Annotated in this window: 59 protein-coding genes and 1 tRNA gene (2 of these 60 only partly in view); 33 read left to right on the forward strand and 27 right to left on the reverse strand. The window is 59.7% G+C overall.

Annotated features, from left to right (window positions below; genetic code table 11):
• From ACR0MI_RS07875 to ACR0MI_RS07890, 4 genes are all read right to left on the reverse strand, one after another.
• Positions 1-43, reverse strand: partial view of an ABC transporter permease gene (locus tag ACR0MI_RS07875; protein ID WP_170614186.1) — the beginning only. Its footprint begins 776 nt before the window's first position; the window shows 43 of its 819 coding nt (coding positions 1-43); it begins with the start codon at positions 41-43; its stop codon lies beyond the left edge, outside the window.
• Entirely contained in the window at positions 40-930 is an 891-nt protein-coding gene (locus ACR0MI_RS07880; RefSeq protein ID WP_170614187.1) for an ABC transporter permease subunit, read from the reverse strand. Before ACR0MI_RS07880 ends, ACR0MI_RS07875 begins: the two co-directional genes overlap by 4 nt.
• Positions 930-2,057 (reverse strand): ABC transporter ATP-binding protein, encoded by a 1,128-nt coding sequence (locus ACR0MI_RS07885; protein ID WP_170614188.1) that lies wholly within the window; start codon positions 2,055-2,057, stop codon positions 930-932. The genes ACR0MI_RS07880 and ACR0MI_RS07885 overlap by 1 nt, the downstream gene beginning before the upstream one ends.
• 70 nt (positions 2,058-2,127) lie before the next feature.
• Positions 2,128-3,213, reverse strand: coding sequence for a polyamine ABC transporter substrate-binding protein (locus tag ACR0MI_RS07890; protein WP_170614189.1), 1,086 nt, complete (start codon positions 3,211-3,213; stop codon positions 2,128-2,130).
• A 139-nt stretch (positions 3,214-3,352) separates the two neighbouring features.
• Between ACR0MI_RS07890 and ACR0MI_RS07895 the strand changes: the two genes are divergently transcribed.
• From ACR0MI_RS07895 to ACR0MI_RS07905, 3 genes are all read left to right on the forward strand, one after another.
• On the forward strand, positions 3,353-4,036 hold the full coding sequence (locus ACR0MI_RS07895; RefSeq protein ID WP_170614190.1) for a GntR family transcriptional regulator: 684 nt from the start codon (positions 3,353-3,355) through the stop codon (positions 4,034-4,036).
• Positions 4,037-4,111: 75 nt separating this feature from the next.
• Positions 4,112-5,509, forward strand: a complete 1,398-nt coding sequence (locus ACR0MI_RS07900; protein WP_170816966.1) for an aspartate aminotransferase family protein — start codon at positions 4,112-4,114, stop codon at positions 5,507-5,509.
• Positions 5,510-5,690: 181 nt separating this feature from the next.
• Positions 5,691-6,053, forward strand: coding sequence for an MmcQ/YjbR family DNA-binding protein (locus ACR0MI_RS07905; protein ID WP_170614447.1), 363 nt, complete (start codon positions 5,691-5,693; stop codon positions 6,051-6,053).
• A gap of 21 nt (positions 6,054-6,074) precedes the next feature.
• On the opposite strand, the gene ACR0MI_RS07910 is transcribed toward ACR0MI_RS07905, so the two are convergent.
• From ACR0MI_RS07910 to ACR0MI_RS07920, 3 genes are read right to left on the reverse strand one after another with little or no spacing between them, the layout of a single operon-like run.
• A complete protein-coding gene (locus ACR0MI_RS07910; RefSeq protein WP_170816965.1) occupies positions 6,075-6,503 on the reverse strand; it encodes a hypothetical protein in 429 nt (142 codons plus the stop codon).
• 41 nt (positions 6,504-6,544) lie between these two features.
• Positions 6,545-6,916: a hypothetical protein gene (locus tag ACR0MI_RS07915; protein WP_480440819.1), complete on the reverse strand. Its 372-nt coding sequence runs from the start codon at positions 6,914-6,916 to the stop codon at positions 6,545-6,547.
• The gene (locus ACR0MI_RS07920) at positions 6,906-7,250 is read right to left on the reverse strand and encodes an ORF6N domain-containing protein (RefSeq protein ID WP_480440821.1); all 345 of its coding nucleotides are present in this window, start codon (positions 7,248-7,250) and stop codon (positions 6,906-6,908) included. The genes ACR0MI_RS07915 and ACR0MI_RS07920 overlap by 11 nt, the downstream gene beginning before the upstream one ends.
• Before the next feature lie 224 nt (positions 7,251-7,474).
• On the opposite strand from ACR0MI_RS07920, the gene ACR0MI_RS07925 reads away from it, so the two are divergent.
• Both ACR0MI_RS07925 and ACR0MI_RS07930 read left to right on the forward strand, forming a co-directional pair.
• The gene (locus tag ACR0MI_RS07925; RefSeq protein ID WP_170614193.1) at positions 7,475-7,765 is read left to right on the forward strand and encodes a hypothetical protein; all 291 of its coding nucleotides are present in this window, start codon (positions 7,475-7,477) and stop codon (positions 7,763-7,765) included.
• Positions 7,766-8,031: 266 nt separating this feature from the next.
• Positions 8,032-8,580 carry an NYN domain-containing protein gene (locus tag ACR0MI_RS07930; RefSeq protein WP_480854078.1) on the forward strand — a complete coding sequence of 183 codons (549 nt, stop codon included), beginning with the start codon at positions 8,032-8,034 and terminating at the stop codon, positions 8,578-8,580.
• A gap of 4 nt (positions 8,581-8,584) precedes the next feature.
• On the opposite strand, the gene uvrB is transcribed toward ACR0MI_RS07930, so the two are convergent.
• Positions 8,585-10,771 carry an excinuclease ABC subunit UvrB gene (gene uvrB / locus ACR0MI_RS07935; RefSeq protein ID WP_170614195.1) on the reverse strand — a complete coding sequence of 729 codons (2,187 nt, stop codon included), beginning with the start codon at positions 10,769-10,771 and terminating at the stop codon, positions 8,585-8,587.
• A gap of 81 nt (positions 10,772-10,852) precedes the next feature.
• The gene (locus ACR0MI_RS07940; protein WP_170614196.1) at positions 10,853-11,332 is read right to left on the reverse strand and encodes an SRPBCC family protein; all 480 of its coding nucleotides are present in this window, start codon (positions 11,330-11,332) and stop codon (positions 10,853-10,855) included.
• 176 nt (positions 11,333-11,508) lie between these two features.
• On the opposite strand from ACR0MI_RS07940, the gene ACR0MI_RS07945 reads away from it, so the two are divergent.
• The 15 genes from ACR0MI_RS07945 (at position 11,509) to ACR0MI_RS08015 (ending at position 24,859) form a co-directional block, all read left to right on the forward strand.
• Positions 11,509-11,820 (forward strand): ETC complex I subunit, encoded by a 312-nt coding sequence (locus ACR0MI_RS07945; RefSeq protein WP_170614197.1) that lies wholly within the window; start codon positions 11,509-11,511, stop codon positions 11,818-11,820.
• Complete coding sequence (locus ACR0MI_RS07950; RefSeq protein ID WP_170614198.1) at positions 11,821-12,297, forward strand: GNAT family N-acetyltransferase; 477 nt, start codon at positions 11,821-11,823, stop codon at positions 12,295-12,297.
• Positions 12,298-12,318: 21 nt separating this feature from the next.
• Positions 12,319-12,395, forward strand: a tRNA-Arg gene (locus ACR0MI_RS07955).
• Positions 12,396-12,621: 226 nt separating this feature from the next.
• On the forward strand, positions 12,622-12,849 hold the full coding sequence (locus ACR0MI_RS07960) for a hypothetical protein (RefSeq protein ID WP_170614199.1): 228 nt from the start codon (positions 12,622-12,624) through the stop codon (positions 12,847-12,849).
• A gap of 113 nt (positions 12,850-12,962) precedes the next feature.
• A complete protein-coding gene (locus ACR0MI_RS07965; RefSeq protein ID WP_170619286.1) occupies positions 12,963-14,081 on the forward strand; it encodes a hypothetical protein in 1,119 nt (372 codons plus the stop codon).
• Positions 14,082-14,272: 191 nt separating this feature from the next.
• Positions 14,273-15,286, forward strand: coding sequence for an inositol 2-dehydrogenase (iolG, locus tag ACR0MI_RS07970; RefSeq protein WP_170614201.1), 1,014 nt, complete (start codon positions 14,273-14,275; stop codon positions 15,284-15,286).
• 123 nt (positions 15,287-15,409) lie between these two features.
• Positions 15,410-16,330, forward strand: a complete 921-nt coding sequence (locus ACR0MI_RS07975) for a sugar ABC transporter substrate-binding protein (RefSeq protein ID WP_170614202.1) — start codon at positions 15,410-15,412, stop codon at positions 16,328-16,330.
• 69 nt (positions 16,331-16,399) lie between these two features.
• Positions 16,400-17,506: an ABC transporter permease gene (locus tag ACR0MI_RS07980; protein ID WP_170614203.1), complete on the forward strand. Its 1,107-nt coding sequence runs from the start codon at positions 16,400-16,402 to the stop codon at positions 17,504-17,506.
• A gap of 1 nt (position 17,507) precedes the next feature.
• The gene (locus ACR0MI_RS07985) at positions 17,508-18,326 is read left to right on the forward strand and encodes an ATP-binding cassette domain-containing protein (RefSeq protein WP_170614204.1); all 819 of its coding nucleotides are present in this window, start codon (positions 17,508-17,510) and stop codon (positions 18,324-18,326) included.
• A gap of 159 nt (positions 18,327-18,485) precedes the next feature.
• A complete protein-coding gene (iolD, locus tag ACR0MI_RS07990) occupies positions 18,486-20,318 on the forward strand; it encodes a 3D-(3,5/4)-trihydroxycyclohexane-1,2-dione acylhydrolase (decyclizing) (protein WP_170614205.1) in 1,833 nt (610 codons plus the stop codon).
• The gene (gene iolE / locus ACR0MI_RS07995) at positions 20,315-21,214 is read left to right on the forward strand and encodes a myo-inosose-2 dehydratase (RefSeq protein ID WP_170614206.1); all 900 of its coding nucleotides are present in this window, start codon (positions 20,315-20,317) and stop codon (positions 21,212-21,214) included. The genes iolD and iolE overlap by 4 nt, the downstream gene beginning before the upstream one ends.
• A gap of 47 nt (positions 21,215-21,261) precedes the next feature.
• Positions 21,262-22,443 carry a phytanoyl-CoA dioxygenase family protein gene (locus ACR0MI_RS08000; protein WP_170614207.1) on the forward strand — a complete coding sequence of 394 codons (1,182 nt, stop codon included), beginning with the start codon at positions 21,262-21,264 and terminating at the stop codon, positions 22,441-22,443.
• Positions 22,444-22,493: 50 nt separating this feature from the next.
• Positions 22,494-23,300, forward strand: coding sequence for a 5-deoxy-glucuronate isomerase (gene iolB / locus ACR0MI_RS08005; protein WP_170614208.1), 807 nt, complete (start codon positions 22,494-22,496; stop codon positions 23,298-23,300).
• Positions 23,276-24,055 (forward strand): SDR family oxidoreductase, encoded by a 780-nt coding sequence (locus ACR0MI_RS08010; protein WP_170619283.1) that lies wholly within the window; start codon positions 23,276-23,278, stop codon positions 24,053-24,055. Before iolB ends, ACR0MI_RS08010 begins: the two co-directional genes overlap by 25 nt.
• Positions 24,056-24,079: 24 nt before the next feature.
• Positions 24,080-24,859, forward strand: coding sequence for a TIM barrel protein (locus tag ACR0MI_RS08015; RefSeq protein ID WP_170614210.1), 780 nt, complete (start codon positions 24,080-24,082; stop codon positions 24,857-24,859).
• Positions 24,860-24,862: 3 nt separating this feature from the next.
• On the opposite strand, the gene ACR0MI_RS08020 is transcribed toward ACR0MI_RS08015, so the two are convergent.
• From ACR0MI_RS08020 to iolC, 3 genes are read right to left on the reverse strand one after another with little or no spacing between them, the layout of a single operon-like run.
• Positions 24,863-25,702, reverse strand: a complete 840-nt coding sequence (locus ACR0MI_RS08020; protein ID WP_170614211.1) for a class II fructose-bisphosphate aldolase — start codon at positions 25,700-25,702, stop codon at positions 24,863-24,865.
• A complete protein-coding gene (locus ACR0MI_RS08025; protein ID WP_170614212.1) occupies positions 25,699-26,535 on the reverse strand; it encodes a 5-deoxy-glucuronate isomerase in 837 nt (278 codons plus the stop codon). The genes ACR0MI_RS08020 and ACR0MI_RS08025 overlap by 4 nt, the downstream gene beginning before the upstream one ends.
• A gap of 9 nt (positions 26,536-26,544) precedes the next feature.
• Entirely contained in the window at positions 26,545-27,525 is a 981-nt protein-coding gene (gene iolC / locus ACR0MI_RS08030) for a 5-dehydro-2-deoxygluconokinase (protein WP_170614213.1), read from the reverse strand.
• 112 nt (positions 27,526-27,637) lie between these two features.
• On the opposite strand from iolC, the gene ACR0MI_RS08035 reads away from it, so the two are divergent.
• Both ACR0MI_RS08035 and ACR0MI_RS08040 read left to right on the forward strand, forming a co-directional pair.
• Positions 27,638-28,741: a Gfo/Idh/MocA family protein gene (locus tag ACR0MI_RS08035; RefSeq protein WP_170614214.1), complete on the forward strand. Its 1,104-nt coding sequence runs from the start codon at positions 27,638-27,640 to the stop codon at positions 28,739-28,741.
• A gap of 37 nt (positions 28,742-28,778) precedes the next feature.
• A complete protein-coding gene (locus tag ACR0MI_RS08040) occupies positions 28,779-29,912 on the forward strand; it encodes a Gfo/Idh/MocA family protein (RefSeq protein WP_170614215.1) in 1,134 nt (377 codons plus the stop codon).
• Here the strand turns inward: ACR0MI_RS08040 and ACR0MI_RS08045 are convergent, their stop codons facing one another.
• The 4 genes from ACR0MI_RS08045 to ACR0MI_RS08060 all read right to left on the reverse strand — a co-directional run bounded on the left by ACR0MI_RS08045 (position 29,913) and on the right by ACR0MI_RS08060 (position 33,743).
• On the reverse strand, positions 29,913-30,911 hold the full coding sequence (locus ACR0MI_RS08045; RefSeq protein WP_170614216.1) for a LacI family DNA-binding transcriptional regulator: 999 nt from the start codon (positions 30,909-30,911) through the stop codon (positions 29,913-29,915).
• Between the two features lie 194 nt (positions 30,912-31,105).
• Positions 31,106-32,677, reverse strand: a complete 1,572-nt coding sequence (locus ACR0MI_RS08050; protein WP_170816963.1) for a DUF427 domain-containing protein — start codon at positions 32,675-32,677, stop codon at positions 31,106-31,108.
• A 105-nt stretch (positions 32,678-32,782) separates the two neighbouring features.
• Positions 32,783-33,484 (reverse strand): helix-turn-helix domain-containing protein, encoded by a 702-nt coding sequence (locus ACR0MI_RS08055; protein WP_170614218.1) that lies wholly within the window; start codon positions 33,482-33,484, stop codon positions 32,783-32,785.
• On the reverse strand, positions 33,456-33,743 hold the full coding sequence (locus ACR0MI_RS08060) for a hypothetical protein (protein ID WP_170614219.1): 288 nt from the start codon (positions 33,741-33,743) through the stop codon (positions 33,456-33,458). Before ACR0MI_RS08060 ends, ACR0MI_RS08055 begins: the two co-directional genes overlap by 29 nt.
• Positions 33,744-33,918: 175 nt before the next feature.
• Between ACR0MI_RS08060 and ACR0MI_RS08065 the strand changes: the two genes are divergently transcribed.
• The 4 genes from ACR0MI_RS08065 (at position 33,919) to ACR0MI_RS08080 (ending at position 37,843) form a co-directional block, all read left to right on the forward strand.
• A complete protein-coding gene (locus ACR0MI_RS08065) occupies positions 33,919-34,383 on the forward strand; it encodes a hypothetical protein (protein WP_170807289.1) in 465 nt (154 codons plus the stop codon).
• A gap of 109 nt (positions 34,384-34,492) precedes the next feature.
• A complete protein-coding gene (locus tag ACR0MI_RS08070) occupies positions 34,493-35,110 on the forward strand; it encodes a ribonuclease HII (protein WP_170614221.1) in 618 nt (205 codons plus the stop codon).
• Between the two features lie 105 nt (positions 35,111-35,215).
• On the forward strand, positions 35,216-36,319 hold the full coding sequence (locus tag ACR0MI_RS08075) for a site-specific DNA-methyltransferase (RefSeq protein ID WP_170614222.1): 1,104 nt from the start codon (positions 35,216-35,218) through the stop codon (positions 36,317-36,319).
• 147 nt (positions 36,320-36,466) lie between these two features.
• Positions 36,467-37,843 (forward strand): adenylate/guanylate cyclase domain-containing protein, encoded by a 1,377-nt coding sequence (locus ACR0MI_RS08080; protein WP_170614223.1) that lies wholly within the window; start codon positions 36,467-36,469, stop codon positions 37,841-37,843.
• A gap of 85 nt (positions 37,844-37,928) precedes the next feature.
• On the opposite strand, the gene ACR0MI_RS08085 is transcribed toward ACR0MI_RS08080, so the two are convergent.
• Positions 37,929-39,065, reverse strand: coding sequence for an alkane 1-monooxygenase (locus tag ACR0MI_RS08085; protein WP_170614224.1), 1,137 nt, complete (start codon positions 39,063-39,065; stop codon positions 37,929-37,931).
• Between the two features lie 59 nt (positions 39,066-39,124).
• A complete protein-coding gene (gene mutY / locus ACR0MI_RS08090; protein WP_170614225.1) occupies positions 39,125-40,180 on the reverse strand; it encodes an A/G-specific adenine glycosylase in 1,056 nt (351 codons plus the stop codon).
• An 81-nt stretch (positions 40,181-40,261) separates the two neighbouring features.
• On the opposite strand from mutY, the gene ACR0MI_RS08095 reads away from it, so the two are divergent.
• Genes ACR0MI_RS08095 through ACR0MI_RS08105 form a run of 3 tightly spaced genes read left to right on the forward strand, consistent with a single transcriptional unit; the run spans position 40,262 to position 42,556 of the window.
• Positions 40,262-40,768, forward strand: a complete 507-nt coding sequence (locus ACR0MI_RS08095) for a DciA family protein (protein WP_170614226.1) — start codon at positions 40,262-40,264, stop codon at positions 40,766-40,768.
• 13 nt (positions 40,769-40,781) lie between these two features.
• A complete protein-coding gene (locus tag ACR0MI_RS08100) occupies positions 40,782-41,444 on the forward strand; it encodes a DsbA family protein (protein WP_170614227.1) in 663 nt (220 codons plus the stop codon).
• On the forward strand, positions 41,444-42,556 hold the full coding sequence (locus tag ACR0MI_RS08105; RefSeq protein WP_170816962.1) for a CaiB/BaiF CoA transferase family protein: 1,113 nt from the start codon (positions 41,444-41,446) through the stop codon (positions 42,554-42,556). Before ACR0MI_RS08100 ends, ACR0MI_RS08105 begins: the two co-directional genes overlap by 1 nt.
• Here ACR0MI_RS08105 and lpxK read toward each other — a convergent pair whose 3' ends face one another.
• The 5 genes from lpxK to ACR0MI_RS08130 all read right to left on the reverse strand — a co-directional run bounded on the left by lpxK (position 42,557) and on the right by ACR0MI_RS08130 (position 48,675).
• Positions 42,557-43,555, reverse strand: coding sequence for a tetraacyldisaccharide 4'-kinase (lpxK, locus tag ACR0MI_RS08110; protein ID WP_170614229.1), 999 nt, complete (start codon positions 43,553-43,555; stop codon positions 42,557-42,559).
• Entirely contained in the window at positions 43,542-44,777 is a 1,236-nt protein-coding gene (locus ACR0MI_RS08115) for a glycosyltransferase N-terminal domain-containing protein (protein ID WP_170614230.1), read from the reverse strand. Before ACR0MI_RS08115 ends, lpxK begins: the two co-directional genes overlap by 14 nt.
• Positions 44,774-45,574, reverse strand: a complete 801-nt coding sequence (locus tag ACR0MI_RS08120) for a 3'(2'),5'-bisphosphate nucleotidase CysQ (RefSeq protein WP_170614231.1) — start codon at positions 45,572-45,574, stop codon at positions 44,774-44,776. The genes ACR0MI_RS08115 and ACR0MI_RS08120 overlap by 4 nt, the downstream gene beginning before the upstream one ends.
• The gene (locus tag ACR0MI_RS08125; RefSeq protein WP_170614232.1) at positions 45,561-46,907 is read right to left on the reverse strand and encodes a TldD/PmbA family protein; all 1,347 of its coding nucleotides are present in this window, start codon (positions 46,905-46,907) and stop codon (positions 45,561-45,563) included. Before ACR0MI_RS08125 ends, ACR0MI_RS08120 begins: the two co-directional genes overlap by 14 nt.
• Positions 46,908-47,157: 250 nt before the next feature.
• On the reverse strand, positions 47,158-48,675 hold the full coding sequence (locus ACR0MI_RS08130) for a DUF2125 domain-containing protein (RefSeq protein ID WP_170614233.1): 1,518 nt from the start codon (positions 48,673-48,675) through the stop codon (positions 47,158-47,160).
• Positions 48,676-48,809: 134 nt separating this feature from the next.
• Here ACR0MI_RS08130 and ACR0MI_RS08135 point away from each other — a divergent pair, with 134 nt between their 5' ends.
• From ACR0MI_RS08135 to ACR0MI_RS08145, 3 genes are read left to right on the forward strand one after another with little or no spacing between them, the layout of a single operon-like run.
• Entirely contained in the window at positions 48,810-49,559 is a 750-nt protein-coding gene (locus ACR0MI_RS08135; RefSeq protein ID WP_170614448.1) for an SDR family oxidoreductase, read from the forward strand.
• A gap of 5 nt (positions 49,560-49,564) precedes the next feature.
• Positions 49,565-50,164, forward strand: coding sequence for an enoyl-CoA hydratase/isomerase family protein (locus ACR0MI_RS08140; protein ID WP_480440920.1), 600 nt, complete (start codon positions 49,565-49,567; stop codon positions 50,162-50,164).
• On the forward strand, positions 50,161-50,898 hold the full coding sequence (locus ACR0MI_RS08145; protein ID WP_170614235.1) for a VOC family protein: 738 nt from the start codon (positions 50,161-50,163) through the stop codon (positions 50,896-50,898). The genes ACR0MI_RS08140 and ACR0MI_RS08145 overlap by 4 nt, the downstream gene beginning before the upstream one ends.
• On the opposite strand, the gene ACR0MI_RS08150 is transcribed toward ACR0MI_RS08145, so the two are convergent.
• Entirely contained in the window at positions 50,899-51,195 is a 297-nt protein-coding gene (locus ACR0MI_RS08150; RefSeq protein WP_170614236.1) for an HNH endonuclease, read from the reverse strand.
• Positions 51,196-51,242: 47 nt separating this feature from the next.
• Between ACR0MI_RS08150 and ACR0MI_RS08155 the strand changes: the two genes are divergently transcribed.
• Positions 51,243-52,427, forward strand: a complete 1,185-nt coding sequence (locus ACR0MI_RS08155) for a TIGR03862 family flavoprotein (RefSeq protein ID WP_170614237.1) — start codon at positions 51,243-51,245, stop codon at positions 52,425-52,427.
• A gap of 1 nt (position 52,428) precedes the next feature.
• On the opposite strand, the gene holA is transcribed toward ACR0MI_RS08155, so the two are convergent.
• The 3 genes in view from holA to leuS are tightly spaced (each overlapping or abutting the next) and all read right to left on the reverse strand, a layout consistent with a single transcriptional unit that may run on beyond the window.
• Positions 52,429-53,457, reverse strand: coding sequence for a DNA polymerase III subunit delta (holA, locus tag ACR0MI_RS08160; protein ID WP_170816961.1), 1,029 nt, complete (start codon positions 53,455-53,457; stop codon positions 52,429-52,431).
• On the reverse strand, positions 53,454-53,957 hold the full coding sequence (gene lptE, locus ACR0MI_RS08165; protein ID WP_170614239.1) for an LPS assembly lipoprotein LptE: 504 nt from the start codon (positions 53,955-53,957) through the stop codon (positions 53,454-53,456). Before lptE ends, holA begins: the two co-directional genes overlap by 4 nt.
• A protein-coding gene (leuS, locus tag ACR0MI_RS08170) for a leucine--tRNA ligase (protein ID WP_170816960.1) crosses the window boundary here: on the reverse strand, positions 53,944-55,562 show its 3' portion. It continues 919 nt past the right edge of the window; the window shows 1,619 of its 2,538 coding nt (coding positions 920-2,538); the start codon falls outside the window, past its right edge; it ends in the stop codon at positions 53,944-53,946. The genes lptE and leuS overlap by 14 nt, the downstream gene beginning before the upstream one ends.

The following is a 55,562-nucleotide window of genomic DNA, read 5'->3' on the forward strand; positions in this document are numbered from 1 at the left end:
CCAGTGTCAGGGAAACCGCGTTGAACCAGCTTAGCCTGTTCATTTCTCGGCCTCCGTCTGTTTCTGCTGATTGCGCTGGAACAGCACGATCGGAATGATCAGGATCAGCAGCAGAACCACCGCCACGGCGCTTGCCACAGGCCAGTCGCGGTTCGAGAAGAACTCTTCCCACAACACCTTGCCGATCATCAGTGTCCCGGATCCGCCCAGAAGCGACGGGATCACGAACTCACCAATCACGGGGATCATCACAAGGAAGCATCCGGCGATGATGCCGGGCCGCGACAGCGGGATTGTCACCAGCCAGAACGCCTGCAGACGTGAACATCCCAGATCTTCGGCGGCTTCGATCAGCGATCCGTCCATCCGTTCCAGCGCCGAATAGACCGGCAGGATCATGAAGGGCAGATAGGTATAGACGATGCCGATATAGACCGCCGTGTTGGTGTTCAGGATGGTCAGCGGGGTCGAAATGATCCCGGTCCACAGCAGAAACTGGTTCAGATAGCCTTCGTTGCTCAGGATGCCCATCCAGGCGTAGACCCGGATCAGGAACGAGGTCCAGAACGGCAGGATCACCAGCATCATCAGCGTCGGGCGCCATTCCTCGGGCGCGCGGGCCATGCCGTAGGCAATGGGGTAGCCTACGATCAGCGTCAGAACGGTCGAGATCAGGGCGATTTTGACGCTGGACAGGTAAGCCTTCCAGTAAAGGTCATCCTCGGTCAGCCAGACGAAATTCTCCAGATCCAGTTCACTGAAGAAGGCCTTGATGCCGGCCCACCCTTCGGACAGGTCCAGCGTCGGCGTATAGGGCGGGATGGCAAGGGCTGTGTCCGACAGCGAAATCTTCAGGACAATGAAGAATGGCACCATGAACAGCGCCAGCAGCCAGACATAGGGAAGTGCGATCAGCAGGGCCCGGCGCATCAGCGATCCAGCAGAACCGCGGCGGTCGCTGTCCAGGACAGCCAGACCGGGTCTTCCCATGTGAAGGATCGGCGCGAGATGCGGCGCGTATTGGCCGTTTGCGCCTTGATGATCGTGCCGTTCGGCAGTTCCACGTGATAGGTGGACAGATTGCCCAGATAGGCAATGTCATGCACCTTGCCCTGCACCGCGTTGATCGCGTCGGCGGGGCGTTCGGCCGAAATTGTCACTTTTTCGGGGCGGATCGCCAGATGACAGGTCTGCCCGTTTGAAAATCCGCTTCTTGACTGTGCCGTCAGCGGTGCCTGCCCTTCGGCCCAGTCGATCTTGTACGTCTCTTCGCCATTTGCGGTCGCCCGGCCCTCGATGATGTTCACATCCCCGATGAAGTCTGCCACGTAGACCGAGTTTGGCGTCTCGTATATCCGGTCGGGGGTGGCCACCTGCTTGAGCTGCCCCTGATCCATGACGGCGACGCGGCTGGCGACGGTCATGGCTTCTTCCTGGTCGTGTGTCACGATTACGAAAGTGGTGCCCGTCTTTTCCTGAATATCCATCAGTTCGAACTGCGTGTCCTGCCGCAGTTTCTTGTCCAGCGCGCCCAAAGGCTCGTCCAGCAGCAACAGTTTGGGCGCTTTTGCCAGCGAGCGTGCAAGCGCGACCCGCTGCCGCTGACCACCCGAGATCTGATGCGGCTTGCGGCGGGCAAACTGCTCCAGCCGGGTCAGACGCAACATTTCTTCGACCCGGTTTTCTAGATCACGCTTTGGCATGTTGTCCCGACGCAGGCCAAAGGCGATGTTGTCCCAGATGCTCAGGTGAGGAAACAGGGCATAGGACTGGAACATCATGTTTACCGCCCTTTTGTTGGGCGGGATCGGATCGATGTCCTGACCGCCAAGCATGATGTGCCCTTCGGTCGGGGTTTCGAACCCCGCCAGCATCCGCATCATGGTGGTCTTGCCACATCCGGACGGCCCGAGCAGAGCAAAGAACTCCTTCTCGAAGATATCCAGAGACAGATTGTCGATGGCGGTAAAGGCCCCAAAACGTTTGGTCACGTTCTGAAACTGGATCAGCGGTTTCGCCTGTGGGTCATCCCATGGCGCAAAGACGTCAGAAGTCACTGTGGCCCCCGTGTTGCCGGACTGGAAACAGGCGCAGGGCAGCCATGGCCGCCCTGCGCCGATAAATCGGTCAGGTGCCCGATTTGATCTTGGTCCAAAGACGAGTCACAACCCGCTGGGTCTTCGACGGATAGGGTGTCGTGATGTACAGGTTCTGCATGGTCGCCTCATCCGGATAGATCGCCGGATCATCGATCACGTCTTCCTCGAGGAACTCCTGTGACGCCTTGTTGCCGTTGGCGTAGTAGACATAGTTCGAGGCGGCGGCCATGTTGTTGGCATCCAGAATGAAGTTCAGGAACTTGTGCGCGCCTTCCGGGTTCGGAGCATCCGCAGGAACCGCCATCTGGTCGAACCACATCAGCGAACCTTCGGCAAATGGGTGGTATTCGATTTCCACACCGTTTTCGGCCTCGGCCGCGCGATCCCGCGCCTGCAGGATGTCGCCGGACCATCCAACGGCCACACAGATGTCACCGTTTGCCAGCGCGTTGATGTACTCGGAGCTGTGGAATTTCTGAATATACGGACGTACACCCATCAGAACTTCCTCGGTCTTGCCGATTACATCCTTGTCGTGGCTGTCCGGGTCCTCACCTATATACTGCAGCGCCATCGGGATGATTTCGGCAGGTGCATCCAGGAAGTGCACGCCGCATGAGGCCAGCTTCTCCATGTTCTCCGGCTTGAGAACCAGATCCATGCTGTTCAGGGCAACGTCCTCGCCCAGCACTTCTTTGACCTTGCCGACATTCACGCCGATACCTGTGGTGCCCCACATATAGTTGATCGAATAGGCATTGTCCGGGTCATACCCTGCGGTACGGTTCTGAATGACATCCCAAAGGTTGCCCGCGTTGGACAGCTTTGAAGTATCCAGCTTCTGGAACGCGCCGGCCTGGATCTGACGCTGAAGGAATGTGCCGGATGGCACCACCACATCATAGCCCGAGCCGCCCGCCAGCATTTTGGTTTCCAGAACCTCGTTGCTGTCGAACACGTCGTAGATCAGGGTCAGGCCCGTTTCTTCCTCGAACTTATTCAACAGTTCTTCGTCGATATAGTCTGACCAGTTGTAGACACGCACCTCTTCGGCAAATGCTGCCGAAGTCCCCAGTGCGACCACCGCTGTCAGTGTCAGCGTTTTGATGTTCATTTTCTTCTCCCTGCTTATTCACGCGTATTTTCACTTTTTTTGAGATTTGATCAAGTTTTGTGTTTTCTTGCAAGACCGACTAAGGTTCACCCCGAACCAAAAGCTGCTGGTTCTGATCCAGACAAACAGGGTGAAGCAATTGGATTTGATCAAAAATAAGCCATCCGGAACTTCGGCGGACAATGAAAAAAGTCCGGCACACGCGCAGGTCTACCACAGGCTGAAGTCGCAGATCCTGTTCGGTGAACTGGTCCCCGGTCAACCGGTGACGATCCAGGGTCTGACCGAATCTCTCGGTGTCGGCATGACCCCGGTGCGCGAGGCAATCCGCCGGCTGATCTCGGACGGTGCGCTGGTGTTTCAGGGCAACCGCCGTGTCAGTGTGCCTCTCTTGTCAAACGAGGATGTCGAGCAGGTGATATTCGCCAGAATATCAATAGAATCAGAGCTTTCCCGCCGTGCTGCGGCGCGTATTAACCCTGCGGACATTGATCGGCTGGAAGAGATCGATCAGCGGCTGGACCGCACCATCGCGGATGGTGATGTCAGTGGTTACCTGCGTCTGAACCATGAATTTCACGAGACGCTTTATTCACACGCAGACGCCCCGATTCTCAGCGATCTGGCCGAGCGTCTGTGGTTGCGATTCGGTCCGTCCCTGCGGGTTGTCTGCGGTCGGTTCGGCACACAGAGCCTGCCCGACCGGCACAAAGACATTATTGACGCGCTTCGCCGTGGGGATGCGGAAAGTGCCGGAAAGGCGGCCGCGCAGGACATCGAGCAAGGCATGGCACTGATGGCTGACACGCTGACTGACGCATAATGTGAAGTGATTCGATTGACAGCGTAGAATTTGATCATATTGTGTGACGCAACCATCGTTGCAGGGGATTCTCGGATGTCCATCATAACCAATCACATGCCCACCGCCGAACTTCAGGCCCTGGATGCGGCCCATCACATACACCCGTTTTCCGCAAACGGCTCACTCGGAAAGGAAGGGGCCCGCGTCATCACCCGCGCCAGCGGCGTTTACCTGACTGACAGCGAAGGCGAAGAGATTCTTGACGCCATGGCCGGACTGTGGTGTGTCAATATCGGCTATGGCCGTGATGAACTGGCCGACGTGGCCGCGCGTCAGATGCGTGAACTGCCCTATTACAACACCTTCTTCAAAACGACCCACGTGCCCGCCATTGCACTGGCCGCCAAGATCGCCGAACTGGCCCCGGGCGACCTGAACCACGTCTTCTTCGCCGCCGGCGGGTCCGAGGCCAACGACACCAATATCCGCCTCGTGCGGACCTATTGGGCCGAAAAAGGCCAGCCCGACAAGAACATCATAATCAGCCGCCACAACGCCTATCACGGCTCGTCTGTGGGTTCGGCTTCGCTGGGCGGTATGGCAGGCATGCATGCGCAGGGCGGCATCCCGATCCCGAACATCCACCACATCAACCAACCCAACTGGTGGGCCGAAGGCGGCGACATGTCGCCGGAGGAGTTTGGCCTGGCCCGCGCACGAGAGCTGGAAGAAGCCATTCAGGAACTGGGCGAAGACCGGGTCGCGGCCTTTATTGCCGAACCGGTTCAGGGTGCAGGCGGGGTCATCGTCGCGCCCGACACATACTGGCCCGAGATCCAGAGGATCTGCGACAAATACGATATCCTGCTCATCGCCGATGAGGTGATCTGCGGTTTTGGCAGAACCGGAAACTGGTTCGGATCGCAAACCGTTGGCATCAAACCGCATATCATGACCATCGCCAAGGGCCTCAGCTCGGGCTATGCGCCAATCGGCGGCTCGATTGTGAACGATGAGACTGCCGAGGTCATCGGCGGCACTGAATTCAACCACGGCTACACCTACTCTGGTCATCCGGTCGCCGCAGCCGTCGCGCTGGAAAACCTGCGTATCCTCGAAGAGGAAAAGATCGTCGAACATGTCCGCGATGTGGCCGCGCCTTATCTGAAGGAAAAGTGGGAGGCTCTGGCCGATCACCCATTGGTGGGTGAGGCGAAGATCGTCGGCATGATGGCATCGATCGCGCTGACCCCGGACAAGGCCAGCCGTGCCAAGTTCGCTTCCGAACCGGGCACGATCGGGTATATCTGCCGCGACCGCTGCTTTGCCAACAATTTGATTATGCGCCACGTGGGTGACCGCATGATCATTTCGCCGCCGCTGATCCTGACCCCGGCGGACATCGATGAGATGTTCGTGCGCATCTACAAGTCACTGGATGAGGCGCAGGCCGAGATCATCAAGCAGGGGCTGATGAAGGCGGCATCCTGACGCCATTGCGCCGCGCCGCGTGATTGGGCCCCGAAATCCTGACAGGATTTCGGGGTCGTTTTCTTTCAGGAAAGCTGAGAATTTCGGGCATGCCTAAACCAGAGCGGCCGGTCAGGGTTATTTCAAAATTAACACGCGCCGCATATTGCCACGTCTCACCCGGACCGGCACTGTCATCGGGATGACCCGCGATGAATTCAACACCTTCTGCGCCTCGCTCACAGCCACCAGACATGTGGTGCAGTGGGGCAACGCGGATGTGTGGAAAGTGGGCGGCAAGGTGTTTGCGATCTGCGGCTGGAACGAAGGGCGCGATGCGTTCACCTTCAAGGCTACCGATCTGGCTTTCGAGGTGCTGGGCGACGAACCCGGCATCCGCCCCGCGCCCTATTTGGCGTCGCGCGGGATGAAATGGCTGCAGGTCTATGAGCCGCGCGGGATGAGCGATGCCTCGCTGCGCGAGCATATCGTCACCTCATACGAAATGGTCGTGTCCAAGCTGACCAAGAAGGTAAGGGTGGAGTTGGGGCTGCAGGGTCGATGACCCATTCCGCCCGCCGACCGATCAGGACAGCTGAGCCCCAGCGCAGTCTCGAAAGATACGAACTTGCGGTGCCGCGCCGTCCAATGGAAACTCGGTCAGCTTGTCCTGCGTAAAGGCATAGGCGGTCTGATTGTATTCCAACCCATCCAGAACATTGCCAAACCCGGTATCCGTGACGGTCAGAGATTCGGCGTTTTCGGACAGAACATGGCGCGGTGTCGCGATTTCGATGGGGTTCGGGCCGTCAAAGCGCATGGCGAACCACGGCGCCTGCGTCCAACCCTCGGTCTTGCGGGTGATGGTCAGCGTATAAAGCGGTTGCGCCGGGTCATAGGTCAGAAAGATTTCGGCCGTGCTTGTGTCGTGCGACAAGGTGCAAATCGACCCGACCGTGGCCTCCCATGCGGTGGCTGGCGTGGCTAAGAGAAGAGACAAAAAAACAAAGCGCATCCTTTGGTAACTAGCCGCTGACGGCGTTGAGGCAAGTGTGACTATCCCTTCATCGCGTTCAACAGGTCCAGCAACCGTTTCCGATCATCGTCATCCGCATAGTCGCCGGTGGCCAGACGTTCCGCGATGCTCAGGCGCAAACGTTCCCGCTGGGTGCGTACCTCTTCACCAGCGGTTTCGGCCAGCGTCTTCATGATCATCGCTACTGCCTGTTGCCGCTTGGTGGTGGGGTTGGCGATATAATCGACGAGGCTTTGCTGACCGGAATCTAGGATGTTTTCGGCCAGAGCCCTCAACTGATCGCCATTCGGCAGCAGCGGGGCGGGGGTGCCCTCGGGTGGCAGGATTTCCGGCACGCTGCGCGGGGTTTCGGCCAAAGCGTTTGCGCCGTCGACAAAAGCCTCAGTAATCATCCGGGTGATCCTGATCGCGCGGGTCCTTGAACAGGGCCGAGGCGATGGCCACGCCGTAATCGGTATAGACCCACGGATTGACCCGCCGCCCGCCGCGGCCCTTGGGTTTTGAGATCACATTCTGTGATTGCAAATCGGCGACCTCGGCATCGGTCAGCTGAAAGCGGTAGCCCTCGAACAGGTCCTTGTTGCGCGACACGGCCTGATTGAAGGCGCTGACGGACTTTCCGTAGAACTGCGCCAGATCCTCGGCCAGCACGACGCGAGTGCCGCGCACCCGGTGAATGGCGCTTTGGACTTCATGCGTTGAGGGCAGTGCGTTTGGGCTCGTCATGGCAACCGTTTGGAATCACAATTTGTGATTTCAAACGTGAAGCAGCGGGCGCTGGGCTGCAACCTTGAAGTGTTAGCCGTCCGGATACGGTCAGGCGTATAGTTGAAAACGCCCACAAATCCCTCGTATCAATGCGAGATTTCGCACTGTCGTGCTAGGGTGCGCCCGGCGAGGTCGCTCCGGCCCCGCTACATTGCAATTTCGCCAGACGAGGGAGGAAAGTGATGTTTGCGCGAATTACTCAATACAAAATGAAGCCCGGCACGCGGGAGGCGGCGACGGCGAAGATGAATGCGATGAAAGCGGAAATCATGGGGATGCCGGGGATGCATTGCTTTACCAATGTGATGAACGAGGATGGTTCGGGCTATGTGATCTCGGTCGTGGAAAGCGAGGCGACCTCGAACGCAAACGCGCCCAAAGTGGCCGAACTGTGGGGCCATTTCGCCGAATTCATGGAAGGCCCGCCCTCACCGGTGGGATACGATGTGATTGCGCATTGGGACAAGGGGTAAAGGTTTGGGCGGGGTTACCCGCCCTCATTTTCTAAGTCCTAGTGGGATGTGCAAGCGTTTCCCGCACCAACGCGGAGAACTGCGACGCGCGCACATCGCGCTGGGCGGTAATCTGGTAGCGCGCGGCGCTTTTGGCGGCATAACATTGATCGCTTGCTGAAGTGCTATAGTAAGACTTCTCAGCAACGAAGTCGGCCATTCTTTTGGCAGTGAGGCTGGAAAATCTCTATATTGCATAGCTTTACAAATTCACTATCAATCCTCGTATGATAGGATTACTGCTTCTTCTAATTGTTTCTATTTTTTTCGCATTTTTGTTGGTCGTGATCTTCGGCCCAATAATAACTTTGCCGCTGTTGGCTGGAGCGGTAGGAACCGTTCTCGCTGTTGTCCTGCTGGCCAGGCACTGGCATCGAAAACGAATAGAGTGGGTCGTTATCGATGGGTCGAACGTGCTTTATTGGGAAAACGATAAACCAGCTTTGCATTCGGTCAAATTAGTCATTGAAAAGTTGGTTTCGGACGGGTTTGAACCCATAGTCTGGTTTGATGCTAACATTGGTTATTTGGTTTCAGGCCGGTACATGAACCCCACTAACCTTTCCAAAGCTCTTCGATATCCAGCACGACGAATTTCAGTGGCCCCAAAAAGGACGCCTGCAGATCCTTTGTTGATCACCGACGCGGAACAATTGAATGCGCGCATAGTGACAAATGATCGTTTCAGAGATTGGGAAGAGCACTTCCCTCACATAACTCATCAAGACTTGTTTTTGCGAGGCCAGATCCGAAACAATCAAGTTCAATTCAAGTAGATTTCTACCGCTTCCTCCGCTTCACATTTCCGCCCCGCTGCCCCGGCCTGCCAGCCGTTGACCGTCCGCGTGATTTCACCGCGTCTTCTGAGGCTTTCTCGACCGCCCATTGGCGCGCCATTGGGTCGTCGGCGACGGCCAGATCGACTGCTTCCAGACGTTTGATCTCATCCCGGATGTTGGCGGCCTCTTCGAATTCCAGGTTCTCGGCGGCTTTGCGCATTTGCTCGCGCAGTCCGTCCAGATGGGCCTCGAGGTTCGCGCCGTGCATCGGTTTGTCGATGGTGGCGGTGACGCGGTTCATATCCACGTCGCCTTCGTAGAGACCGGCCAGAACGTCCTCGACATTCTTCTTCACCGTCTCCGGCGTGATGCCGTGTTCCTGATTATAGGCGAGCTGTTTGGCGCGACGGCGGTTGGTCTCGCCCAAGGCGCGCTCCATGGAACCGGTGATCTTGTCGGCATACATGATCACGCGGCCATCGGCGTTCCGCGCGGCGCGGCCGATGGTCTGGATCAGCGAGGTTTCCGAGCGCAGGAACCCCTCTTTGTCTGCATCCAGAATGGCGACCAGCCCGCATTCGGGGATGTCGAGCCCTTCGCGCAGCAGGTTGATGCCGACCAGTACGTCAAACGCCCCCAGTCGCAGGTCGCGAAGGATTTCGATGCGTTCCAGCGTGTCGATGTCCGAGTGCATGTAGCGGACCTTGATGCCCTGTTCGTGCAGGTATTCGGTCAGGTCCTCAGCCATGCGTTTGGTCAGCGTGGTGACCAGCGTACGGTAGCCATTGGCGGCGACCTTGCGTACCTCGTCCAGTAGATCGTCTACCTGCATCGAGACGGGGCGGATTTCGACCTCCGGGTCCAAGAGGCCCGTGGGGCGGATCACCTGTTCGGTGAAGATGCCGCCGGTCTGTTCGATCTCCCACTTCGCCGGGGTGGCCGAGACAAAGACGGATTGCGGGCGCATGGCGTCCCATTCCTCGAACTTCAGCGGGCGGTTGTCCATGCAGGACGGCAGGCGGAACCCGTGTTCGGCCAGCGTGAACTTGCGTCGGTAGTCGCCCCGGTACATGCCGCCAATTTGCGGGACGCTGACATGGGATTCGTCGGCAAAGACGATAGCGTTGTCGGGGATGAATTCGAACAGGGTCGGGGGCGGTTCACCCGGCGCGCGGCCCGTCAAGTAACGTGAGTAGTTCTCGATCCCGTTGCAGACGCCCGTGGCCTCGAGCATCTCAAGGTCAAAGTTGGTGCGCTGTTCCAGACGTTGGGCTTCCAGCAGTTTGCCTTCGCCGACGAGTTGGTCCAGCTGGATGCGGAGTTCTTTCTTAATCCCAATAATCGCCTGCCGCATCGTCGGTTTCGGCGTCACGTAATGCGAATTCGCATAAACGCGCACCTGTTCCATCGTGGCGGCGCGCTCGCCGGTCAGGGGGTCGAATTCAGTAATCTGTTCCAGTTCCTCGCCGAAGAACGAGAGCTTCCACGCGCGATCCTCAAGGTGGGCAGGCCAGATTTCCAGACTGTCGCCGCGCACCCGGAACGACCCGCGCTGAAAGGCCTGATCGTTGCGCCGGTATTGCTGGGCCACCAGATCGGCCATCACCTGCCGTTGGTCGTATTCGTGGCCCACCTTCAGGTCCTGCGTCATTGCCCCATAGGTTTCGACCGAGCCGATACCGTAGATGCAGGAGACCGAGGCGACGATGATCACGTCATCGCGCTCCAGCAGCGCCCGCGTGGCCGAGTGGCGCATCCGGTCGATCTGTTCGTTGATCTGGGATTCTTTTTCTATGTAAGTGTCCGATCGCGGCACGTAGGCCTCGGGCTGGTAATAGTCGTAGTAGGACACGAAATACTCGACCGAGTTTTCGGGAAAGAATCCTTTGAACTCTCCATAAAGCTGCGCCGCCAGCGTCTTGTTCGGCGCAAGAATGATGGCAGGGCGTTGGGTTTCCTCGATGACCTTGGCCATGGTGAAAGTCTTGCCCGTCCCGGTCGCGCCCAACAACACCTGATCGCGTTCGCCGTCCAGAACACCCCCGGCCAGTTCCTTGATGGCCGTGGGCTGGTCACCCGCCGGCGCAAATTCGGTGTGCATGACAAACCGCTTGCCGCCCTCGAGTTTCAGGCGCGCGCGCACGTCCTCTGCGGTCAGTTGGGTCTTGTCGGAATGGGCATAGGGCATAGGCAGGCTCCGGGTCAGACCCCTACATTTGTTCTTATTTTGTCCAACTGCAAGGGCTGATCCGGATTGGAGTGCGCAGTTCTAATAATAGGCAAACTGCAGGTAAGGAATGTGGTCCGACTGCACTTTCTCAGCGAGCGCTTTCAGGTTGCGGTCCAAAACCCGCCCGATCATCGGCTTCAGTAGCATCTGCCCCAACAGCCAACCCAGAGGCCCATATTTCATTTGAAAGTCCATGCTCCAGACCACCCTTGAGCGGTTGTTCGCAAGTGGTTCGATAGCAATCGCTGCGTGCGCTTCGGTCAAAGGCATGGCAGACATGTCCGACAGTTGAACACGATAGCCCCGGTTGATTTGCCAGTCCGTGACTTCTTCTACCAATGAGGTGCCGTTTTCAAAGTGGCAGCGCCGTTTTGATCCCACGCCATTCTGGCCTCGTGTCAAGGCATCCACGGATTTTACCTGAGGAGCGAATTCGTCGATATTCATGAACCGGCTCAGTACAGACCAGATGGCCTCGGGCCGGGCATCGATTTCCAGGGTTCTTTCGTGATGGATCATCTGTCTATCCTCGTCATGGGGTTCAACAATATTTAGATGACCATGATGACAGTTTCTGGCATCAGCAGAGCCGTGCGATGCCGAAAGCCTACGGGCGCGCCGCGACAATTGCGGACTTGTCCCCGTGCGCGCTCTGACGCATAACATCCAAAGCCAAGTGAGTACGGAGAGGCGACATGCGCGCACGGATTTACCAGCCTGCAAGGAATGCGATGACCTCGGGGATGGCCAAGACCCGCAAGTGGGTTCTGGAATACGCCCCTGCATCCGCGCGTGAGGTTGATCCGTTGATGGGCTGGACCTCATCCAGTGACACACAGACCCAGGTGCGTCTCAAGTTCGACACCAAGGAAGAAGCGTTGGACTATGCCAAGAGCAATGGGATTGATGCGGTTGTCAGCGAACCGCACAAGCGCAAACCGAACCTGCGCGCCCGTGGCTATGGCGAGAATTTCGCAACCGACCGGCGCGGTCCCTGGACCCATTGAATGATCGAAATCCGCGAGGCCGACCCAACCTCGGACGCATTGCGCCCGGTGGTCGAGGCGCATTTTGCCCATAGCGAAACGGCAGGGCCTGCAGAAAGCAACCACACCATGGACGCCGAGTCGCTGGCAGGGCCGGGCATTCGGTTCTGGGCGATGTATGAGGCCGGCAAGCCGGTCGGGTGCGGTGCGCTTAAGACCCTGCCGGACGGTACGGCCGAGGTGAAATCCGTGCATATCATCTCAGAAGTGCGCGGGCGCGGGCTGGCGCGCACCATGATGAACCACCTGGCAATTCTGGCGCAGAGCGAAGGGGTTTCCGCCCTGGTTCTGGAAACCGGTGCCGACCACCTGCCCGAATATGACGCGGCCCGAAAGCTGTATGAGGCGCTGGGATATGCGTATTGCGGGCCGATCTACGGTTATGAAGACGACCTCAACAGCGCCTTCATGCGCTTGGCCCTTGAACCCCGCCCGTAAAAACCGCAAGAAGGGCGCAGCGGTCCCTTAGCTCAACTGGATAGAGCAGCTGACTTCTAATCAGCAGGTTGAGGGTTCGAGTCCTTCAGGGATCGCCATTTTACAACAACAGGTTAACACCCTGAGCTTGCAAACGCGTGGTTTTATTTTCGTTTGGGCGAAGATTTTCAACGGATCTTTTTAAAAGGCCTGTTCGAAATTTGGCGAATGGCCATACTCTGCCATCTCTTAGGCCCAACGATTTCCCGCTCCGTAACGAAAAAGTGGTAATCGAACGCGACGTGGGGCAGTCTGGAAACCTGCGCCCAGCCAGGAGGTTCCGAAATGCCCCGCTACAACGACATGTTCGAACTGTCGGTCAAGGACATCGACCTGATCGAAAGCTCTCTCCGGATCGCTTTGGCATCGCAGTCTCACGCATCTGCGCAAGAGGATGAAGACGAGAAATCGAAGCGGGAAGAAACGCTTCGCGACATTCAGGAACTGTTGGGGCGGCTTCACGACCAGAAGATATTCTACCGGCCCAAAAGCGGCGTTTACGTCGGGGGCTAGTCTGGGGACACGCGGCCCGGACTTGGACGGTGTTCTGTGCGCTTCGTGAATACGTCACAGACGGATTAGCCCGATCAATGTACCTTTCGAGTATTTTTAGAAAGGTCATTGTTATGCGAACATACAAAATCTCGACACAAAAGCTGAGCGTTGCGCCCGGAATCACGGTGAAATTTCACGGAAAAGTCTATGTGGATTTCCCCAAAGCCAGGATTGAGATTCCAACAAGCGTAACAGGCTGCAAGGACCACACCTACCGCATCACTCTGGACCCGGCCAAAGGTCATTGGGGCGGTCAGGACAGCCACAAATGGACGCTTGCAAACTACGAGGTGGTCGTTCGGCTGAGTATCGATCCAATCAGGCCGAGATTTGTCAACGCCGAAGTCTTTCACACGGTCAACGGGAAGCGCCACCGGTTGTGGCACGATGAGTTCGACATCTATGACCCTTACAAAGAGCGCAAGGTCGAGATGTTCGCGCAGGGCGCTTTTATCGATCCGATCAAGTCGAATGCCGACCATACATATGCGGTTGGATACGATGATGCCGGTAAGCGGAACTACCTGTGGCCTTGCGGGGGCGATCACGACGAAAACCAGCGGTCCATCGGTCATGGAATGGCCTTTCAACCCGAATGTGATTGCCTGTCGCAAATGCGAACCGATCCGCTGACAAAGGGTCTGGCCGGAATCCGGTACGGTCTCGACGGTGTCTGCCATCAGGCGACCAACAGGATCATGTGTACGGCCGGGCTGGAGGTGAATGACGCAAAAGGTTATAAATCAAAGGGTTGGACAAATCTGACGTACACGCTTTACGGGCGGTTGGGTCTGTTGGCACCTCATGGAGAGGGTGTCAGGAGGTGGAAAAGCATCTGCGACGGCTGCCTGACTAAGCGCTACCCGCGGTGTTCGGAAGAAACAGAGTTTTTGGTATCTCCAAACGAACATCCGGGACTGATGCAATCGCACGTGGATTTGCATCAGGAAATGATCGTCCAGTTGCGTCATGACCTGCTGGATGCCTACACGAAGCTTGCTGCCGGAATGCTGACGCCAACGGAATACGCGGATGTGCTGAACGCATCCATCAATGGCCACAAGGCGCAGATGCAGGACGTTCTGGGTGACACCCTGCATGCAGAGATTTTTGAGGATATCGCCACTGTCGACGTGGTCGTCGTTGACCCCAAAATCGCCGAAGCTGTTTTTGCAAACGGTGTGTCGTAGGCACGCTTCAAGTGCAGTCAGGCAGCAGATCCGGCAACGAAGAACACGGCAAAGCCGGGCCTGCCACATCGGGTCTGACAGGCTCATGCGACCGGATTCTGCACCAATTTTCAGCACTGCGCAAAAACATCTTGCAACCGGTTGCAAAGCGAAACATTCTGTCACGCGAATAAAGGATTCGGGAGAATTGAATGCTGAGGATCGGATTGCTGGGGGCCGGACGTATCGGCCGCGTGCATGCGCAGGCGATCACCGCCCACCCAAAAAGCCAGCTATGTGCTGTGTCCGACGCGGTGGCAGAGGCGGCTGAAGGCCTTGCCTCGGACACCGGGGCCGAGGCCCGCAGTTCTGACGACATCATCGCGGACCCGGCAATCGATGCGGTGCTGATCGCCACGCCAACGGACACTCATTCCGGCCTGATCGAAGCGGCAACCCGTGCCGGAAAGGCGGTTCTGTGTGAAAAACCTGTTGATCTGAACCTCGAACGCGCCATCGCCTGTCAAAAGGCCACGGCGGACAGTGGCCAACCTGTCATGATCGGGTTCAACCGCCGGTTCGACCCCAATTTTTCCGCGCTTAAGGCTGCGTTGGACGCAGGGGAAATCGGCAAATCCGAAATGTTGTCGATCACCTCATTCGACCCCGCTCCACCGCCGGTCGGTTATATCAAGGTGTCCGGCGGCTTGTTCCGGGACATGATGATCCACGATTTCGACATGGCGAATTATCTGATGGGTCAGCTGCCAAAAACCATCTCCGCCGTGGGGACATCGGTTGTGGACCCCGAAATCGGCAAGGCCGGAGACGTGGATACCGCTGTTGTTACAATGACTTATGATGATGGTCGGATAGCCGTCATCAAGAACTCCCGCCGGGCGGCCTACGGATATGATCAGCGCGTCGAACTGCTGGGTTCTGAGGGTTTGTTGCAGGCTCACAATATGCTGGAAAACACGGTGGTCAAATCCACCGACAAAGGCGTTGTCGGGGCGAAACCAACCTATTTCTTCCTGGAGCGTTACATGCCGGCCTATCAGGCGGAATGGGATGCGTTTGTACAGGCGGCCCTGACGGGTGCCGCGCTGCCGGTGACGCTGGAAGACGGGGTTGCCGCGCTTGCAATGGCCGAGGCCGCGACGCGGTCGACGCAGTCCGGAAGGCCGGTTGACATGTCTGAAATTTTGAAACCGGTTGCAAAATGACCGGAATGCTTCAAACTGACATCAGCTCCGTATCAGATCGGAGTCGCAGAGATTCGGCGCTGCCGAATGATTGGGGCTGACACCCCGACACCAAAATAGACTGTTCTAATGGGAGGAAACAGAATGAATAAGTTCGTAAAGGGCGCACTGGCAGCAGGGGCTCTGGCGCTGGCGACACCTGCATTCGCGCAGGAGATTGTTGTCGTTTCGCACGGCCAGGCCAATGATGCCTTCTGGAACGTCGTCAAGAACGGTGTTGAGCAGGCCGGCAAGGACGTGGGCGTGAACGTCGAATATCGCGCGCCTGAAACTTTCGACATGGTGGCCATGTCGCAGCTGATCGACGCTGCCGTGAACCAGGAACCCGATGGTCTGATCGTTTCTATCCCGGATGCGGATGCGCTTGGCCCGTCAATCGAACGCGCAGTTGCAGCCGGTATCCCGGTGATCTCGATAAACTCGGGTTCTGACGTTTCCAAGGAACTGGGCGCCTTGCTGCATGTCGGTCAGGACGAGTTCGACGCGGGCAAGGCCGCTGGCGAAAAACTGGCGTCGATGGGCGGCAGCACGGCGATCTGCGTCAACCACGAGGTGGGCAACGTCGCGCTTGACCTGCGGTGCGCGGGCTTCACCGAAGGTTTTGGCGGCAATGTCGAAGTTCTGCCGACCTCGAATGATCCGTCGGAAATCGAATCGAAGGTGGCTGCTGCGCTCGCCGCTAACGAAGCCATCGACACCGTCATGGCGCTGGGTGCCAGCTCGGCTGGTGAGCCTGCTGTTGCAGCCGTCAAAGGGTCTGGCCGCGACGTGAACGTCGCCTCGTTCGACCTGTCGGCAAACTTCCTGCAGTCGATCGCGGATGGCGACGCGGCCTTTGCCATCGACCAGCAGCAGTACCTGCAGGGCTACCTGTCGGTGAACTTCATGGGTCTGCACGCCAAATACGGCCTGATGCCGGGCGGCAACGTGCCTTCGGGTCCGAACCTGATCACGCAGGAAAAGGCGGCGCAGGTGATCGACCTGTCCGCGCAGGGCATCCGCTAATCCCGGAAAGTTCCGGCAAACAACAGGATCGGCGCCAGCGCGCCGATCTCACCGAATTGGGAGGAAACCATGAGTGAGTCAGCGCCCGTCGTATCGGACGAAAGGGTCAAGAAAGAACCGTTCCTAACCAAACTCATGAAACGGCCTGAGTTGGGCGCGATGGCAGGTGCCGTCCTGGTTTTCGTGTTCTTTGCGATCACTGCGGATGAGTCGATGTTTACCCTTGCCGGCGTCATGAACTTCATGACCCCCGCCGCGCAGCTGGGGATTCTGGCCATCGGGGCCGCGCTGCTGATGATCGGCGGAGAGTTCGACTTGTCGATCGGGTCGATGGTCGCGTTCTCGGGGCTGTTTTTCGGCGTCTGCGTCGTGACCTGGCAATTGCCGCTGATCTTCGCCATCCCAATGACATTCCTGTTCGCGGCCTGTGTCGGTGCGATCAACGGCAATATCGTGATCCGCTCGGGCCTGCCATCGTTCATCGTGACGCTGGCGTTTCTGTTCATTCTGCGCGGCCTGTCCCTGGTTGGTTTGAAAATGGCGACAGGCGGCTCGACCCAGTTGCGCGGTGTGCGCGATGCGGTCGAAAACGACTGGCTGGCACCATTCTTTTCGGGCGAAGCGTTCGGCGGCCTGTTCGCCTGGTTGGCGGCCAACGGCATGATCGACACGTTCAAAAGCGGTGCGCCCAAGGTGCCGGGTATCCCGGTCGAAATCCTGTGGTTCATCGTCATCACGCTGGCGGCGACTTATGTGCTGCTGCGCACTCCGGTCGGAAACTGGATCTTCGCCTCGGGCGGGGATAGGGTTGCGGCTTCGAACTCGGGTGTTCCGGTCAACCGCGTCAAGGTTTCGCTGTTCATGCTGACCGCCTGCTGCGCCGCATTGGTTGCGATCATCACGGTGATGGACGCTGGTTCGACCGATGCGCGCCGGGGCTTCCAGAAAGAATTCGAGGCGATTATCGCCGCGGTTATCGGCGGCTGTCTGCTGACCGGCGGATATGGCTCGGCCATCGGGGCGTTCTTTGGCTCGATCATCTTCGGCATGGTTGTCATCGGCCTCACTTATACCGACTTCGATCAGGACTGGTTTCAGGTCTTCCTGGGCGCCATGCTGCTGATCGCCGTTCTGTTCAACAACGCGATCCGTAAACGCGTAACCGGGGAGCGCTGATATGACCGAAGACACCAAGTTTCACCACGGCGACGCGACCGATGCCGCCCCGATTGTGGAAATGAAAAATATCGAAAAGCACTTTGGCAATATCATCGCCCTTGCTGGCGTCAGCTTTGACGTCAAGCCCGGGGAATGCCACTGTCTGCTGGGCGACAACGGTGCGGGTAAATCCACTTTCATCAAGACCATGTCCGGCGTGCACAAACCCACCAAGGGCGAGATCTTTTTCGAAGGTCGGCCCCTGCATTTCGACACGCCGCGCGATGCGATGGAGGCGGGCATTGCGACCGTGTTCCAGGATTTGGCAATGATCCCGCTGATGAGCGTGACGCGCAATTTCTTCATGGGCCGCGAGCCTACCAAGGGCAAAGGTCTGCTCAAGCGGTTCGACGTCGATCAGGCAAACGATGTCTGCATGGAAGAGATGCGCAAGATGGGCATCAACCTGCGTGGGCCGGATCAGGCCGTGGGCACCCTGTCCGGGGGGGAGCGTCAAACCGTCGCCATCGCCCGTGCGGTCTATTTCGGTGCCAAGATCCTGATCCTGGACGAACCGACTTCAGCGTTAGGCGTGCGCCAGACCTCGAACGTGCTGGCCACCATCGACAAGGTGCGCAGCCAGGGCGTCGGCGTTGTGTTCATCAGCCACAACGTGCGCCACGCGCTGGCGGTGGGCGACCGCTTTACCGTGCTGAACCGCGGCAAGACACTGGGCACTGCAAGGCGTGGCGAGATTACGCCGGAAGAGTTGCAGGACCTGATGGCAGGCGGTCAGGAGATGGCCCAGCTCGAAGGATCGCTCGGCGGGACCGTCTGAGCGACGAACGACAGGATGTTCCGCCGCAACGGGTGGGCCATCCAAACCCCGTGGCACCAGACGGCCGCACCCTGATCAGGCCGGTTCATGCGCCTGAAACCTTCAAAAATGCGAAACCCGACAGATTGCCCGCAGCGGCATGTGTTGAAAGGGATCAAGATGAGCAAGACAATCCGACTGACCGCCGCGCAAGCTCTGGTGCGCTATCTGGGGGCACAGATGAACGAGGGCGGAGAGCCTTTCATCGCCGGTGTCTGGGCGATTTTCGGTCACGGCAACGTGGCCGGTCTGGGCGAGGCCTTGCATGGTGTAAGGGACAGCCTGCCAACCTATCGCGGTCATAACGAGCAGACCATGGCGCATGCGGCCATTGCATATTCCAAACAGATGCGCCGCACGCGTGCCATGGCCGTGACCTCGTCAATTGGTCCCGGCGCCACCAACATGGTGACGGCAGCGGCGCTGGCCCATGTGAACCGGCTGCCGGTTCTGCTGCTGCCCGGCGACGTGTTCGCCACGCGCGGTCCCGATCCGGTTCTGCAGCAGATCGAGGATTTCGGAGACGGTACCGTCAGCGCCAATGACTGCTTCAAACCGGTCAGCCGTTATTTCGACCGTATTTCCCGCCCCGAGCACCTGCTCACGGCGCTGCCGCGCGCCTTCCGCACCATGACCGACCCCGCCGATTGCGGGCCGGTAACGCTGGCCTTCTGTCAGGACGTGCAGGCCGAGGCCTACGACTACCCCGAAAGTTTCTTTGAACCCCGTGTCTGGTATCAACGCCGCATCCGCCCGGACGAGGGCGAACTGGCCCGCGCCGTGGCCGCGATCAGGGCAGCAAAACGCCCGGTTATCGTTGCCGGCGGCGGGGTGCACTATTCAGGCGCGACCGATGCGCTGCAAAGCTTTGTTGAAACGCACAACATTCCGATTGCCGAGACGCAGGCGGGCAAATCCGCGCTGGCCTGGGATCATCCGCTGAATCTGGGCCCCATTGGTGTGACCGGCGGGCAACCCGCCAATGATATCTGCGCCGAAGCCGATCTGGTCTTGGGCATCGGTACGCGTTTGCAGGATTTCACTACCGGCTCGTGGGGTCTGTTCTCGAACCCCGAACGCGAGATGGTCTGCCTGAACACTGCTGCCTATGACGCCGAGAAACATGGCGCGATGCCCCTGCAATCTGATGCGCGTGTCGGGTTGGAGGAGTTGGGCGTCGCTCTTCAGGGCTACCGCGCTGATCCCGTGGCTGACACGCTGAAGGTGGAATGGTTCGGCAAGGTCGACAAACTGACAGACGCGCCCGGCGACGGCAATGCCCTGCCCACGGACATGCAGGTGGTGGGCGCGGTTCAGCGCGCCGCGCATGACGATACAGTGGTCATGTGCGCGGCGGGCACCATGCCGGGTGAGTTGCACAAGCTGTGGAAAGCGCCGCGCCCCGGTGCCTACCACATGGAATACGGCTTTAGCTGCATGGGGTACGAGATCGCGGGGGCGATGGGCATCAAGATGGCCCAGCCCGATCGGGACGTGATCTGCTTTACAGGCGACGGCACCTATATGATGGCGAACTCGGAAATGGCGACGGCGGCGATGATGGGTGTCTCTTTCACCGTGGTCATTACCGACAACCGCGGCTTTGGCTGCATCAACCGTCTTCAGATGGGTACGGGTGGGGCCGAGTTTAACAACCTGCTGGATCATGCGGTGCATGAGAACCCCTCGGCCATTGATTTTGCAGCCCATGCGGCGGCGATGGGGGCGACATCGGTCAAGGTCAGCAGCATTGCCGAACTGGAAGATGCGCTTGCCAAACGTGGCGAGGTCACAGGACCTTATGTGGTGGTGATCGACACCGATCCGTACCCCTCGACCGAATATGGCGGCACATGGTGGGAAGTGGCGGTTCCCGAGGTCAGCATCCGCCCTGAAGTGAATGAAAAGCGCGCGGCCTATGAAGTCGCCATCAAGGAAAGAAACACGAAATGAGCGTGAAAATCGGGATCTCTCCGATCGCCTGGCAAAATGATGACCTGCCGGATCTGACCGCCGCCTATACAATGGAGCAGGCGCTGAAGGAGTCGCGTGAGATCGGTTACACCGGTGTCGAACGCGGCCAGCGGATGCCCGGCGACACTGACGGGCTGCGCGCCTATCTGGAAGGCAATGATATCGCGCTATGCGGTGGCTGGTGCTCGGGCGCGTCGCTGGTCAACGATTTCGCGACAGAGCGTGAGGCCGTGCGCGAGCAGGTCGAGCAATTCGTGGCTCTGAACAGTCCGTGCATCGTCTATGCCGAATGCTCGAACACCGTGCAGGGTCAGATCGGCACCCCGGTCAACAACCGCCCGAAACTGTCCAGGGACGAGGTCTTGGCCTATGCCGCCAAGATCACCGAGCTGGCGAAATGGATGGCGGATCAGGGTATGCCGATGGCCTACCACCACCACATGGGCACGATCATCGAAACCGAAGATGATGTGAACTGGCTGATGGAAGGGTCGGGCCCAGAGGTAAAGCTATGTTTCGACACCGGCCACCTGCTGTTTGGCGGTGGGGACGTTCTGGCCGCCCTGAGCCGCTGGGGCGACCGGGTGCACCATGTCCATTTCAAAGACATCCGTCCGGCGGTCGTGCAAGACGTGCGCGAGAACAACCGCAGCTTTCTGGATGCGGTGATTGCCGGCGCGTTCACGGTTCCGGGCGATGGCTGCATCGACTTTCAGGCCGTGTCCAATGCGCTGAAAGCGATGGATTACGACGGCTGGATCGTGGTCGAGGCCGAGCAGGACCCGGCCAAAGCGCCGCCCTATGAATACTCCAAGAAAGGCTACGACCACATCGTCGAGGTCTGTGGTCAGGCCGGATTGGAGATCGTCGCGTAACATCCGCCCAATTGGGCAACACCTTGGCCATGAGAAAGGAGAACGTCATGGTAGATCGGGACCTTGGTTTTGTCGGTTATTTCGACCGGGAATCCTGTGATCTGGATGAATTCAAGGTGCTGACCTCTCAGAACCTCGACGCTGGCGCGGTGTCACATGCCGCGTCGGTCGAGAAGAACGTTCCAATCTACGACATGCAGGCCCTGCGCCCTGCGCTGGAACAGGCGGATCAGCGCAAGGCGCTGTTGGCAGAGTGGGGCCGCGTTCTGGACAAATCCGCGGGTGTGATTGCCCTGAAAGGTGCCTTCGCGGACACGTCCGTGATCGACCGGGCCAGCGATGTCTTCCATCGGATCATCGCAGAAGAACGCCAAAGCGGCGCGGGTGAGGGCGATCACTTTGCCGCATCGGGCGCCAATGACCGGGTCTGGAACGCGCTGCAAAAGCAGTGCCTACGTGACCCTGAAGGCTTTGCGCTTTATTTCGGAAATACGGTCATCTCCGCCGCTTGTGAGGCGTGGTTGGGGCCGAACTATCAGGTCACGGCCCAGATCAATCAGGTACGTCCCGGAGGCAAGGCCCAGCAGGCGCACCGCGATTACCATCTGGGGTTCCAGAGCGCCGACACGGCCGCGCGCTATCCGGCGCACGCCCATCTGGTTACCGCATCTTTGACCTTGCAGGGGGCGGTTGCCCATTGCGACATGCCGATCGAAAGCGGCCCGACCAAGCTGCTGCCGTTCTCGCAGCTTTATCCGCCGGGCTATCTGGCCTTTCATGACGCGGCGCATCGGGCGCATTTCGAACAAAACTGTATTCAGTTGCCTTTGGAAAAAGGGGATGCGGTGTTCTTCAACCCGGCCCTGTTTCATGCCGCAGGGGAAAACAGCAGCGCGGATATTCACCGGATGGCGAACCTGCTGCAGATTTCATCCGCCTTTGGCCGCGCGATGGAGGCGATTGACCGGCGTTCCATGTCTCAGGCTGTGTTTCCGGCGCTGATTGCACTGAGACAACGCGGTGAACTCAGCACGGCAGAGTTGGATGCAGCTATTGCCGCAACGGCCGAGGGTTATCCGTTTCCAACCAATCTGGACACCGACCCACCCATCGGTGGCAACGCGCCCGAAAGTCAGGCCGACATCCTGCGCCGGGCTGTGTCTGAGGGATGGACCGAAGCGCAACTGTCCGAGGCCTACGCAGCCCTGCAAACAAGGCAAGCTGCCTGAATTCAAGACACTGGCGGGCCGTCAAGGCCCGCCCAATAAGGAGAAAACACATGGCAGACCTGCTGAAAAAGCCGTTCGGAACCCGGGGCAAGGTGCACGATATCACGCCCGCAAGTGCCGGGTGGCGCTATGTCGGTTTCGGGCTTTACCATCTGAAAGCGGGCGACCGGGCAGCCGAGGCAACCGGCGACCGCGAGGTCATTCTGGTGATGGTTGAAGGCAAGGCACAGATCAGCGGAGCGGAGCAGGACTGGGGCGTTCTTGGTGACAGGATGAGTGTTTTTGAGAAAACCCCGCCCCATTGCCTCTATCTGCCAAACGGAACCGAGTGGGAGGCTGTGGCCGAAACCGATTGCGTCATCGCCGTATGCTCGGCCCCGGGCAGGGGCGGACATCAGGCCCGCCGCATCGGCCCCGATGGGATTACCCTGACCGAACGGGGCAAGGGTGTGAACACGCGCTACATCAACAACATCGCGATGGAGAATGAAGACTACGCCGACAGCCTGCTGGTGACTGAAGTGTTCACGCCGAACGGGCACTGGTCCAGCTATCCCAGCCACCGCCATGACGAGGATGACTATCCGCGCATCACCTATCTTGAGGAAACCTATTACCACCGCCTGAACCCCGCCAATGGATTTGGCATTCAAAGGGTCTATACCGATGACGGGCAGCTGGATGAGACGATGGCCGTTTCGGATGGCGATGTTGTGACCGTCCCGCGCGGACATCACCCTTGCGGTGCGCCATATGGTTTTGAGATGTATTACCTGAATGTCATGGCCGGCCCGCTGCGAAAGTGGCGCTTTGTTCCGGCCCCCGAAGTTGAATGGATCATGGAGCGGGACGGTTGACCGATAGCTTTGCCAGTTACCCCAGCCTTGCAGGCCAAACCGTCTTCGTCACAGGCGGCGCTGGCGGCATCGGGGCCGAAACCGTGCGGGCCTTTGCCGCACAGGGTGCGAAGGTAGGGTTTCTGGACATCAACGCGGATGCCGGGCTCGCCTTGCTGGCCGATCTGGACGGCGAGCACGCCTTTGCCCAATGCGATCTGCGCGATATCGAAGCCCTGCAGACGGCAATCGGAGAACTGGCCGACGAATTGGGTGCTGCCGATGTACTGGTCAACAATGCCGCCCATGACGACCGCCACGACTGGCGCGAAGTGACGGCCGAGTATTGGGATGAACGTATGGCGATCAACCTGCGCCACATGTTCTTTGCCATTCAGTCTGTTGCTCCGGGCATGATTGCAAAAGGCGGCGGCTCAATCATCAATCTCGGTTCGAATTCCTGGTGGGAGGCCGGGGCCGGTTTCCCCGCCTACGCCACGGCAAAATCCGCCGTTCACGGCCTGACCCGAACCATGGCGCGCGAGCTTGGAGACCACCGGATTCGCATCAACACCGTTGTGCCCGGCTGGATCATGACGGACCGACAGAAAGACCTGTGGGTGACGCCCGAAGCGCTGGCAAAACAGGTTGACCGGCAATGTCTGCCCGACCCCATCGATCCCGTCTACGTGGCCCGCATGGTTCTGTTTCTGGCCTCTGATGATGCCGCGATGTGCAGCGCTGGCAATTTCATGGTCGAAGGCGGCTCGATCTGATCTGCACTTTCTAGGAGAGCTGGCATGTCCCATCCGTTTCAACTTGCGGCCTGCGCCGAGATGCTCTGGCTGGATAAACCTCTGCACTGGCGGGCGGCGCGGCTGAAGGAAATGGGGTTCGGCGTGGGGCTTTGGAGCTGGCCTGATCTGGACCTACCAAAGCTTGAAGCCACCGGCGCGGAATTCACCATCATGGACGGCTATGTGGAAGGACGACTGGCCGATGATGAAGGCGCCGAGATGCTGCTGAAAACCGCACGCGAGTCGGCACAGGTCGGCAAGCGGCTGGGTGTACAACGCCTGAATTTGCACGGAACGGGTCTGGGCGAAAACGGAATACCAATCTGGCAGCATGATGTCGTGACCGGCCAGATGTGGCTGAAAGCGCGCGATACGCTGAACCGCATTTGTGATCTGGCCGAGGAGGAAGGCGTGGTCTTCACGCTGGAAAACCTCAACCAACTGGACCATCCCGGTTGTCCGTTCGGATCGACCGAAGACGTTCTGGCCCTGGTGTCGTCTGTTGACCGCCCTCAGCTGCGCATCAATCTGGATCTCTATCACACGCAAATCGGCGAAGGCGACCTGATCCGCTGGTGCGACAAATGCCTGCCCTGGATCGGTGAGATTCAGGTGGCTGACAATCCCGGCCGATGTGAGCCCGGAACGGGCGAGGTCAACTACGCCTCGGTCGCGCGTGCGCTTTTTGATCTTGAGTATCGGGGGCCGGTGGGCATGGAAGCCTACGCGCTGGAGGATCCCGAAACTGCGCTGGCTGCGTTCCGAGCGGCATTCACGGTCTGACGATTATCGCTGTAGTGGGGCGCCGAATGCGCGGATCACCGTTCGGGCGGCGGCTTCGACCGGATCGTGCGTCTCTTTCAAAATGGTGACACGATCGAACCGGTCGGGGTCGCGGTTGACCGCGTCGCGCAATGCGGCGCCAAAGGCCATGCGCAGCTCGGTTCCGATGTTGAATTTGCAGATCGAGCTGTCACGCGCCAGCCGGCTGCGCTGTTCCACCGGCACACCGGAGCCGCCATGAATCACCAATGGCACGTCTGTCATCGCGTCGATCCGCGCGATGCGGTCCTCGTCCAGACCGCCTTCCTTGTTTTCCTGCAAATGGACATTTCCGACCGAGATCGCCATCGCATCCACACCGCTTTCGCGGGCGAATTTTGCAGCTTCTTCCGGATCGGTTCCGTTTGATCCCTCGCCCCCCGAATAGCCGACAAAACCGATCTCGCCCTCGCAGGAAATCCCTGCCGCATGGGCCATTTCGGCAATCGCCGCCGTTTCATCGATATTTTGCTGCAGTGGCTTGCGCGACCCATCGAACATCAACGAGGTAAAGCCGCTGTCCTGCGCTATTTTGCATTCCTCGAACGTGTAGCCATGGTCCAGATGCGCGACGACAGGAACCGAGGCGTTTTCGGCCAGATGCCGGAACATCTTGCCAAGAATCGGCAACGGCGTGTGCTCGCGGCAGCTGGGGCCCGCCTGCAGGATCACCGGCGCGTTTTCCGCCTCGGCCGCGGCTACATAGGCGCGCATGTCTTCCCACCCCAGCGTGACAAGGCCCCCCACGGCATAGCCCTGTTCATAGGCGGGCCTCAGAACTTCGGAAAGCGTAACAAGGGTCATTTGAATTTCGCGATCATGTCTTTGATGCCTGGAATCGTCTCAATCTGGTAGGCATGTGTCGGCTGGAAATACTGCACCAGCGAGCGCTGGCTGAGGCCGCCGAGGATGGTGAAATAGTACATCTCATACCCCGGCAGTACGCAGCAGGGATGATAGCCGTTGTCGATGCAGATCGTGGATCCGTCGACAATATGATAGGCATCGCCGGGTTCGTTGTCCTCGCGCTGCAGCATTTGCAGGCCAGACCCCCAGTTGGGTTTGAAACGGAAATTGTAGGTCTCGTCATGCCGGGATTCGTCCGGCAAGCGATTGGTGTCGTGTTTGTGGCTGGGGAAACCCGACCATCCGCCCTGACCGACTGTGAACAACTCGCTGACCAACAGGCGACCAACCTTGTCATGCTGTTTCTGGCCGAGGATGTGCTTGATCTTGCGGTGCGTTTTGGTGTCGTCGCTGCCGTATTGCACAAGGTCATGCTGGCGCACATCGAACGGATCCAGAACCTTGTCGTATTTTGCACCCGCAACAAACACCTCGGTCTCGTCCGACACGCAGACCATCTGCGCCTTTGCGCCCACCGGCACATAGACACCTTCCGGCTCGCCGTCCCAGACATCGTCGCCCCGGTTGCCCAACCGGGGGAACTGAACCCCTTCGACATCGACATCGACACTGCCGGTGGCGGGCACGATGCAGGTCTCATAGCCGGGCACCTGATATTCGAACGCCTCGCCCTTCTTCAGCTTGACGATGTTGAAATAGTTCAGCGGAACGGTCGGATCGTCCGCGTCGACGATCGGGTTGTTCCGGTTGTCATAAGGCGCGATATGCATATCAAACTCCTATGAGGTGGGGCCGGGATGCGCGGCCAAAAAAGCGTTCAGTTCCGGCGTCGTCGGCATGGCGGGGGCGCAACCGGGTTGCGACACCACAATCGAGGCACAGGCCGAGCCACGCATCACGGCATCTTCCAGCGAATACCCCGCCGCAATTGAGGCCAGCAGACCGGCCATGAAACTGTCGCCGGCGCCGACGGGCTTGATCGCATCGACAGGGTAGATTCCGGTCGTGATCTCCTGACCGTCAGCAAGGGTCACGGCACCTTTTTCGCCCATCTTGTAAATCACGACGCGGCCCGGTTTTGCGGCCAGTTCACGGGCCTTGGCAAACCCCTTGTCGATGCCACCCGCCATGAACCCGAATTCTTCGTCATTGCCCACGATCAGGTCGCTCGCTTCGCCTGCCCGGGACAGAACGTCGGCGGCAACCTCGGGCGAAGGCCAGCTATAGGGGCGATAGTCGATGTCGAAAATCACCGGCAGACCTGCGTTGCGCGCGTTCTCGAAGGCGCGGAACGTGGCGCTGCGTGAGGGTTCCGAAGCAAATACCGTTCCGGCAGAAAGGACGGCTGAGAAGGCGCCGTAGTCGACCTTGTCCACATCCTCTTCCGTGACCTGGAAATCGACCGCGCCGTTGCGATAAATCACGTTCTGGAAGTTCTCGGTCGTGCTTTCATAGATCGCCATGGACATGCGGTATTCACCGCCGACCACGCGGATGTAGGATGTATCCACGCCGTAGTGCCGCAACCGGTTCAGGCAAAACCGCGCAACGGCGTCGTCCGAAACCGACGTGACCAGCGATGCCCGGCTGCCCAGCTTGACCAGACCGGCACATATGTTGGCGGACGAGCCACCCAGATCGGCGTGGAAGGTATCGGCATCCTCGCTTTTGACACCGATCGGGGTCGCGAACAAATCCATGCCTGCGCGCCCGAAAACGGCAAACCGGTTTCCTTTGATACCATCTATCAAAGCGCTCAATTCATGTCCTCCGGCAAAATGGGGTCGGCAAAGTTTGGACCTTGCGTTGAATCGATTCACACGATACTGATTTTGCAACCGGTTGCAAATGATATGTTCGGAGCCGTGACAGATGCCTGAAATCGGAATTGGAATTGTTGGTGGCGGCTATATGGGCAAGGCCCATTCCGTTGCCATGGCGGCGGTGGGCGCGGTGTTCAACACCGCGTTGCGTCCGCGTCTCGAGATGATCTGTGCCTCTAGCCTCGAAAGCGCAGAACGGTATCGGACGGCCTATGGATTCAAGCGCGCGACCGGTGATTGGCGGGCGCTGGTCAACGATCCGGAGGTCGAGGCCGTGGTCATCGCCTCGCCGCAGGAAACCCACCGCCAGATTGCCGAGGCGGCCTTTGCCCTGGGCAAGCCGGTACTGTGCGAAAAACCTCTGGGCGCATCGATGGAGGATGGCGAGGCAATGGTTGCCGCAGCCGAAGCGGCCGGTGTCGCGAACATGGTCGGGTTCAACTATGTCCGCACGCCCGCGACTCAATTTGCACGGAAACTGATTGCTGACGGAGAATTGGGTGATGTCACCTGGTTCCGGGGCGAACATACCGAGGACTTTTATGCCGATCCCGACGCTCCGGCCACGTGGCGCACGACGGGCATGGCCAACGGAACCATTGGCGATCTTGCGCCCCATATGGTCAATGGCGCGCTTGCCTTGATGGGACCGATTGCCGAGGTGATGGCCGAGGTTGAAACCGTCCACGAAAACCGCCCAGGCGGCAAAGTCACCAATGACGACCATGCCCAGATCATGTGCCGGTTCGCAAATGGCGCGATGGGCAATATCTATGTCAGCCGCATCTCAACCGGGCGTAAGATGGGCTACGCATATGAGATTTCGGGCACCAAGGGCGCGCTTCGGTTCGATCAGGAAGACCAAAACGCCCTTTGGTTCTATCGCCGCGAAGGTTCCGAGGCGCATCGCGGATTTACCAAAATCCTGACAGGCCCCGCGCACCCCGACTATGAACCCTTTTGTCAGGGCCCGGGTCACGGCACTGGTTATCAGGACCAGATCATCATCGAGGCCAAGGACTTCCTGCAGGCCATCGACACTGGCGAGCCGATCTGGCCAACTTTCCGCGACGGGCATGAGGTCAACCGCGTGCTGGCGGCTGCACTGGCATCGTCGGAGCAGCGGCAATGGACAGAGATCCGCGATTTCTGATCGCAAAAACACCAAATTTCTACAGAGAGAAAAAACCATGGCAAAGCTGAAATGGGGCATGATTGGCGGTGGCGAAGGCAGCCAGATCGGACCCGCGCACCGTCTGGGCGCTTTGGCGGACGGGCAGTTTGAATTTGCGGCAGGTGCGCTGGATCACCGCCCCGATGTGGGCCGCGAATATGCGCAGCGACTGGGCATTGCTGCCGATCGCGCCTATGGCGGCTGGCAGGACATGCTGGCGGGCGAAAAGGAGCGCCCCGACCGCATCGATCTGGTGACGATCGCCACCCCGAATGCGACGCATTTCGAGATCGCGAAAGCCTTTCTTGAGGCCGGGTTCAACGTGCTGTGCGAAAAGCCCATGACCATGACCGTCGAAGAAGGCGAAGAGATCGTCCGCATAGCGCAGGCGTCGGGCAAGATCTGCGCCGTGAACTATTGTTATTCCGCCTATCCTATGGTGCGCCAAGCCCGCGCCATGGTGCGGGCGGGCGAGATCGGCAATGTGCGGCTGGTGGTGACCAATTTCAGCCACGGACATCACGGCGACGCCACGGATGCCGACAACCCCCGTGTGCGCTGGCGTTATGACCCGGCGATGGCTGGCGTTTCGGGCCAGTTCGCTGATTGCGGCATTCACGCCCTGCACATGGCCAGCTTCATCTGCGACGACGAGGTCGAAAAGCTCTCGGCCGATCTGGCCTCGACCATTACGAGCCGCGTGCTTGAAGACGATGCGATGATCAATTTCCGCACCCGGAAAGGCACGGTTGGACGGCTCTGGACATCGTCCGTGGCCATCGGGCGTCAGCACGGGTTCGACATTCAGGTTTTTGGCGAAACCGGTGGGTTGCGCTGGACCTCGGAACAGCCCAACCAGCTGATTTATACACCCGTGGGCGGCAGAACCCAGATCATCGAAAAAGGCGAGGGCGGTCTGCATGAAGAGACTCAGCGTCTGTCACGCGTTGCCATCGCCCACCCCGAAGGTTTCCCACTGGCTGTGGCCAACATCTATTGCGATCTGGCCGATGCCATCCGGGGTGAGCTGCGCGACGGTCTGCCTACGCCGTCGGACGGCGTCCGCTCGATCGCGGCGGTTCATGCCGCGGTCGCTTCGTCGAAAGAAGATGGCGTCTGGAAAGACGCCCGTCCGCCGATGTTCCGCTGATTATGAGCGGGGCCGCAACGTGCCCCGCTCAATCACCCGGCAGGGGAAGATACGTGCTTCGGGATACCGGGCGGGGTCCTTCAACATCTCCTCGACAAGATCGACGGACGAGGTGATGATCTGCTTGATCGGTTGGTGAATGGTCGTCAGATTCACGCTTTCCCAGCGCGACATTTCCATATCGTTCAGACCGATGATGCCGATATCGATGCCCGGTTTCAGCCCGTGATCCGACAGGGCGGACAACGCCCCGATCGAAAGGATGTCATCGCCGCAGAAATACCCATCAGCCGGAGCCCCTTCCAGGAGTCGCAGCATCTCGGCGCGCCCGGCTTCAAACGAATAGTTGTCGGCGAAAGAATGGGACACTTCCAGGTCGTTGTATTTTTCGACTTCTTCCATAAACCCGCGATACCGGTCCATGGCCGAAGTCGCATCCCTTGGGCCACCCAGATATCCGACACGCTTGTAGCCGCGTGCCATCAACTCACGCGCGGCCATGCGCCCGCATTCCACGTTGTCGATCCCCACGACGTGAACTTCGGGCGAGGTGGCAGACCGACCGAACGTGTGCACAACGGGGACGCCTGCGTCGTGAAACGCCTTGGCAAAGCTCGGCGGCAGAGTGGACGAAGCGACAATCACCGCATCAACCGAATACTGCCGCAGCATCCTGACCGAATTCGCGGGCTCCGTTTCGTCCGTCAGATTGACAATCAGCGGGCGCAGCCCGCGTTCCTGCAGGGCGCGGGTGAACTGGTCGAACACCTCAAGGAAAATCGGGTTGTGAAAGTTGTTGGAAATCAGCCCGATCAGCTTGGTCCGCCCTGTCGTCAGAGAGGATGCAAGCGCGTTGGGGCTGTACCCCAGTTCCTGCGCGGCTTTTTCTACCTTGCTGCGGGTCTTGGCCGAAACCGACGCGCCCTCGGTAAACGTGCGCGAGACCGCCGAGCGCGAGACGCCGGCAAGGGCTGCAACATCTTTGAGCGTGACACTCATGATTTGTGTCTGTGGATTGGGGGGAGGCTAGGAAGCAATTTCATAGTAGCACTATGCACCTTTGCACGAAACTTGCAATCGGTTGCAATGCGGCGGTTGCAATGGCGCAGATGAAGGGGTCAACCCCTTGAAGCAGGCGGCGTGTCATGCCCAAAAAACGCATAAGTCTGGCGCGCCCTCAAGCTGATCGTATGTCAGCCGTCCAGCACCGCGTCCGCAGCCGTTTTGAGAGCAAATGAGATTATGGGCTGCGATACATTGTGCAGCCTGACCTCTCCCAGGGGAACGGCGTTCGAACAGGCGGGTTCAATGTCCTTTGACACGACGATCCTGTGGTTTGCCGACTTCCCGTATTCACCAAGCCGGGCCGCTATATTGGCGGCCTGACCGATGACGGTGAAATCCAGCCGCTCGCGAGAGCCGACATTGCCATACGTCACCCGGCCATAGGCCAACCCGATCGAGCAGTCGCAATGCGCATCCGAGCCCTCCCCGCGCAGGGTGGCCAGTTTTTCCACGATCCCGATGGCCGAACGCTGCGCATTGGTGCGGGCGGCGGCGGCATCGTCGCCTGCCGGAAACACCGCAAGAACCGCGTCACCGATGAATTTCAGAACCTCGCCACCGTTTTCGTGCACGATCCCCGAAACCGTTTCGAAGAAATCGTTGAGCAGGTTGATATAGGCTGATCGGCCCAGATTCTCTTCAAGGCTGGTCGAATTGCGAAGGTCGCAGAACATGATGGCGGCATCGATTTCGTCGCCGTCGCCGCGTCGGATCTCGCCGCCCAGAACCCGTGCGCCCGTGCGTTTGCCGACATAGGTTTCCAGCAGAACCTGCGCGTTTTCGCGCTGCATGAACACCTCGTAAAACCGCGCGATTACGGCTGAGCATTCAAAGACCAGCCCAAGGTTTTCGGTGGTGAACCCATCCGGGTGATCGCAGGTCAGGGTCAGCACATTGGTGCGCCCGTCCGAAAAGCGCAGCGGCATGGCAACATAATCGGTGGCGCCTTTTGCGCGCAGGTCTTCCATGATCGGAAAGCTGTTATGGGGGTTATCGTCGTTCAGCCGCTGACGTACCCCGCCCAGCCCGTTTGAGACGTGGCGCAACGGGCTGTTGATATAGGCGGGGTGATCGTGAATTTCATAGGTCGGGACGTTGGTCGAAATCTCGGCCGCGCCCTTTTCCCAGATGTAGTGTTTTCCCGCGATCAGCGGGTGCAGGGACCAGGCCAGAATGCTGAGGCGCTGAATGTGAATACCATGGTCCAGCATCTTTTCCGCAAGGGCTTTGGTAAAGGCTTCGGGTGTTTCGTTCTCTGATGCGCCGCGCATCAGCCAATCGATCAGAGGGCCGCTGATGTTGCCATCCTGCGGTTCGCGAAGCGTGTTTTCCCCTAGATCCAGATCGGTATACGCATTGCGCATGAACCCGATGTGACCTTGTATGGCGGCGCTTTCGGGCAGGGCATCCTCATACGCCCAGACGGAGTTTCCCAGGCGCTCGCCGGCCAGAATCACATCATGATAGGTCGCGGTTCCTTTGAACGGGCAGAAGGTCTGCAATTCGGTTTCATCGCTCAGATCAACACATACATCCTCGCGGGGTATGTAGATCATCGGCGCAAGGCGTGTTTCATACATGACCTTGGCGTTTGCGCTTTCCGCCAGAAGGATCTGATCGCGGTATATCGCAATCCGCCCCTTCAGCCGTTCGACCGAGATTCCATATCCTTTGGTTTCAGGTTTGGCGTGGATGTTCATCATCAACCTCCGCTGGCGCAGGTCTTTATAGGATGGGCCTTCACCGCCGGTTTTCCAAGGGCGTTAACGATGATTTGCAGAATTGTGCGCGGCAATGCTTGCGGATCAGACCATCTGAATGACGTCTTTTTCGATCGAAAGCATATAGCCCTTTTTGGCAATATTCTTGACCAGCAATTCGCTGACCATCTGATTGCCCAATGCATCACGCAGCCGCTTGATCCGGGTGGCACCGGCGGCCTCGTCGCAGTCGGCGGCATCCCTGCCCGAAATCATCGCTTCGATCTGAGCGCCGGACAGAACCTCGTCATCAAGCCGGGACTCGGCCAGAACCGACAGGGTTTCCATCGCCGCCGGGGTCAGTTTGAAATCCATGTTGTTGAGATAGACGGTGTTTTCCTCGCGGCTGATCAGCAGCGACGTCACCTGAATGCCGGTCCGTTCGATCTGCGCCATGCGCCGGTTCAGCAGAACGAGCATCACCAGAAACACCAGGGCCGAGATCAGCATCGCGCTGGCAAAGACCAAAAGGACAAAGATCACCATCCGGTAGCTGGACAGCGTGTCGGCAAATGCCGTGCCGGATTGGGCCAGAATCTCCAACAGGCGAATCTCGGTTTGCGAAGTCAGGTCGGACTCGATGAACAGGCGTTCGACACGGGCGTTGAAGGCGTTTGCATCTGGCAGGGTCCAGAACAGGAAGACGGCTGCCGTAATCAGAATCAGGACAATCGCGGCAATGCCCGCGCCAACTAGCCGCGCACCGGATCGCCGGGCCTCAGAAACGGAGAAAGAATTTTCCGGCATTTGCCTTCCTTTGATCCAATCCTTCGGGTCCGAATACGGATATGACGTTCAACAAGGTCCAGCCCGAAGCGCCGAGGCGTTGGGCGACCTCGGATTTGGCCTGTCCCTTGTCGCAGGCTGCAACCTGCATGACGCCATAATGCAGCCGCAGGGGGTTGTCCTGTTTGGCCTTGTAATCCGCATAACACTGGGCCGCCGCCGCAGTGGGTCCCAGCGATATCAGGGCCCCGAAGGCCAGAGAAGAGAGGATCTGTTTCATAGGCCGCATCCTGCGCATGAGGTGGCCGGAAATTCAATATCTCAAGGGGTTTGCGACGCTGATATCGGATAACAACCGCCCGTTATTGTTTGTCCGGCATGGTCGGCCCCAGGTTCTGGTCATCAAGTTCCCGGCCGTGAGCAGGCCGCCCGCAAAAAGACAAAGGACAGGCATAATGCACAGGAAATTCATTGCGCTGATCATTGCGACCGCCATCACGATAACCGGCATTTCCGTGTCACAGGCGCGCGCAGCCGACACCAGGGATCTGCTGGGCGGATTGGCGGCGCTGGCCCTGATTGGGGCAGGTGTTCACTACTACAACAAGGAAAGGCGCGCGGATCAGGCAACACGGCAGCACGCGCCGGTCTACCAGCCCCCTGTCGTCGATCACTACCCGGTGCGCCCGCGGCCGCAGCGGCTGGCACGATATGACCTGCCGCAGCGGTGCCTGCGCACCTTCAAGTCGTATTCGAACAAGCGCCCCCTGCTGACGCCGAAATGCCTCGGCAAGCATTACCGATATTCCGATAGCCTGCCCCGCCAGTGCGAAGTTGGTTTCTGGGATGGCAAAAAGGTCAAGCGGGCATACGAACCCGCATGCCTGCGCCAGCAAGGATACCGTGTGGTTCACCAGTAACGGGTTTCGAGCAGGAGCGGCGCCACAGAAGCGCCGTGCAGGAGAGGGTGGCGCAGGCTGCCCTCTCTTTTTTCTTGCGGTATTGGCCGAAAAGCGCTTTGCCGGAAGTATGACACAACCGAATTTCGATCTGGAACAGGCGCTTCTGGCGCGGGGGCATATCAGGGTTGCCGGCGTTGACGAAGTCGGGCGCGGCCCGCTGGCCGGACCTGTGGTTGCCGCTGCGGTCATCCTGAACCCCGATGATATCCCCGAAGGTCTGAACGATTCCAAAAAACTGACCGCAAAGCGCCGCCAAGCGCTGGACGTTGCGCTGCGCGAACGGGCCGAAATCGCGTTGGGCGAGGCTTCGGTGCCGGAAATAGATGAACTCAACATATTGCGTGCCTCGCATCTGGCCATGACGCGCGCGGTTCAGGCTTTGGACCCGGCCCCGGATTTTCTGCTGATCGACGGCAACATGATTCCGCGCGGGCTGAAACTGCCGTCCCAGGCGGTGGTCAAGGGGGACGCCCGATCGCTGTCGATTGCGGCGGCCTCGATCATCGCGAAAAACTGGCGCGATCGGGTGATGGTGGATTTGGCGCAACAGCATCCCGGCTATGGGTGGGAGGCAAACGCCGGATATCCGACAAAACAGCACCGCGACGCGCTGCAAAATCTTGGTGTCACCCCACATCATAGACGTTCGTTTAAACCGGTCCACAATATCTTGTATCAAGAGTAAATCGTAAGTCGCTGATTCAAAAAAGAAATTGACGGCGAATCGTCTTTGACTCATCCTTGTCTCAACCAAATGAGCGCAAAAGCGCCGTGGAACCGAGGCAGTGAAATGACCACAATCAAGACAAAGGGCGCGGCGGCGCTCCCTATTAACACGATTCTATCCGGCGACTGCATCGATGTGATGAACAGTCTGCCTGAGGCGTCGGTAGACCTGATCTTTGCAGACCCGCCATATAACCTGCAACTGAAAGGCCAGCTTCACCGCCCTGACAACAGCCAGGTAGATGCCGTCGACGATCACTGGGATCAGTTTTCCAGTTTTGGTGCCTACGACCAGTTCACGCGGGACTGGCTGAAGGCGGCGCATCGCCTGCTGAAGCCGAATGGCGCGATCTGGGTGATCGGCTCTTACCACAACATCTTCCGCGTGGGATCCGCCCTTCAGGATGCCGGGTACTGGATTCTGAATGACGTCGTGTGGCGCAAATCCAACCCGATGCCGAATTTCCGGGGCAAGCGGTTCACCAACGCACACGAGACGATGATCTGGGCATCCAAGCGCGAAGGCGCGAAATACACGTTCAACTACGAAGCTCTGAAGGCCCTGAACGAAGGCGTGCAGATGCGCAGTGACTGGGTGCTGCCGATCTGCACCGGGCACGAGCGTCTGAAGGATGAAAACGGCGACAAGGCGCATCCGACGCAAAAGCCGGAATCGCTGCTGCACCGCGTTCTGATCGGCTCGACCAATCCCGGCGATGTCATTCTGGACCCGTTCTTTGGCACCGGCACGACCGGAGCTGTCGCCAAGATGCTGGGCCGCGAGTTCATCGGGATCGAGCGCGAAGAAAGCTATCGCAAGGTTGCCGAGAAACGCATTGCCAAAGTGCGCAAGTTTGACCGTGAAGCGCTGGAGGTCAGCGCCAGCAAACGCGCCGAGCCGCGTGTGCCGTTCGGCCAGCTGGTCGAACGCGGTATGCTGCGCCCGGGCGAGGAGCTGTATTCGATGAACCAGCGCCACAAGGCCAAGGTTCGTGCGGACGGAACGCTGGTGGGCCAGAACGTCAAAGGCTCGATTCATCAGGTCGGTGCACATCTGGAAAATGCGCCGTCCTGCAACGGCTGGACCTACTGGTGCTTCAAGCGCGACGGCAAGACGGTGCCGATCGACGTGCTGCGCCAGCAGATTCGGGCCGAGATGCACAACTGAATTTACCAATACCGCCGGTGCCTGTGGCCTGACACAAGGCACTAAGCCTTGCCCCGCCGTTTTCGGCGGGGTCTTTTGTTTTGCGCCGCACGATGCTTGGATGGCAACAATTCCGGTTTCCAGCCGTGCAACAACGGAGCAGCAACCATGACGGACACCACGGCCAGCACATCCCGATTTGACCGATTTTTCTTCACGAAACCGGACAGTTACGATCTGGACAACAAGTATACTCTGGCAGCGATGGAACAGCACAAGCGCGAGGGGCTGGAACTGGCTGTACGCGCGCGGTGGATCGCGATGGGATTGACGGGAGTTCTGCTGATCTTTCTGAACCCGCACCCTGAGGTTTTGTACTACCATTTCATTCTGCTGCTGATCTGCGCAAATGGCTGGCTGATCCGGCGTGCTGGACGAGTGGGGCAATCGCGAATCGAACTGCTGCTGATCTTTGTTGATCTGATGATTATGACCCTGGGGATGATCATCCCAAACCCGTTCAGCGACGATGTCCGACCATTGGCCATGCAGTACCGGTTCGATAACTTCCAGTATTTCTTCATTATTCTGGCTGCGGGTACGCTTGCCTATTCCTGGCGTACCGTTGTTGCGCTGGGCACCTGGACGGCGGCCATGTGGACAGTCGGCTGGATCATCGCCTGGTGGGTGGCAACGCCCATTCCAGGCATCAGCGAGCGGGTGGCAGAAGCCCTGAAAGGGTATCCGGATGTGGCCGAACTGCTTGATCCCAACAGCTTCATGGTGTCGCAGCGCGTACAGGAGGTGATTGTCTTTCTGATGGTCGCAGTGACCCTTGGCGTATCCATGCGGCGTCTCAACCGGCTGCTGCTGAGCAACGCGGGGCTTGTGCGCGAGCGGGCCAATCTGTCGCGGTATTTCTCGCCAAATGTGGTCGACGAGTTGAGCCAGAATGACGAACCGCTCAAGCAAATCCGTAAGGAAAACATCGCTGTCCTGTTCATCGACATTGTCGGGTTCACCAAGTTTGCGGCCGGTCGTGATCCTTACGAGGTGATCGAGGTTCTGCGCGGGTTTCACGCACGCATGGAGACCGAGGTGTTTCGGCATCACGGAACGCTGGACAAGTACCTTGGGGACGGGTTGATGGCCACGTTTGGTACCCCGGTGCCCACATCATTGGACGCTAGCAACGCGGTGGCCTGCGCCCGCGACATGGTGGGTGTGATTGATAGATGGAATCTGGAACGGCGGCGCGCAGGTGAGCCCGAGATCCATGTGGGGATCGGCGTTCACTATGGTTCGGTGGTGTTGGGAGATATTGGGGCCAACAGGCTGGAATTCGCGGTGATCGGAGACGCAGTCAATGTGGCGGCGAAACTTGAGGCGACGACCCGAACCCTGGGCGCGCGGGTTGTCCTGAGTGACGCAGTGTTCAGGCAGGCGAAGCAGGAAAACCAGCTCTCATCTCTGGATGGGTTCACAAAACGGGAAAACCAGGCCGTGCCCGGTGTTGAGACGCCCGTGGATGTCTGGGTACTTTGAGCAGCAAGCGCTCCCGCCGATTTATCCTGCATCGCAGATGCAATCTAAATCGTTGGGCCGGGCAGCACGCCGAGGCGTGCTGCGGTCAGGCTTTGGGCATCGGGTTCTGCGCCTTGTTGTAGGGCCCCCAGTCCGTGATATCGGGGTAATATTGACGCCGCCATGCGCGAACCCGCGGGTTCATCACTTGCCGCCAGAAAGGCGGGATCATCGCGGCAATGGTCATGACCGGATAGCCGTGTGGCAGTTGGGGGGCGGTGTCCTCGGAATGGTGTTGCAGAAGTGGGAAGCGGCGGTTCGGCTTGTAATGATGGTCCGAATGGCGTTGCAGGTTGATCAGCAGCCAGTTCGATGCCTTTTGCGACGCGTTCCACGAATGGTGCGGGTGGACGTGTTCGTATTTTCCGTCGCCCAGATGTTTCCGGGTCAGACCGTAATGTTCCACGTAGTTCACCAGTTCAAGCTGCCAGACCGCGACTCCGGCCTGCAGCAGGAACAGGCCCAGTCCGGACCAACCGCCCAGTGCAACCGCCAGCAGCAGCATCCCTCCTTGCAGGGCCCAATACCGCCAGAACGGATTTGACCGATCGGTCCAGGGCCGGTCCTTGCGGCCGAGTTTGGCCTTTTCCGCACGGAACGCCGAGACAAGACATTCGCGCAGGACACGGGGATAAAACCGGTGAAATCCTTCGTTGTAACGCGCCGTGACCGGATCGCGCGGCGTGCCCACGTAGCGGTGATGCACCAGCAGATGTTCAGAGCGGAAGTGGGAATACAGAACCATGGACAGCAGGATGTCTCCCAGCCAGCGCTCAAGCCTGCCTTTCTGATGCATCAGTTCATGGCTGTAATTGATCCCGATTGTGCCCGAGAGTACACCCATGCCGAAGAAAAGGCCGATCTTCGCAGCCACGCTCAGGTGGTCCGTGTGCGTGGCGTACCAGATCAGGCCGAACAATGTCAGGAACTGCAGCGGGACCCAGATTTTAGTCAGCCAGATATACCAGCCAAGCATGGAATCGGGCGTATCCGGGTCGCCATTTTCAAGCTCCATCCCCGTCAAACGGTCGAGCAGGGCAAAGGTCCACCATGTCGACAACGGAACCAGCAGAACCCATGCGCCGCCCAGAACGGCCGTTACCCAGATCACGGGGATCAGAAGGATAGAAAGCCAAAAGGGCAGGGCCGATTGCCAGCGTGACAGGGTGTCTTGTGCGATCATGGTCGGGCTCCGCAAGTGTGGCCCGACACTAGCCGGGCATTGAGCTGTGATTCAACGGCTCAATGGTCGCGCCACAGATCGTAAGCCTTGCGCATGACGGTCGGCAGGTCACCGGGTCGGAACGCGTGTTTTTCAATGATGGTCAAGCCCGCCGGGGCCGAGTTTTCAGGCAGGGGCGCCGCCCAGATGCGCAGCACCAGATGGAAATGGGTGAACGTGTGGCGCACTTCCGCTGGCAGGACCTGCCAGTTTCCCGCAAAAGGTGGCGATTCGATCGGCGTGTCGGACCAGTCCGAACCTGGCCAGCCCAGCATCCCCCCCAGCAATCCCTTGTCCGGTCGGCGTTCCAGCAGCATCGCACCATCCCCGCGCTGGGCAATATAGACATGCCCGTATCGTGTGGGTTTCGGCATTTTGGCCGTCTTCCGGGGCAATTCCGCCTGCGTGCCCGCTAGGCGGGACTGGCAGGGCGCGCGCAGGGGGCAAATGCCACAGGCCGGAGATTTCGGGGTGCAGATAGTCGCGCCAAGATCCATGACCGCCTGAGCATGATCGCCGGGCCGTTCCACCGGGGTCAGGCCCGCCGCCTTGTCCTTCAACTGTGGCTTCGAACCGGGCAGGGGATCGTGAATGTCGTAAAGCCGGGACATGACCCGTTCGACGTTGCCGTCCAGAACCGTTTCAGGGCGGTCGAAGGCGATGGAAGAAATGGCGGCAGCGGTATAGGGACCGATACCCGGCAGTTTCAACAGGTCGTCATATGTGTTGGGGAACTGGCCTGCATGCACATCAGTCACGATGCGCGCGCATTTCAGCAGGTTGCGGGCGCGGGCATAGTAACCCAGACCGGCCCATTCCCCCATGACCTGATCGTCAGGCGCCGCTGCCAAGGCGTCAACGGTCGGCCAGCGCGCGGTGAAGCGCAGGAAATAGTCCCGCACGGCGGCAACGGTGGTCTGCTGCAACATCACCTCGGACAGCCAGACATGGTATGGGTCGGGGCGGACCCCGGCAGCCCGCTCCGCGGGGCCGACACGCCACGGCATTTTACGTGCATGACGGTCGTACCAGTCCAGCAACGCCGTGCTGACGTTAAATTCAGTGATGTCACGCAACTTTTATGCCTCTCCGCGTCGGGTTTCGCTGGCGCCCGTTGTTCTGCCCATTACAATAGCCGCGCAGGAGTTGGAAACCAGATGCGACCGAGACGTTCGACCACCCGCGGGTTCAAACGGACCGCAACATTGCTGAACAATCAGATCCGTCAGGCCGGTGAAAGCCGGGGGTTTGCCGTATCGCGTCTACTGACCCACTGGGCCGAGATCGTGGGGCAGGACATTGCGGCCATCGCGCGGCCAGTCAAGGTTGGGTATGGCAAAGGGGGGATAGGGGCGACGCTGACCCTGCTGACCACCGGCCCGCAGGCACCGATGCTGGAAATGCAGAAAGAACAGCTGCGCGGCAAGGTGAATGCGGTTTATGGCTATAACGCGATCAGTCGCGTGCACATCACGCAGACCGCTCCGACAGGATTTGCCGAGGGGCAGGCCAGTTTCGACCACAAGCCGAAGCCGGCGAAACCCGAAATCAAACCCGAAATCGCTGCCGAGGCAGACAAAGTGTCGCGTGACGTAAACGATGGTGATTTGCGCGCGGCTCTTGAACGCCTGGGCCGCAACGTTTTATCCAGACAAAAACGCTGAGAAAGGGCTGAGAATGAGCCGTATTGCAACCGTAATCTGCGCGGCGGTCGCCGTTGCCGCTGGCGGCTATTGGCTGTCGCTGTCAAATTCCACCCCCGCCAACCCGCTGATCAGCAGCGCCGAGGCGCAGGAAGCCGACCTGGACACCTCGACCATTAAAGAAATGGTGCAGGGGGCCGCAGATGCTCCGGTCGAGATCATCGAATATGCATCCTACACCTGTCCGCATTGCGCGAATTTTCACACCGGGCCGTACAAGCAGCTCAAAAAGGAATTCATCGACACAGGCAAGGTGAAGTTCATCTACCGCGAGGTTTATTTTGATCGCTACGGTCTGTGGGCGTCGCTGGTGTCCCGTTGCGGCGGACCGGAAAAGTTCTTTGGCATCACGGATCTGATCTATGAAGGCCAGTCCGAGTGGTCCCGCGCGGGTGGTCCCGCCGAAATCGTTGACGAGCTGCGCAAGATCGGTCGTCTGGCCGGTATCGGCAACGATGAGCTTGAGGCCTGCCTGCAGGACGGAACGCGCGCCCAGACGCTGGTGGCCTGGTATCAGGAAAACGCCGAGCGCGACGGCATCACCGCGACACCGTCATTTGTCGTTAACGGCAAAAAGGTCTCGAACCAGTCTTACGAAGAGTTCAAACAACTGATCGAAGACGAGTTGGGCAACTGATGGCGGCCCCGCTGGCCGGTCTGAAGGTTGTCGAACTGGCACGAGTTCTGGCTGGCCCCTGGGCCGGTCAGACCTTTGCGGACCTTGGGGCCGAGGTCATCAAGGTCGAATCTCCGGACGGGGATGATACCCGCGCCTGGGGACCACCCTTTCTAACGCGGGATGACGATGTATCGGCGGCGTATTTTCACGCGACCAATCGGGGCAAGGCGTCTGTCACGGCGGATTTCAGAACCCCCGAGGGTCAGGAAAAGGTGCGCGCGCTGATAGCGGATGCAGACGTCCTGATCGAAAACTTCAAAGTCGGCGGCCTGAAGAAATACGGGCTGGACTATGACAGCGTGAAACAGATCAATCCGCGTCTGGTCTATTGCTCGATCACCGGGTTCGGTCAAACCGGTCCCTACGCCAAGCGGGCCGGGTATGATTTCATCATTCAGGGCATGTCCGGACTGATGTCCATTACCGGTGAGGCGGACGGGCAGCCGCAAAAGGCGGGCGTTGCGACAACGGACGTGTTCACAGGGGTATATGCAGTCGCGGGCGTACTGGCCGCTCTGTATCAGCGCCAGACAACAGGCCGTGGGCAACATGTGGACATGGCGCTGCTGGATGTCGCCGTGGCTGTCACCGCCAATCAGGCGCTGAACTACCTGACAACCGGTGTTGCGCCTTTGCGGATGGGCAACGCGCACCCCAACCTGGTTCCGTACCAGGTGTTCGACTGTGCCGACGGCCATATTGTCATCGCCACCGGCAATGACCGTCAGTACCAAAGCCTGTGCCAAATCCTGGGGCTGGCAGAACTGGCCACCGCGCCGGATTTTCTGCACAACAAGGACAGGCTGGCCAACCGCCGGGTGCTGATCGCCCGTCTGAATGGCGAAACGGCGCAGCGCAACAAGGCTGAACTGCTGGCAGCCTGCGAAGCCGGGGGCGTTCCCGCCGGTCCAATCAATACGATGGACGAGGTGATGGCGGACCCACAGGTCATTGCGCGTGGAATGCAGATTGAACTGGACGGTGTGCCCGGTGTGCGCACGCCGTTTGTGTTTTCCGATGCCGAGCTTGCCCTGACCCGCCCTTCGCCGAAGTTGGGCGAGGATAACTGATCAGGGCGGCGGAACCGCTTTCAGCACCATGTCCCGGACCAGATCGGATTGGTCCACCTGGAGACGAACAGGCAGGGTGATCACCTTGCTGCGGAACGCGGGCGGCAGGCGCACGGCGTCTTTTTCGGTTGTGACCATCTGTGCGCCCAGCAGGCGGGCTTCGTTTTCCAGACGGGTCATCAGGGCGGGTGTCAGAGGCTGGTGATCATCCAGCGCCTCGGCCCGAAGCAGGCGCGCGCCCTGCTGGCGCAGGGTCCGAAAAAACTTCTCCGGATGCCCGATGCCTGCGAATGCCAGAACCGGGGCGTTGTCCCACTCCATGCCAGTTTGCAGCCGTTCCACCGCGCCGGTGGCATGCGGCACGTTCAGACGTTTGCCCCACTGCGCGGTAAATGTGTTCTGTGCGTCGGAATCGCCAAGTGACAGAACCAGGTTCGCACGCTGCAGACCGGCGTCGACGGGTTCGCGCAGGGGGCCGGCAGGCAGGCACAAACCGTTTCCGAACCCGCGTGCAGCATCCACCACGATGACCGAGAAATCCTTGGCAACGGACGGATTCTGAAAACCATCATCCAGAATGATCGCGGTGGCGCCTGCATCGGCCGCCGCTTGTGCACCTGCTGCCCGGTCCTTGGCCACCCAAACTTCGGCAAAGGCCGCCAGCAACAAAGGCTCGTCTCCGACCTGTGCGGCAGTGTGTTTGCCCGGATCAACGCGCACGGGCCCGTCCAGCGAGCCGCCATGGCCGCGCGAAACCACATGCGCTTCGTGCCAGGCGTTGCGCAGTTGTTCGATCATCCAGATCACGGTGGGTGTCTTGCCGGTGCCGCCCGCATTCAGGTTGCCGATACAGATGACCGGAACGCCCGGCCTGATCCCCGGTTCCGAGGCGACTCGCCGGGCAGTCGCCGCCGCATAGAGCCACCCCAGCGGCGCCAGCAACCGGGCACGCAATGCGGGACGGTCGGGCGGGGAATTCCAGAACTCAGGTGCCCGCATGCTGTGTCCTCCGGAGGTCTAGCAGGTCCTGAACCATGTCGATCAGCCGATCTGCCTGTGGGGCGCCCTCGGTCACGATCTGCCATCCGGCCAGGGCCATATCGGCCGCGCGGTCCGGTGCCAGCAATTCCTCGACCGCGTCGCCAAGTTCGGTTGCGGTTCTGACCGTGCGGGCGGCATCCACCATGTCCAGACGGTCATAGAGCTCCTGATGGCGGTGGACGAACGGTCCATGGATAACCGCCGATCCAAGTGCCACCGCTTCAAGCGGATCATGACCGCCCATGCCACTCTCCAGCGAACTGCCTGCGAATGTCACTGCGGAAACCCGTTGCCACAGGCCCAGATCCTCGCGCTCGGCGGACAGGATCACCTGTGTTGTGTCTTCGATCGGTTCGCCGTTGTCCCAGTTGACACAGCGCAGGTCCATGGCCGCAAGCCGCCGGTGCAGGGGGGCCGCTTCGGACGCGTCCGCCACATGCAAAACCAGCGCGAGCCTGGGCAGCATCCGCAACGCCTGCCGGTGCGCGCTGAGCACCGAGATGAACTCCTTGTCCTGCACGCATGAGGCAAGCCAGACAGGACGACCGGCCAGCACGTGATTGGTCTCGATCAACTCGTCTTCGGGCCATGGGCGCGGGTTGGGGCTGATATGCAGCGGCGGAGATTCCGTGACCTTGGCCGAATGTATGCCCAGCCGCCGGATCTGACGGGCGGCTTCAGGCGTGGTCGTGAGAATCGTGTGAAAACAGTCGAACGTGTATCGGGCAAGGTCGGGCAGCCATCTGGCCCCCCGCGGAATCACGACATCGACCTGAGCTTCGACCAGGATCAGCGGAATGCCGTTTTCTTCCGCCTCGGTGATCAGGTTGGGAACAAGCCCGCCGCCAACCCAAACACCAATGTCCGGTCGCCAGTGCTCCAGAAAACCGCGAACCGCGCCGGTTTGCTCGGCCGGAAGGGAAACAACCGGAAAGGTGCTATCCGCCCAAAGCGCTAGGTCGGCGCCGTAAGGGGCGGTAATCAGCACCGACAGGTCAGGACGGGACCGCGTCAGCCTGTGGCAAAACTCATCAACGACGCGCAAGCGCAGGTGGCTGTTGACGTGAACCCAAAGCAATTCGCCGTCCGGGCGCGCCTGCTGCTTTTGCCCTCCGGTTTTGGGCACGCCCCAGGATAGTACCCGATAGGCCGCAAGGCTGAAGGACCTGGGCTTGCTCATACCGGCAGCCCGTGCCCGTCCGGGTCAAGCTGTTCACACAGCAACCTATAGGTTTCGGCACCCGCCGCGATCACACCGTTAAGGCGCGGTTGGGGGTTGTTGAAGCGCAACGGCTGTCCTTGCCGGTTCGAGCAGATGCCACCGGCTTCGCGGATGATCAGATCACCGGCTGCAATATCCCATTCCCAACTGGGCCTTAAGGTCAGCATCCCGTCAAACCGCCCTTGCGCCACTGCGGCCATGCGATAGGCCAGGGATGGGCGGTAGTTGCGTTTGAAATCGGGCACCTGCCCATGCTTCCAGTGAACGGGCTTCAGGTTAGGTTTGGCAGCCAGAATTTCGGCGTCATGCAGGCGGTTTGTCTGCGTGGTACGAATCCGCTCACCGTTCAGTGTTGCGCCCTGTTCAGCCGCTGCCGCATACAGGAGGTTTCGCATCGGCAGATAGATCACCGCCGCCGTCACCTTGCCCTGATCCGCGACCGCCAGGGAATGTGCCCAGGTTCGCGACCCTTCGGCAAAGCTGCGGGTTCCGTCGATCGGATCGATGATGAATGTCCTGCGGCGTGACAGCCGGTCGGGTGAATCTTCGGTCTCTTCGCTCAGCCAGCCATAACCGGGGCGTGCCGAAGGCAACATCTGTTCGAGCATCGCGTTGACGGCCAGATCTGCCTCGGTCACGGGGCCGGTGCCATCGGGTTTGTCCCAGCGCTGCGCATCTGCCCCCGAGTATCGGGTGGCGATCTTGCCAGCCTCCCGGGCGGCCTCGATCAGCAGGGGCAGGTCAGTTGCCGGCAAGTGTCATTCCCTCAATCAGCAGCGATGGGACAACCCGTGACAGATAGAGGCGCGCGTCATTTGCCGGGACGATCCGTTTCAGCATGTCGCGCAGATTGCCCGCAATCGTGCATTCGTTGACCGGGTGGGTAATCTGCCCGTTCTCGACCCAGAACCCGGATGCGCCACGGGAATAGTCGCCGGTGTTGGGGTTGATGGTCGACCCGATCATTGATGTCACAAGCAGCCCGGTGCCCATGTCGCGCAACAGGTCCTCGCGGCTTTGGTCGCCCTGCGTCAGGCTCAGGTTCCAGTTGCTGGGCGAGGGTGGTCCGGACACGCCGCGTGCAGCGTTGCCGGTGGACAGCATTTCTAGTTTTCGGGCACTGGACAGATCGAGGGTCCAGCCGGTCAGAACACCGTTTTCGACTATCGCCCGGCGGCTGGTCGGCAGACCCTCGGCGTCAAACGGGCGGGAACTCGAAATGCGCGGGCGATGCGGGTCTTCAATCAGCGACAGATGATCGGGCAGGACCTGCTGGCCCAAACAATCGGTCAACCATGACGCCCCGCGCGCGATTGCAGACCCGTTGGCGGCCGCCAGAAGATGGCCGATCAGCGAAGATGAGATGCGCTCGTCAAACAGGACCGGGAAACTGCCGGTTGCCGGTTTGCGGGCTCCAACCTGCTGGACGGCGCGTTCACCCGCAGTGCACCCGATCTCTTCCGGGCTGCGAAGATCGCTTTGGAAGGTGCGGCTGTCGCCGTCGTAGTCACGTTCCATCCCGGTGCCTTCGCCCGATATTGCGACACAGGATGTCGATCGGCTGCTGCGCAGATACCCCCCGGAAAATCCGTTCGTGGCCGCAAGATGCACCCTGTGTGTGCCATACGCAGCAGCGGCGTCTGACACTTGTGAGACGCCGGTCACGGCCAGTGCAGCAGCTTCGGCCGCCAGTGCGTCCTGCAGCAGGTCTTCGGCCGCGGGCTCGGGGGTTGGGTCGAACATTTCAAGCGAAGGCATGTCCCGTTCGGTGGCCAGCTGGCCGGGATCGGCCAGACCGGTGAACGGGTCTTCGGGGGCTTCACGCGCCATCGCCACGGCGCGTTCGGCCATCGCGCTCAGCGTCTCAGGGCGGCTGTCAGAGCTTGAGACAATCGCCTGACGTTTGCCAAGAAATACGCGCAGACCCAGATCGGTTCCTTCCGAGCGTTCGGCATGTTCCAGAGCACCCTCACGCACTTCGACCGACACCGAGGAGCCGTCAATCACGATCGCATCTGCGGATTCTGCCCCGGCCTTGCGCGCAGCATCAAGCAGGTGATGGCTGATCTCTTCGGGTGTTCGGGTCATGACGCCTCCGCTCTGATTATTACTGGACCTAGCCTTGGACTGCGCGCCCCGCAAGTCCTGCGGCCGGATTGAGCGTGACGAAGCACCGGATCAGTCTGAGTTTGGGGTATTGGTGGGATGTGTGTCCGGTTCGGCAGGGTGGGACGGCACTGTTGTGTTCGCTTTACCCGAGCTGCCGGGGGTCACGGTATTTGCTGAAGTGCGAGGCTGGCACCACAGGCCGTTCAGACTCGTGGTGCCAGTGGCTGGCTTATTTGATGCGCTGGCCGTTCGCCAGAATCTGACCGTCTTCGGTGAACTTGATGGTCGAGTTCAGCGTGTCCGGCGCGTCACCCGGTACGGCCATCAGCCCCATCATCATCCGGGCACCCAGCGCGTCGTTGTCCGAAATCACTCCCATGCCGATCAGCTTGTCGATCAGGGCGTTCGCCCCGACAAGCTGCAGATTCGCTTCGCCGGCGGGAACCGGCATGCCGCCAGGTTGCTGGGTGTTGGTATTGTCGAACGTGAAGTCACCGTCACCGGTCAGGCGGGCACCCACCAGTGAAACCAGAAGCTCGGTGATTTTCAGCGAGTGCAACTCGCCCGGTGCTTCGCCGGTCAGATCTTCTGCCACTTCGGGATCGAAGATATTCATCAGCACCTTGGCCGTTCCGGTGCTATTCAGCGCGATGGTCGCCGGGTCGCGGGGCAGCGCGCCTGCAGGGTCGAAGATTCCCCACAAAACATCGGACATGGTGAAATCGGTCAGGTTCAACCCAAAGGCAAAGGGCTGGATCTCTTCCGATTGCTGAACTGGCAGCTCGAATTTCAGCCCGGCATTGGTCATCGCGATTTCGATCGGGAACGGCAAATCCGCAGTCGTGACGGCCAGCCTGGTACTGTTTTGGTTGATGTCGTAGGCAATGCGCTGTGCGTCGAGGCTGGCGCCGAACTGGCCGCCTTCGGACTGGCTGCTCATGGAAAAGGCTTCGCCCTTGCTCGTGCCGGCGATATTGGTCTGGCCAGATGCATAGGTGAACCTGCCCGAAAAGGCGAAACCGGCCTCGTACAGCGCCGCCGGGTCCGACATGTTGAAGTCGGCCGGTATCACGCTGTCGCTGTCCATGACAAGCTGGTCCAGCTTTCCGTCGATTTTGCCGGTTTCACCGCTTTCGGGATCGTCAAAGGCAAGCCCGTACGTCAGGGCGGTCACCGCAAAAGACTGTTTGATGTCGCGCCCGTCGCGGATTCGCATCTGCGAACTGCCGGTCAGGCCGGTCATCGTCATGCTGGCGTCCAGAATTTCCCGGGGCACGGGCTGGCCGTCAACCTGAATGTTGTCCAGCGAGACCGCCATCGAATTGGCCGTATAGGTATAGGTCATGTCGTCCGGCGTGCCGGAAACAACCATGTCCAACCCATCCAGGGCGTAGACAACATCGGCAGAGAATTCCTCGCCTTCGGCATTGCCGGTGACGCTCATGGGAAAGGAGTCGGGAAAGCCAATGCTGACGGTCCCATCGCCGTTGTCGCCCAGCGTCATTTCCGGGACCTTGATCACGAACTGCCCTTCTTCTTCGGGCAAGGCCATTGCAAGGGTCATGTCCGAGATGGTGGTTACGGCACCGGACACCGACTGTTCGCCGTTTACGGTATAACCCATTTGCGTGAAGTAAGCCTGCCAGTCGGCCCAGACGTCGCTGGCTGTTACGTCGGCCAGCGCCCCTTGGCTGACAACGGCATAAGCCAGAACAGCGCCGCAACTGCGGCGAAGGAAATGCGACATAGGATTACCCTTCTCGATGAATTTTTGCGCATATCGTCGTGCCTGCGGCGGCGGGCGTCAAGGGGGCAGGGCTGGACCAATTCCCCTTGCGCGCGTTACAGAGTCCCCAGACATGATTTCAATGGGGGCAGAGTATTCCGATGCAAGGGAAAACTGTACTGATAACCGGCGCCAGCCGGGGTATCGGCGCCGAAGCGGGGCGCGTATTTGCCGCAGCCGGCGCCAATGTTGCATTGGTGGCGCGCAGTCGCGACCAGATCGAGGCTTTGGCCTCGGCGCTGGGTGACAACGCCATCGCGCTTAGCTGCGATGTCAGCGACTTTGCGCAGGTGGAACAGGTCGTGGCCGATTGCGTGGACCGGTTTGGCGGCCTGGATGTTCTGATCGGCAATGCCGGTGTCATTGAGCCGATCTTTCATCTGTCCAATGCCGATCCCGAGGCCTGGAGCCAGGCGATCGATATCAACCTCAAGGGTGTGTTCTACGGGATGCGTGCGGCGCTGCCCGTCATGCGTGCGGCGGGCGGTGGTACGGTTCTGACAATATCCTCGGGCGCGGCCTCCAACCCGGTCGAAGCCTGGAGCCATTACTGCGCGTCCAAGGCCGGAGCCAAGATGATGACCGAGTGCCTGCATCTGGAAGAGGCCCATCACGGTATTCGCGCGATGGGGCTGTCGCCGGGAACGGTTGCGACGGACATGCAGCGGGTGATCAAGGCCAGTGGTATCAACGCCGTCAGTCAGCTGGACTGGAGCGACCATATTCCGGCCGACTGGCCTGCACGGGCCCTGTTGTGGATGTGCACGCCGGACGCGGATGAGTTTCTTGGGACGGAAATCTCGCTCAGGCAGGAAGACATCCGCAAAAGGGTCGGGCTGACGTGATTGAAATGGATAAGGCCGACGGGTTGTGGACCGTCACCATCAACAACCCCGGAAAGGCCAACGCGCTGACCGGGGACATGCTGGCGCGTATGGCCGAGATCGCCGAAAGTGCAACACAGGCCCGCGCGTTGATCCTGACCGGTGCCGGCAAGGTGTTCAGCGCGGGCGCGGATCTGGACGAGGCCCGGGCCGGCCTGGCAATTTCGGACGTGTGGGAACGCCTTTCGGGCGCCATTGCCGCATTGCCCTGCCTGACCATCGCCGCGCTGAACGGAACTCTGGCAGGGGGCGCGAACGGCATGGCCCTGGCTTGCGATATCCGCATTGCAGTGCCGACGGCGAAGGTCTTTTATCCGGTCATGAAGCTGGGCTTTCTGCCACAGCCATCCGATGCCAAACGCATGACGGCGTTGATCGGACCTGCGCGGACAAGGCTGATCCTGATGTGTGGTCAGAAAATTTCCGCGCAAGAGGCTTATGCTTTTGGTCTGGTCGACAGGATCGTCGAGCCGGATCATCTGATGACCACTGCCCGTGATCTGGCAGCCGACAGCCTTGCGGCCAATCCCGAAATCGCGGCCGGGATCGCAAGGATGTGCCGATGAGATTGTCCGCCCTGCGCCTGCGTGTTGACGACCCGCATGCTCTTGCGGGGTTCTACCGCGATGCGTTTGGAATGTCCGTGCGGCGGGAAGGTCCGAACCAGCGGGTCGGTTATGCAGGTCAGGATGCGGATCTGTTGCTTATGCCTGGCGGTGGTGGCTATCGGCACGACCGGGGTCAGCGATACTGGAAGATCGGGATCACCCTGCCCGACGTTGATCTGGCCGCCGCCCATCTGCTTCGAATGGGTGTCGATGTCAGTGTGGCAAGGCAGTTCCTGGATATCGGATATATGGCACATCTGAGCGATTCGGACGGCTTTGTCATCGAATTGCTGCAGCATGATTTTGACGGCAACCGCCCGGACGGGGCCGCAGATCCAGAGGACCCCTTTGCGCGGGCCCGTATCGGACAGGTAACGCTGCGAACGGGTGATATTGCGTCCGAAGACCAGTTCTGCCGGGGTCAGGGCATGCGGTTGTTGTCGATGCAGGATGTCGCGCTTTATGGATTTGATCTGCACTTTTACGCCTTTACGAAAGACGTGCCGCCAAGTGGTGATCTTTGGGCCGTCCAGAACCGCGAATGGCTTTGGAAACGCCCCTATACCACGTTGGAGTTTCAGCATGTCCCGGATGCGCAATTCTCGCCGGTTCCGGATTATCGGGGGCTGGAAATAGAAGGGCTGAGTGCTGCGGTCAGCGATGCCGCCGGGGATCGATGGTTGCCTGCATAGTCAGCGCCCGCGCCGCTTGCTCGGAACCCTGGAACGGAAGCCGGGCGGTCGCTTTCGCACCCAGATCAGAAACTTCTCAAGCCGGGGATGTGCGCGCAGGGCTTCGACCGTACTGTAACTGCGCGCGAGTTCGGCTTCGGTCAGCGTGGCGTGAACTTCTTTGTGGCAGATCTGGTGCAGCAAAACGGTGGGTCCGCCCTTGCCACCTTTGAGTTTTGGGATCAGATGGTGCACGCTGCCGCTCCCTTCCGGGATCGGGCGGTCGCAAAGCGGGCAGATCGGATCGGTTGTCAACATGGTATGGCAGAGTCGCGCCGTCTGATGCACATGACAAGAGGGCAATGATGGCGCAGGCTGTGGTGATCGGAGCAGGTCCGGCGGGTCTGATGGCGGCAGAGCAACTGGCCCGTGCCGGCCATGACGTGCTGGTGCTTGAGGCCAAACCATCCGTTGCGCGCAAATTCCTGATGGCAGGCAAGTCCGGATTGAACCTGACCAAGGATGAGCCCTTTGATACACTGATCCGGTCTTATGGCAGCGCGGCAGACTGGTTGCGCCCGATGATCGCGGAGTTCGATGCGCACGCCGCGCAGGAATGGGCGCGCGATCTTGGGCAAGAAGTGTTTACCGGCTCGACTGGTCGCGTGTTTCCGAAGGCGATGAAAGCATCGCCCTTGTTGCGGTCCTGGCTAAGGCGACTGGATAAATCCGGGGTGCAGATCAGAACGCGCTGGCGCTGGCTAGGCTGGGAAGGACAGAAACTGCTGTTTGAGACACCCGATGGTCGTCAAAGCCTGTCCAGTGACGCCACGGTGCTGGCACTGGGCGGGGCCAGTTGGGCGCGACTGGGATCGGACGGTGCCTGGGCGACGCATCTTGCGCAGAAAGGTGTGCCTCTGGCCCCGTTCGCCCCATCGAACTCGGCCCTTTTTGTTTCCTGGAGCCCGCATATGCAGGCCCATTTCGGCGCGCCGCTCAAATCAGTTGAATGGCGCGCCGGTAAGCTGCGCTCTCGTGGGGAGGCGACCCTTTCGGCGACGGGGCTGGAAGGGGGCGGGTTGTATGCCTTGACCCCGGCGTTGCGCGACGGCGCGGAATTGCAGGTCGATCTCTTGCCCGATCTGGCAGAGGATGTGCTGCACCGCCGGTTCTCGGACAAAAAAACCAAGACGACGCTGTCTCAGTGGTTGAAAAAGAGTTTGCGATTGCCGCCGCAGAAAGTCGCATTGTTTCACGAAATGACGGCGGGGCAGTCACTTACGCCAAAACAGACGATCAAAATGCTCAAGGCTTTGCCCGTGCGTAGCGCGGAATTGCGCCCGATGGACGAGGCGATCTCGACCGCAGGTGGTGTTGTCCGCGCGGCTTTGGACGACGGGTTGATGCTCAGTGTCATGCCCGGCGTGTTCTGTGCGGGCGAGATGCTGGACTGGGAGGCTCCGACCGGCGGGTATCTGTTGACTGCATGTCTGGCGACCGGGCGATGGGCAGGCAGATCGGCGGCGGAATGGCTGGAACGGGCAAGGTGAACTAGCGCGACCGTGCCAGCATTGCCAGACGGATCATTGCCCGTTCGACCAGTGCCAGCGCGGGTGCGGTCTGACCGGCTGATCGCAGGGAAAGGTCCGTATCGGTCAGCACCGTCAGCGCGGTTTGCAGTTTTTGCGCACCCCAACCCTGTGCCTGCCGCAAAATCCGGTCGCGGCGCTTGCCGTAAACAGGCGGACGCAGCTTGCCGATACCCTGCGCTGCACCGCCCGGATCTGAAGCGCAGGCATAAAGCGTGCGAAAATGCCGGGTTGCCCCGATGCACAAGGTGACTGCGTTTGTGCCCTGCGCCTGCAAACGGCGAAGCAATGGCCCGATTTCGGCCGTTCGTCCTTCGGCAACCACATTCAGGACATCGTCCAACGCCGCTTCGGTCGAGAGCGGCGCGCAAGATTCGACATCTTCGATGGTCAGCTCAGAAGGGTCGCCGCGCTTGTATAATGAAATCTTTTCAACGGTCTGGGTGAAATCCCCAGGGCTGAGCGCAACCGCCAGTTCGGCCAGCGCCGACATGGTGTCGCGGGAAATGTTCTGAAGACCTGCTTCGGACAGAATCCGTTCGACCTCGGCCCGGGAAGGCGGATCGTCGTAGATACCCACGGCATAAGCCGCCGGATGGGTTTCGAACGCCTTGCGGATTTTCGAACTTGGTTTGAGCTGGCCGGCGGTCACAACGATTTGCGCGTCGCCAAGCGCCCAGTCTTCCAGCGCTGCCAGAATCGCAGGCGCTGCGGTCTCCGTCGCATCCTCGACAAAGGCGGCCCGGGGGCCGGGAAAAAACCCAACCGCCTTGATGGCATCCAGCAGCAACGCCGGATCGCCGCGCAATTCCGATCCCGGGATCCGGGTCAGCCGCATCTCTTCCTCGGCGGCGGGGCCCAGAAGGGCCGCCAGAACCTGCTGCCGTTTCAGCGCAACACGCATCGCATCCGCGCCATAGATCAGCAGCCCGGCCTTGTCCGCGTCGGGCCGGGTAAAATACCCCTCGGCCTCGCGCGGGCTGAGCTTCATGTGGCCGGACCTGTGGTGGCGTACAGGCGATTGACGATCTGATCCGAAAGCATCACCATCAGACGTTCCTTGGCCGCGCGTTCCCCGGCCAGGGTCGAGACGGTTGAACCGGCAGCCGAATAGGCCACGAAATTGGTCTCTGAACCTGATGCAACCACCTGCCCTGTGGCTTTTGACACAAGCGTAAAGTTGGCCCGGCCATTAATGGTCAGGCGGTTGATTTCGTTGGTCGTAGTGATGGCCGCTGCCAGAGTCGTGGTCGCGACCTGAACATTCAGGTCGTAATCCTCAACCTGTTCCGCGCTGCGCCCCAGACGCTGTTCTAGGTTCTGAACCAAAAGATAGCTGTCGACGTCATTCGGGGCAGACACGACAACCTTCCCGTAGAGCGCTTCGCCTGAACCGCCGGGGGCATAAACCGGCTGGAAACCGCAAGCGGCAACAAACAGAGCAGCTGCAAGCGGCAGTATCCGCCACGATTTGCGATCAAACAACGACATTCACGATCCGGCCCGGCACTATGATCACTTTCTTCGGCGCTTCACCGTTCAGCGCCTTTTGCACAGCTTCGGTGCTGAGCGCGACTTTTTCAACCTCGTCCTTGGCCAAATCCTTGGACACGCTGATTTCCGCGCGGCGCTTGCCGTTGATCTGAATCGGCAACGTGACCGTGTCGTCGATCAGCATCGTCTCATCTGCGACGGGCCATGGGGCGACCGCCACCAGACCTTCTCCGCCCTGATGCGCCCAGATATCTTCGGCCAGATGCGGTGTCATCGGCGACATGAGCTGTGCCAGCGTTTTGATTGCCTGCTTCTGGGCCGAAGCCCCTGCCTTGGATTTGGCCAGCGTGTTTGTGAACGCATAAAGCTTGGCGATGGCCGCGTTGAAGCCGAAGCTTTCGACACCCAGCGACACATCGCGGATGGTTTTATGCATCTCGCGCAGCAGGTCCTCATCACCTTCGCCTTTTGCGTCCGGGTCCATCGCACCGATCTTGTCGCAAAGGTTCCACACGCGATTGAGATGCTTGTAGGCCGCTTCGGCCCCGGCCGCGGTCCATTCCACATCCCGTTCGGGCGGCGAATCGGACAGCACGAACCAACGCGCGGTGTCGGCACCAAACGCCGAGATGATGCTGACCGGATCCACCACGTTTTTCTTGGATTTGGACATCTTGGCCGAAGGGATGATCTCAACTTCAGCACCGTCCGCCAGTTTGCCGTCGGTCACGTCCTCGGGCAGGTGATAGACTGGGCGGCCATTGGAGTCGCGGGTCTGGTAGATTTCGTGCGTCACCATGCCTTGGGTGAATAGGGCATCAAACGGCTCGATGGCTTTTTTCGGCAAGTGGCCCGTGATGTTCATCGCCCGTGCGAAGAATCGGGAATAGAGCAGGTGCAGAATCGCATGCTCGATGCCGCCGATATATTGATCAACATTCATCCAGTATTCGGCTTCCGCCATATCCGTTGGCGTTTCTGCACGCGGGGCGGTGAAACGGGCGAAATACCACGACGAATCGACAAAGGTGTCCATCGTGTCGGTCTCGCGCTTTGCCGGGGCTCCGCATTTCGGGCAGGCGCAGTCACGCCAGGTCGGGTGACGATCCAGCGGGTTGCCGGGTTTGTCGAACGTGACATCGTCGGGCAGGCGGACCGGCAGGTTTTCCTTTTTCTCGGGCACCACGCCGCAGCTGTCACAATGAACAACGGGAATCGGGCAGCCCCAATAGCGCTGGCGGCTCAAACCCCAGTCGCGCAGGCGGTATTTGGTGACGCCTTCGCCCCAGCCGGCCTTTTCGGCAAAGTCGACGGTGGCGTCGATCGCCTCGTCACCCGTCGCCTCGGTCAGGCCAGCGAAGTGATTCACCCAGCGAACCTTTTCGGATTTGGGCGGGACAAAAGCGATCTTGTCGACCGGCGTGTCGTCATCCAGCGCAAAGAAGGTGTCCACCACGGGCAGGCCATATTTGCGGCAGAAATCGAGGTCGCGCTGGTCATGCGCCGGGCAGGCAAAGATCGCGCCAGTGCCGTAATCCATCAGGATGAAGTTGGCGATCCAGACAGGGAGTTCCCAATTCGGGTCCAGCGGGTGTTTTACGC

It is taken from the genome of Ruegeria sp. D4, from assembly GCF_056534475.1.

Coding starts and splice junctions, on each gene's coding strand:
- ACR0MI_RS08150 (WP_170614236.1), bottom strand. CDS start 51,195: ATGTTGACAACCGATCCGATCTGCCCGCTTTGCGACCGCCCGATCCCG.
- ACR0MI_RS07940 (WP_170614196.1), bottom strand. CDS start 11,332: ATGATCCATCACGAAAGAACCCTGGAAATCGATGCCCGGCCCGAGGCC.
- ACR0MI_RS07980 (WP_170614203.1), top strand. CDS start 16,400: ATGAGTGAGTCAGCGCCCGTCGTATCGGACGAAAGGGTCAAGAAAGAA.
- iolD (WP_170614205.1), top strand. CDS start 18,486: ATGAGCAAGACAATCCGACTGACCGCCGCGCAAGCTCTGGTGCGCTAT.
- ACR0MI_RS08095 (WP_170614226.1), top strand. CDS start 40,262: ATGCGACCGAGACGTTCGACCACCCGCGGGTTCAAACGGACCGCAACA.
- ACR0MI_RS07900 (WP_170816966.1), top strand. CDS start 4,112: ATGTCCATCATAACCAATCACATGCCCACCGCCGAACTTCAGGCCCTG.
- iolG (WP_170614201.1), top strand. CDS start 14,273: ATGCTGAGGATCGGATTGCTGGGGGCCGGACGTATCGGCCGCGTGCAT.
- ACR0MI_RS08145 (WP_170614235.1), top strand. CDS start 50,161: ATGAGATTGTCCGCCCTGCGCCTGCGTGTTGACGACCCGCATGCTCTT.
- ACR0MI_RS07915 (WP_480440819.1), bottom strand. CDS start 6,916: ATGATTACTGAGGCTTTTGTCGACGGCGCAAACGCTTTGGCCGAAACC.
- ACR0MI_RS07890 (WP_170614189.1), bottom strand. CDS start 3,213: ATGAACATCAAAACGCTGACACTGACAGCGGTGGTCGCACTGGGGACT.
- ACR0MI_RS08125 (WP_170614232.1), bottom strand. CDS start 46,907: ATGACCCGAACACCCGAAGAGATCAGCCATCACCTGCTTGATGCTGCG.
- ACR0MI_RS08070 (WP_170614221.1), top strand. CDS start 34,493: ATGACACAACCGAATTTCGATCTGGAACAGGCGCTTCTGGCGCGGGGG.
- ACR0MI_RS08100 (WP_170614227.1), top strand. CDS start 40,782: ATGAGCCGTATTGCAACCGTAATCTGCGCGGCGGTCGCCGTTGCCGCT.
- ACR0MI_RS07950 (WP_170614198.1), top strand. CDS start 11,821: ATGATCGAAATCCGCGAGGCCGACCCAACCTCGGACGCATTGCGCCCG.
- ACR0MI_RS07925 (WP_170614193.1), top strand. CDS start 7,475: ATGTTTGCGCGAATTACTCAATACAAAATGAAGCCCGGCACGCGGGAG.
- holA (WP_170816961.1), bottom strand. CDS start 53,457: ATGAAGCTCAGCCCGCGCGAGGCCGAGGGGTATTTTACCCGGCCCGAC.
- lptE (WP_170614239.1), bottom strand. CDS start 53,957: ATGTCGTTGTTTGATCGCAAATCGTGGCGGATACTGCCGCTTGCAGCT.
- ACR0MI_RS07960 (WP_170614199.1), top strand. CDS start 12,622: ATGCCCCGCTACAACGACATGTTCGAACTGTCGGTCAAGGACATCGAC.
- ACR0MI_RS08010 (WP_170619283.1), top strand. CDS start 23,276: ATGGATCATGGAGCGGGACGGTTGACCGATAGCTTTGCCAGTTACCCC.
- ACR0MI_RS07975 (WP_170614202.1), top strand. CDS start 15,410: ATGAATAAGTTCGTAAAGGGCGCACTGGCAGCAGGGGCTCTGGCGCTG.
- ACR0MI_RS08115 (WP_170614230.1), bottom strand. CDS start 44,777: ATGAGCAAGCCCAGGTCCTTCAGCCTTGCGGCCTATCGGGTACTATCC.
- ACR0MI_RS08075 (WP_170614222.1), top strand. CDS start 35,216: ATGACCACAATCAAGACAAAGGGCGCGGCGGCGCTCCCTATTAACACG.
- ACR0MI_RS08050 (WP_170816963.1), bottom strand. CDS start 32,677: ATGAACATCCACGCCAAACCTGAAACCAAAGGATATGGAATCTCGGTC.
- ACR0MI_RS07930 (WP_480854078.1), top strand. CDS start 8,032: ATGATAGGATTACTGCTTCTTCTAATTGTTTCTATTTTTTTCGCATTT.
- ACR0MI_RS07880 (WP_170614187.1), bottom strand. CDS start 930: ATGCGCCGGGCCCTGCTGATCGCACTTCCCTATGTCTGGCTGCTGGCG.
- ACR0MI_RS07910 (WP_170816965.1), bottom strand. CDS start 6,503: ATGCGCTTTGTTTTTTTGTCTCTTCTCTTAGCCACGCCAGCCACCGCA.
- lpxK (WP_170614229.1), bottom strand. CDS start 43,555: ATGCGGGCACCTGAGTTCTGGAATTCCCCGCCCGACCGTCCCGCATTG.
- uvrB (WP_170614195.1), bottom strand. CDS start 10,771: ATGCCCTATGCCCATTCCGACAAGACCCAACTGACCGCAGAGGACGTG.
- ACR0MI_RS08015 (WP_170614210.1), top strand. CDS start 24,080: ATGTCCCATCCGTTTCAACTTGCGGCCTGCGCCGAGATGCTCTGGCTG.
- ACR0MI_RS08065 (WP_170807289.1), top strand. CDS start 33,919: ATGCACAGGAAATTCATTGCGCTGATCATTGCGACCGCCATCACGATA.
- ACR0MI_RS07965 (WP_170619286.1), top strand. CDS start 12,963: ATGCGAACATACAAAATCTCGACACAAAAGCTGAGCGTTGCGCCCGGA.
- ACR0MI_RS08105 (WP_170816962.1), top strand. CDS start 41,444: ATGGCGGCCCCGCTGGCCGGTCTGAAGGTTGTCGAACTGGCACGAGTT.
- ACR0MI_RS08140 (WP_480440920.1), top strand. CDS start 49,565: ATGGATAAGGCCGACGGGTTGTGGACCGTCACCATCAACAACCCCGGA.
- ACR0MI_RS07945 (WP_170614197.1), top strand. CDS start 11,509: ATGCGCGCACGGATTTACCAGCCTGCAAGGAATGCGATGACCTCGGGG.
- ACR0MI_RS08085 (WP_170614224.1), bottom strand. CDS start 39,065: ATGATCGCACAAGACACCCTGTCACGCTGGCAATCGGCCCTGCCCTTT.
- ACR0MI_RS07920 (WP_480440821.1), bottom strand. CDS start 7,250: ATGACGAGCCCAAACGCACTGCCCTCAACGCATGAAGTCCAAAGCGCC.
- ACR0MI_RS08060 (WP_170614219.1), bottom strand. CDS start 33,743: ATGAAACAGATCCTCTCTTCTCTGGCCTTCGGGGCCCTGATATCGCTG.
- ACR0MI_RS08080 (WP_170614223.1), top strand. CDS start 36,467: ATGACGGACACCACGGCCAGCACATCCCGATTTGACCGATTTTTCTTC.
- ACR0MI_RS07905 (WP_170614447.1), top strand. CDS start 5,691: ATGACCCGCGATGAATTCAACACCTTCTGCGCCTCGCTCACAGCCACC.
- ACR0MI_RS07985 (WP_170614204.1), top strand. CDS start 17,508: ATGACCGAAGACACCAAGTTTCACCACGGCGACGCGACCGATGCCGCC.
- ACR0MI_RS08045 (WP_170614216.1), bottom strand. CDS start 30,911: ATGAGTGTCACGCTCAAAGATGTTGCAGCCCTTGCCGGCGTCTCGCGC.
- ACR0MI_RS08020 (WP_170614211.1), bottom strand. CDS start 25,702: ATGACCCTTGTTACGCTTTCCGAAGTTCTGAGGCCCGCCTATGAACAG.
- iolB (WP_170614208.1), top strand. CDS start 22,494: ATGGCAGACCTGCTGAAAAAGCCGTTCGGAACCCGGGGCAAGGTGCAC.
- ACR0MI_RS08000 (WP_170614207.1), top strand. CDS start 21,262: ATGGTAGATCGGGACCTTGGTTTTGTCGGTTATTTCGACCGGGAATCC.
- ACR0MI_RS08025 (WP_170614212.1), bottom strand. CDS start 26,535: ATGCATATCGCGCCTTATGACAACCGGAACAACCCGATCGTCGACGCG.
- ACR0MI_RS08040 (WP_170614215.1), top strand. CDS start 28,779: ATGGCAAAGCTGAAATGGGGCATGATTGGCGGTGGCGAAGGCAGCCAG.
- ACR0MI_RS08130 (WP_170614233.1), bottom strand. CDS start 48,675: ATGTCGCATTTCCTTCGCCGCAGTTGCGGCGCTGTTCTGGCTTATGCC.
- ACR0MI_RS08155 (WP_170614237.1), top strand. CDS start 51,243: ATGGCGCAGGCTGTGGTGATCGGAGCAGGTCCGGCGGGTCTGATGGCG.
- ACR0MI_RS08055 (WP_170614218.1), bottom strand. CDS start 33,484: ATGCCGGAAAATTCTTTCTCCGTTTCTGAGGCCCGGCGATCCGGTGCG.
- iolE (WP_170614206.1), top strand. CDS start 20,315: ATGAGCGTGAAAATCGGGATCTCTCCGATCGCCTGGCAAAATGATGAC.
- ACR0MI_RS08035 (WP_170614214.1), top strand. CDS start 27,638: ATGCCTGAAATCGGAATTGGAATTGTTGGTGGCGGCTATATGGGCAAG.